We start from the raw sequence: 46169 nt of genomic DNA on the forward strand, positions 1-46169 counted from the left end.
GTGTGCCGGACATGATGAAGGAATTCAAAATAATCTGCTTTTCGGTGCAGGTCGGCTGTAACTGGGCTTCCTTTTCCTTTATAGTCTTGTAAAATTGTATTTTGGGGTTATTGATATTCTTTTCCAGCATCATTATGCCCTTGGGATCAATAAAGGTTATATACTGCTTGTCATCTTCGGCAATCCACATAATAAAGTCCGGGTAAAAATTACCTGCTTCAAAAAAGCCAATACCAACTTTGCTCTTATTGCGGAGCAAATACAACCTCTTTTCTATAAAAGCAGATGGATTATCATCGCAATATTTCTTCAGCCTGTCAATAAACAGCTTTTCGTCGCTGTTTAGGCTTACAGGCGAAACCTCAATACGGATTCCTTTATCTATAGAGATAAGGGGAGTGTAAAGGTGGTTGTAAAAGTCAAAGTAGCGGAAATTCAAATGCTTATCCTCGTACTTGCCCAAACGCCTGTTTTTTTCCAAAGCCTCTCTGATTCCCTCAATCAGCTCTGCAAATTCTTCGAATTTCTCTTTGTTAAAAAGAGTAATATTATACGCATCGATAAAATTCTTATCACTGGATTTTAAGTCCCCGTAAACCAGGTGCGGCGCTTCCCATTGGGCCTTATGATATTTAAAAAATCTGTCCAGATAGTTTTTTAGAAGCATAACACATATATCATTGATTCTGCCGATTTTATCAAAACTGTCGATTTCCATCAGCGCCCTGGGGACAAACAAAGTGTACCAGCCCTTCAGCTTAAGTATTTCCGGCAATAATGACTTTTCGATGCTGATATTGTAATAAACCTTTTGGTTTTTGTATTGCAGCAGTTCGGCATAAAGCTTATCCATATCTAAGAACGCGATATGATGTGGCTCCAATACAGCCTCGTCCTTTTGATATTTTACATCTTCACTCCTGGTAGAAGTAAGACTTTGGATGGCAGCATTATAATCAACCTTGACTTTATTTTTGACCAGGTTGTCCATAAAGCCGTCTGAAGGAGTGGTAAGGATCAGCCGTTTCGACTGCTTTTTGAAATTGATGCCGTCCTTGACCTTAATCACCTTCAGTTTATCCTTCGCATCATGAAAACGGCTTACTACAGGGAGCTTGAATTCTCTGATGGAGTCATTCAGATCCATATCTTCCTTTTCAAGATATTCTTTGAATTGTGCCATATAATCGGCTTTTACCCCAAATATAGTTAAGGTTTCTATTTTGTTAATATACCTCGGCACTTCAACAGGGTAGTCCAGTTTGGAACTGCGCTTGAGACAGTTTCCGTAACCTTTAAGTCTTACCCCCCTGCCAAAAAGCTGGATGGCCTGAGAGCCTTCGCCCTTGGCAAAGTTAATCAGCCCCATGGTGGAAACCCGCCAGCTGTTCCACCCTTCTGTAAACTTTTTAGAGCCTATAAGTATATTAATCCTGGAATTTTTATCATTTATTCTTTTAAACAGGGATTCGTTCTCAAACTGGTTTTCATCGGTAACAATCCCGGTCTTCCCTTTTTCAATATTCTTAATCAGCTCGCTGTCGCCGCCGGCGCCAACATTGATAACCCCGAAAAATTCATTGTCACTGCCAATCCGTAAACCAATTTCTCCGCCCAGCTGTTTTAAATTTACCAAGTGCAACCTGCCTGTGGAAGTTGTCTCAAAAACGATTTTTAACACATCGTCATAAACAGAGCCGGCATCTCGCTGAAACAGATTTTGCAGATAGGAAAAATCGCCATAAAACAGCTCCTGTCCTCTTTCATCAAGGAGCCCGGTATTGTCATCCAGCAGCATTTTGATCCGGCTTACGGCCTTTTCTTTGTTTGCCGTAAAGCCGTTAATAAAGGCCAGAACTTCCTGCACGTCGGTTAATTCGTCCTTGCTGACGGTTTTATTCACGCTGTTGCCCACAAATACTAAGAGCGGCTTTTCAATATTGAAGGGGACAAAGGCCCCTCTCTCGCTCTGGTAAATTTTCATCTGCTGATAGAAACTGAGTAAACAACCCGTTAAATACAGCTCCTGCTGTTCTCTGGAAAGACTCTCTTTCAGGTTGTAAATTCGGTATTCCTTGCCATAGCCGTCATTATAGAAGTACTTATAAGAATAGTCAAATATAATGGCCTTGCCGTACTGATGAGCAAGAGCCTCAGCTTCCGATTTTGTTTTTTCCTCCTTGATAGCCTGCTTAAAAGTCGCCGAATACTCAAAGGAAAACCCGTACTCCGACAACCGGCTCCGAAAATCGTACCACACATTTCCGGAGAGTCCTTTGTGCCCTTCATCAACCAGGACAAGGTTGTTCTGCTCAAAACTGTCCACAGAAACAGTCTTCACCTTCCCCTGCTCTTCCAGCTTGTTAATGTCGATAACCAGCACCTCGTCTTTTTCCTGCAGGGTATCCTTTTCAAAGAGGCGGCAGCGGATGCCGGAAAGCTTCATTTCCTCAATGTGCTGGTGCGATAAACCTTCATTGGGCGTAAGAAGAATGATTTTATTAAGGGTCAAACTTTTGTTATATTCCTGCGCCCTCTTAAAGTAATGTTGGAATTGCAGGATATTAGCATGCATAATTAACGTCTTGCCGCTACCTGTAGCGCACATAAAGGCCAGCTTGTTCAAGCTGTCCGGTGTATAATCCGAAATTGTTTCACCATCGCTTTCAGCATTGAATTCATGCAGGAAATTATTTAAGTCGGCAACAAAGTTCTCCCTGTCCAGGAAGTACCTGTCAAGATACATCTCGGTAAAAAGGAGAGCAAGATACTGGAAATATTTTAGGGTAAGCCCGCCCCGACCCTCGCCGATATGCTGGACATAACGGAAGATGTTTTCATCATACTCCTTCAGCTTGTCCTTATTTAAAAAGCCCAGCTTAACATACTTGCGTACTATAAATTCATGGAAATAGGAGGTGTTCTCTTCGTTATACCCTTCCAAATCGGCAGACCGCATATCTTCCGCCAGTTCCCTGAAATCTCTTTTGCCAAAGAGGGAAAGGAAGTACTTATTGAGCACCAGGCAATCATTGAGATTGATGGCTTTATTTGCTTTCTTGGTCTTTTTAGCCCCCATACATCACACCCCCTCAAACATCCTCTTTTTAAATTCAAGCTCGATTAAATGAACCTTCCACTGCTCTTTGTCGCCCTTGAGGTTTTCCAGATTGTTATCTCCATTAACATAGATAATGTCGAACTCGCTGTTTTTTGTTTCTGCGCGGTATTTCACAAAGAAAGCATCCAAAGCAGCGTTATCGGCTGCCAGATCTTCGGTAAGATTGCGCCAGATAACAAGAGCTTTATCCCCATTGGGCATAATACCTTCCACTGTTTTAAAGGCATATTGCCCTTCCTTGTCTTCTGTAAGCATTACTGCGTTTTCATATTCACCCTCAGGATCAGGGACGGCATTAAAGCGAGCAGCAGCTTTTTGTCTCGTAACAGCAAGGCCAAGGAGGTAATTAAAGGTTTCCACCAGGTCTATGGTTGTTTCTTTTGTCTCGTTGTTCTCGGCAATTTTCATTTTATAGGCAAAAGGCTCCTTAAAGCGGTCAAGGTTTAAGAGGCTGCCCCTGCTTTCAATGTCCAGCATATATGATACAAGGTACTCGTTAAAGAAGTTTGCGTCCATCCTTAGCTGCTTCTCCTGCTCAGTCGTGCGGCTAAGCTCGATATTATTCAATGTATCCTCGTAGCTTTCCAGACGGATGTATTTAAAAATCTGTGAAACACCGGTATTTCTGTTCTGTGGCTTGCCGTCCTTCCAATCTTTAGCGTAGACAACCTTTTTAATCCTCGGCTTGGTAATTGTGTTGAAATAGTTGCCCATTTCCACAAGGATATACTTACGGTTGCCTCCGTCTTCGCGGTTGAGGTTTATTACTGCATGACCAGTTGTGCCGGAGCCGGCGAAGTAATCGAGGATTATTGATGTTTTCTCTGTTGCAGCACCAACCAAAACTTCATAAAGTGAAACAGGATGACAATAAGGAAATACAATACCCAATTTGTCTGTATCAGCTTTACCTTTCATTCCATTTTGAATAACTGATGTCATTTGGCGTTTTGTATCAGCTGTTAAAAACATCTTTTGTCGTGGCTGTGTTGTTTCATCTTTTCCAAATAAAATTTCTCCTCTTTTCATCATATCTTGAAGCGTTTCGGGTGTCCTTGAAAAGCCATTAGGAGGTATCGCACAAGGCTTTTTAGTTATAGGGTGAATAAGTGGCTGAAAAAACTTAGGGTCCGTTCTTGGTTCTGGAGCACGTAAGCTTACACTTTGATATATTTTACCATCATCATCAATATACCTATATGCTTTTTCTCCGCCGCTTAAATTGGTATTTTGATTAATCCATTTTGTATATTCTCGGCGAACATCTTCGTTTACGCCGCCATATTCAGAAATAAGCCCTTGCACATATTCAATCATACTTTTGACATTATCACTATTAAGGTTTAGTGTGATTAAATTTTTAGATCGCCAAATTACATATTCATGTTGTGTAGCCAATCCAGCTCCACCAGTCATTGGATTGCGCTTATCCCATATAACAGTACCAACATTAAGTAAACTTGATTGTTCAAAAACATTCCAAAGTCGCTCATACTCATTTTCATCAATATGACAAGCAAAAGAAGAATCGTCAGACATAAGAGGCACTGAAATAATTAGTCTATCATACATCATGGACATCCAACTTGAATGTTTATAATTGTTTTTATATAAAAACCCACTTGTTTCCGTATTATATGGAGGATCTATGTGAACACAATCAATCTTTTCTCTATACTTCTCCTGCAGCAAATTCAATGCCTGAAAATTCTCACTGTGTATTAAAAGGCCGTTTGTCTCCTCATCTAAATTGTCAATGCTTGCAATCAGCCTCTCCTTGAATTCCGTCGTAAAATGCTTTGTATCCAGCACAAGGTTTTTATTCTGTTTTAAAAAATCTACGGTCAGCGGATTGGAATAAGCCTCTGTCATCAAGTCCCCGGCAATCTCATCGATGGCATACATTTCCACCCATTCCTGCCGTTGTGCATCATTTGCAGATATTTCAGGATAGAAACTCTCGTCAATTTTATCAAGGGTGATACACCAGTTTGTCTCAACCACAAACTTTTTCTTGAGCCACAGCTTTTTCTGAAAGTCCTCTATTTGCGCCAAAAAGTCAATAATGGTGCGGCCTACCTTTTTAATGGCCTTCACCTTGGCCAGGTAGGCATTTACTTTCACTTCATTGTCGGTATCCAGGTCGTCCAGATGCATTATCTCGGCTTTTATGTAAAAATCCAGTTCCCTGTTCAAGAAACCGCGCAAATCTTTGTGAATAAAATAATCGAAGGTGTTCTTGGCAACATAGGTTTCCAGGTGCTTTTCCAGAATTGTGCGGGTCTTATTTTTATCTGTTGGGGCAGGCATGTTTATGGCCCAGACAAAGCGCTTTAAGTCGGCATTTTCTGAAACGGCGCCTTTAATTTTATCAACGGCGGATTTATTTAATTTAGTATTATCTTTCAACTTGTTTACACTATCCTGCTCACTTGCAGGAACACGATATTCAAATTTTATTGTAAGCTCATTACCCTCCGCTTCCAGGAAGTTTTCATCCAGCAGAATAAATTCGCGCTTTTTGTCATCACTTTCTTTGTTGTTATTTTGCTCGGTATTGGCGTCAACCAGCTTAAAATGAATCGTATACTTTTCTCCCTGTACATCTACCTTAAAGGAATAATCCCTGAAGTTTTCGCTGGTTTTGATATAGTATTGGTCATGGTTGGCCCAGTAAAGTTTGACTTCTTCCCCCTCATAGGGAATAGCATAAACACCTTCTTTGTAGCGGCGTTTGCTGATGAAATCTCCCTCATCATAGTAACGGCTGAAAAAGTTATATAAAGCTGAATAAACATCACTTTCCAGCTCGGCAACTCCCGTACCGGAGGCAAGCAACGCCTTATATTCGGCATATTCTTCCCTTAGCTTGCTGTCCTCTACCTTAACCCCTACGCTTTCACACTGCTTCTCAATTTCTTCAATACGCTTTCTTACCTGACTGTTATCAGTAGCATATTTCGATAGTATGGCATTAACTTCACTGACAAGAGTAGTTTCAATGAAGTTATTGATCTCGTTTTTCCGGATATTCATGATGCGGTATATGCCAAAGTCAAGATCTGATTTCTCCAACTCAAACATGTCCTTTAAAAGTTTGGTAAAGCGTTGTAGTTTTTCGCTCATTGCCTAACCCCTCCTGTTCTAGTATCAATCTTCTTTTGCATTAATCCTGGTTTCTTCTCTATCTTCTCTTTTAAACCTTGCATCTGCTGGTTTTGGGGCATCTTTAGGAATTGCCCAGACCCAGCCAAGGCGCTTGGCTCCATCAACTCTGCCCTGTTCACACAGAACCTGTACCCGCCGTTGGGATATGCCCCATTTTTCAGCAGCTTCTTTCGCAGTAATATATTCCATTTCTCATCCCTCATCGAAATGTAGTTTTCTAGGCTCCAGCAATTTCTTAATCCTCAATCCCATAAAATAATGGTTTATCTTTAATCAGCTCTTCCATCCTTTTAACCACACTGTCTATTTCGGCACTTTCTTTAAAATTATTTGATTTCAATGCTTCTATATAAGATTCCAATATTTCAGCAGGTTCTATTAAACTTATATTTTCCGGCTTATTGCTGAGCATGACTTGTGCGTCTATAAATGCACCCATACTATTGATCACAATATTAAGTAATTTTCCCGCACGCTCACAGTTTCCTTGTCTCATCTCATTCCTTGCCTTCAAGATTAAACTGCGGATATCTTCTCCCCATATGGCATAACGTGAATGAGTAGCTTTAGCCTCTTTATCACAATCATTAAAGATGGCCCGCTCCAACCTGTCCATTACCCATTCCTCGCTATTGCCCTCTTTCATACGTTCAAGAACTGCTGGATTTTCCATTCTTTGGAGATTATAAAAATCCAGTATGCATCTTATTAAAGAATTCATTTGCTTCAAATAAACACCCCTTCTTTCTTGCCATCCAAAACTTTTCTACTTATTCCAAACCATCATCTTCAGCAGCGCTGGTAGACTTCGTTTCAATGGTTTTCACTGTTGTCCGTTTAGCAATATATCCCCTGTAAACAGTTTTTTTATCTTCATCCTCGTCTTTTACAGTCACATATTCGACCTGGTACCAGTACCGTTCTTCACTAATAATCGTGACGATTTCATTTTTTGTAACGGTATATACAATTGGAGCTGCTTTAGAAGGTTCTTTTCTTATTGCTGCTTTATCTGAAACGACGGTAGCCTGATGCACAAAACCGGCAATCGTCGCTATTGCACTTATTATGGTAATTAACGTAACAATTGCTTTTAAAACCCGCATGACTATAGGATTTTTTTCCTGCCATTTTATTATTGCTATATTTAGTTGTTGCTGCCAGTTTGGAGAAGAATAAATCTCTATTATGTCGTTCACAAGCTCTTCCTCTTCGATAGAGGTTAAAGATACCTCGTCAATTTCACTATCAAAATTGTTAAATATCTGAGAATATTCGTCTTTAGGGAATAAGTTCCCTAACAAATTGTTATAAGCAGTGGTATTTATTATGTTTTGAAAAAGGTTTTGATAAGTACTTAATGAGTCTGTAATGGACGACAGCCTGCTGTTATTAAAATTAATCCTCTCAAGGATTGCTATAGAATTCTCAAACATACTGCCTAAACGCTTAGGCATAATGCTTTCAATCCTATTTGCATAAGAAATTGCCGCTCTAATTGCAGGCGTATTGACAATATCTAAAGCTCTTTGTGTTTCAGAAAAAACCGCAGCATTAGGCAATACAAGCTTTTCAATACGCGGAAAGAGTTTGTCCATTTTCTCTGCATATGAAAATGCAGAAGCAAATTCTGTGCTTTTAAAAAGATTGGCAATATAGTCTTGCTGTTGAAGCCACCGACTAATAGGCGTCTCAAACATTGTTGCTATATTAAGCCTTGATGCTATTCCTGTCAACCTACTGATTCTATCCATTTGTTCCATATATCTATTCATAGTCCTGAATGGCTTCTCTAACTTATCCTTTGACATTTCTACCGAAAGCCCCCCACCTAATCGCAAACCGTTCTGATTCAACTTACAGCTAGGCATTTGCATTCTGTTTTAACCGATATATCCCATTGACATATCTCTTAAAAGTTATAATCATACAAAATATATTATATTCGAAACTACGAATAATGGCAAGTATTCCCTTCATAATTGAAGAAAATTTTCAATTGGTTTCTTTCCATCAATGGAAATATATCTAACTATAACTATGCCCGTAAGCTCATAAAGCCTTGCATAGCAAGACTTTATGAGCTCAAAATAGATATACTGAACTAGCTGCAATCGTTTTTCCCCTTCTCTTCGGCCTAAAATGAATGAGTATACTGACAACTATCCTGGTTTTCTTCCACCGCCGATTCACTTAATGCAATCACTTCATAATTTGCTTTACTTACACACTGATGAGGAATTTCTCCTTGTTCCGCCATGGAAGAATAGCGTGTTCCGCCTACAACAATATGGTCTAAAACTTTGATTTCAAGAGGATGAAAAATATCAACAAATCTCTGTGTCAATGCCCTATCTTCCGGAGAAAAATTTGTGGAGCCGCCGGGATGATTATGGGCCAAGATTATCGCCCTGCAATCACAGGCAATAGCATATTTCAATACCTCTCTGGGATAAACAACTGCTTGTCCAACACTCCCTTCAGACATGGTTTTTGTTTCAATCACGTTATTGCCATTATCCAGAAAAGCAACCATGAACCTTTCTTTATCCTTCATTCCACCCAAAAGAGCCAAAAAATACTGTCCCGATACGGTTGATGAATTAAGCATAATCTTCTTCTCACTTTCGTAGATTTTCAGGAGGTTATAAGAAGCTATGAATTCATTGAGCAGCCCTATCTTTTCAAGCTGTTTTTCATTTGGTTCCATGATATGAGGGTGTTCCAAGATATTAAAAGGGTTGTTTTCTTTTGCATACTGCCGAACCTTTTTGTAGGGCAGTCCTGTTAAAGTCGTCAGCCCTTTTAAAAAGCTTTCGGTATGCTGCATATTTTTCTTCATGTTATGCCTGCCCCCTTTCCTCACCAAATACCTCAATAATAATTCTTAAGCTTTTCAGCTTCTCATAAGTCTCCTGGGATAAGCCAAGTTCAAGTGATTCGAGATGAAGAAAAAAGTTATTTATTCCCATGTTTTGAAAACATCCACAAACCCTTTCTTCTGTATCAGCATCCAATCCAACCAGCAGAGACAATAAAGCTGCACACTTCTTGTACTCCGCTTTTCTTGATTTTTCTAAATTCATCCCATCTTCCACCTTTCATGCTATTTATCCACTAATCTATTTTGTTTCTTTGTCTGATGTTGAATATTTCTTAGAGTGGGGAGTTCACTGCATAGCTCACAGTGAACCGTACCACAGTTCACCAAATAAACAGACTGCCCCCTTGGTGTAAAGAAGGTTTTTCAGAGTTACCCCATCCCTGATTTTAAAAAATACATATTGCTGCTCTTGCCCCCGTTCTCACGCCATCGCTGCTCCTTGCAAAGATAACCGCTCTTTTCAAGGTCTGCGATGGCTCTTTTTACGGTACTCCGCGACAGCTTCAGCTCCTCGGCAATGGTACCGATCGCCGGATAGCATTTGCCGTCCCTGTCCGCCCTGTCACGAAGGTACATGTAGACGGCTACAGCCCTATGGGGAAGCTCCGATGCATAAAGTGATTTAAAATAACCCATTGAGTACCTCCTAATCTGTGCGCAGCGGCGTCTCCATTTGCCGCTGTGTTTTTGTCTTTGTCTGCAGCCTGGACTTCAATGCTTTCCCCTGAATCTCTTCAGCAGGTGCAAGGGATATGCCGCCTTGAGCTGATGTGGAGTATGGTCCCTGTTCTTCTATATCTTCATATGATATATGCCTTTTGACGATTTCCCCTTCCAGCTCTTTTTTGTCAGCATAGGCAACCTTGCGGGCGAATTTTTCCTGCAGTTCATACACCTTTTCAAACCGGATACCCCATTCAATGAACAGCTTTAAACTGGTTTTCATAGGGCAGGCGCCGGTCTTTGCGACAATGAAGCTGCCTTTGGGCAGGGTCTTCAACTCATCGGGAGTCATCAGGGGACGCTGGATCATTTGCAGGGATTGGGATGGATCATGCTTCCCCCGGGTGACCGAACCTGATAAAACCGTCTTATTGCCAAGGCTTCTGGAAAGTATCTCCGCTGATTCCGAGTTTGGGGCAAAGCCTCCAAAAATGGTGTCCTGGCAGTTGTCGATGATGATAGCGGCTCCTTCCTTGCCGTAGTTCTTTTCAAGCTGCGCAAAGCTCTGTATGATGGCCACGATGGAAACACGGCGGGAACGGGAAGCGGAAAACATCATCTCTGCACATTCAATTTTTGGTATAGTGCCGATCTCATCGAGGTACATCATGACACGGTTTTGAAGCCTGCCGCCCTGCTCATCGGCCACCGACAGTATCTCCCGGTAGAGCTGCTGGACAATGAGGGAGATTAGAAAATATTTTGTATTGTCTTCTTCCGGCATGACAAGGAAGATGGCAGACTTTCTTTTGCAAAAACGCTCCGCATCGATGGCAGTGTCAAAGCACAGTATCTGCTCCAGTTCTGAGTCCAGGAATGCATTCAACCGGGAAAGGGCTGTCGACAGGACGCTTTGCATGGCCTGCTCCGCAGTGTTTAATGCCGCTCCCGCAAACCATCTTGCCTTATGCTCTGACGGGAGCTTTTCAATAAGCAGCTGGAACTGGTTTTTGCCTTTTACGCCGGAGGGAGCCAGCAAGTCCTGTATGAGCTTAAAGACCGATATGATATGGCGTTTCTCGTTTGGACAGTATTCCGCCACCAATAAAATGACGGCAGTCAGCAAGCCCTCGGCTGCATCGTAGAAAAATGCATTCTGGCCGTAGGAGCCTGCATCCAGTCCTCCGGAGTTGACAATGGTTTTTGCAATGATCTTTGCATATTTCTCCGCCCTGGCTTTTGCTGGGAGATTATCAGGATTGGCAAGGTATTCATCCATATATTTGTTTACAAGGTGCAGCATATTGTTGCCGTCGCTGCGGGTGGGGTTTCTCAGGTCAATGACGGACACATCGTAGCCATAGTAGTCCTTGGCGATGCATCCGTAATTCCTGTAAAGGTCGCCCTTGGTGTCGGTGGTAATAAAGCTCATCCCGGATGCGCAGGCATATTCCAGATTGGGATAAAGGAAATTGGCGGTCTTGCCGACACCCGCCGCACCGATCATCAATGCATGCACATCTCCCTGGTCTACAAGAGCGGTGACCAACCCTGAAGCCGTTTTGCATCCCACAACCAGACCCTGCACCTTGGGCAGGTTGATGCCCTTGCGCCACTGCTCCGGCTCATAGGGTACATGAGCATAGGTCTTCTTGATTTCATTCTTCGTTGCAAACCTTGCCGTGCCATGCTGACCATCACCTACAGTCTTGGCCTTGATGCCATTCAAGGTATAGTAATGAGCCAAAAGGATGATAAAACCGATGACTCCAAACATAGTTGCAGCAGCTATGATTAAAGTAACCACCTGTGATGCTTGCATTGGTTTCCTCCTTCTTTCCAAATTAAGAAAGCCATGCACCAATGGTTTTTCATTCGCACATGGCTTTTTTCAAATATGCAGTTATAATATTGCTAAATACCAGGCTGCAAAAATTCTTCGCAAACAGCCTGCATATAATCGACTCTCTCTTCATTCTGCTTTTGCAGGGTTTCAATTTTTTGCTCCTGGCTTTCGAGGCATATAAAAATTTGAGCCTTGACACAGTTTAGTGCAAGACTCATATATGATGCGATTAATTTTTGCTTATCCTCAAGGGTACGGATTCCAGATGTGTTGAGCTGAGCAATAATGGCATTGACATCCCGCTGGATATCCTCTGCTTTGGTTTTCAGCTTTCCCCGGTCCTGGTGCGGGTGATAGCTGCGACAGAGTTCATCGGTCAGTTGCTTAAAATTCACCGGTTTTTCAAGCTGCCGGTATTGCACCATCACTGCAAATAGCGCATATACCGTCATGCTTAGCAGCTGTTCCATCAGGACAGCTTTTTGTCTATCGGTTGACCTTGATGACTGCATGAGGGGCACTGCTTTTTCATAGTGCTCCATCAGCATTTCATGGGGATTTTTCACGGATTTGATAATGCTGCACAAGTAATGAATCTTTCCGCACAGCTCTTTGCAGGCTTCAAGCTTCGGATGCGGTTTTGCCGGAATTGGTGTTATGCCATGCTGCGCTTTCAAGTCCTCATTCCAATCCTTGCATGCGGGCTGTAAATATGAAATGCAGGCGTATCCTTTTTCATGCAATATGTCTGTAAGTCGCCCGGAAGCTTCTATACCGGCAGGATCATGGTCGAGGCACAATACCACATTTTTAAGGTGAATATTTTTTGACAGCACATGCAGCATGGCATGTTCAGCCACACCGTCCAGCGCTACATAACTGTGCTGCTGCCAGCCGTTCTTATGCAAGGTGATAAATGACAGCATGTCGATGGGAGCTTCAAATACATAAAGGGTATCACTTGTACCGATGTAATTGAAGCTGTATTTTGGATCGGAGCCTTCCACATTGCCACGGTAACCAGCAGCGTTGGAATAGGTTCCCCTTTTATGCGCATGCCGGGCAGTTCCGCTTTCATCATAGCCTACAAAAACAACATTGTGATATTCCTTATCCTCATATATTTTTTTCTCTTTCACAAAGTGGGTGAGGACATCCCGGTCAATATACCGCTGCTTCAAGAGGTAGGCATATACCTGGCGCATATTATCTGCAGCCTCCGGCAGAAGAAACTCCTTTCGCTTTGGTGGGGAGTCATTTTTATTGATCTGCTTAAATTCCACACCCTGTTCGCCGCCTAGCAGCAGTGTCACTGCATCAGGGAATGAGAGGCCATAAAATTCCTGCACAAAATCAATGGCCAGACCACCTTGCCCGGCGCTGTGGCGGAACCACCGGTTGCCCCGGATTGTCACACTATCATGACGCTTCCACCGCCACTCCCTGCCGGAGCGTATGAGCTGCTCTCCCTGCCGTCTGAGAAAGTCCACAAGGTCAACGGAGTTTGCACGCTGTTTCTGCTCATCGGTAAAATGTACGTACTCTGCCATAGCGATCCTCCTTTGTCAGCGTTTCCGCTTGCCCGACCTGCGAAAATAAGCCACCCTTTTCACAGGTGGCTTCAGTCTTGAGAATATATAAGAGACGGGGAGCTTTTCTTTTTTCTGTAGGTAGTTCTTCTTCATGCGAATTCCTCCTAATAGCTTTGATGTGGCGCATGGTCGTTATATGCGTGACCTTGCGCCAGTTTTTTCTCCATGAGTTTTTTGCGGAGCTTTCGGTCAATCTGGATGAGAGGATTGCCAAAAGCTTTCTGATACTCCTCTCTAAAGATGTTGCCCAAGTGATGCATCAATCGTGTTGCTGCAAGGAGTATGGATGGGTCTTTGAAGGAATCCATGCGTTCCAGCAAATACTCTGCATAGATATTTCCCTGTGCTGCAGCTGCCGACAGCCAATGCAACGCTGTTTCCTTATCCTGCCTGACATCATGCCCCAAAAGATACAGTTTGCCGAGGGCATATTGCGCATACTGGTTTCCCTGTTCTGCAGATTTGGTGAACAGCTCCACAGCCTTTACGGCATCTTTCTCTAGATGGTTTCCTGTAAGGTACAGCTTCCCCATTGCATACTGTGCGAGAGCATTCCCGTTGTCCGCAGCTTTCCCCAGCCACTGCAATGCCTTTTCTACATTTTCATGCTCGCTGTCCGATTCAAGATAAATCCTGCCGAGCATATACTGTGCGTTGACATTTCCGAGCTTTGCAGATTTCTCAAAATATGTGGTGGCAGCAGTAATATCACCATCATCTTCTATTGATATATCCTGCTCCTCGTCCGGCTCAAAAGTGAAATGGTGACTGCCGATATTTAACGCTTCGGCAATCACCATGTTTTTAATGCTCTTGAATTCTTTCTGCTGTGAAAGCGGAAGAGGCGGCGGCAGCTTGTCAACATAGGTGCTTAAAACTTCATTACGCATTTCGTACCAGCTGCTGTAAAGCTCTGTTACTCTTTCATCCTTTGCAAGCTCATCGACAATCTGATTAACGACTTCCTTGAGGGGAGCCTTCAGATAACCGTATTGCTTCTTGCCGGAAGTATGCTTGAGCTTTTCAGCAAGGCGGGCAATCAATTCTTCTATATTTTTATTTTCACATATCCCTGAACGAATTTGAGCGATGATGTCCTGCATGGCCTCACGACTCTGCCTATTCAGGGCATTGCGTCGTTCCGTCTGCTTTTCATAAATCTGCATCAGGTCCTGGCGGAAGATTTCCCGTGCGAGACTTCCCCGCATGTTTTCTATCCCTTGCTTTGTGACATAAGCTTCTTTGGGATTGATGGAGTAAGCAATCAGGTGAATGTGCGGGTGATGGCTTTCATTGTGAAAAGCAGCATACCATCGCAAATTTTCCGGAGCAATCTTCATGTTTTCCGCAATGACATTCCGCTGTGCCCGGAGCAAATCCTGCCATGACTTTGCATTGTCATATCCCAGCCTTGATGCATCTTCGCGCCGGAGGGATACAATATTTGTCCACACATTTCCGGAATGGTTTGATACTTCATCAGCAACTTTTGAAAGTACAACAGGTACACCTTCATCTGTAAAGAGTCCGTGGCTGCCGATCTTTTCAACTCTCGGACGATTAGCGATGTAGTCTACAAAATTTTTCTTTTTACCAATCAGATCGAGATTGTTTTCAAGAGCAATAGAAATAAACTCCGATGCATTTTCGCTTGTCGGATTTTTCAGATAGTCCTCGTACTCGAATAGGTCAGCAGTATCCGGCAGCATTTTCAGAATTTCAGAAATTAACATCTGCTGGTTTTTTGTTGCAGGAAGGAGGCGTGAGCTGTCGGAGACTTTTTCGACTCCCTCACGGGTGGCCACATATTCTACCAGATTGGCCAGATGCGCTTTGGGTGCATTTTTCAAGTACCGGCATTTGAATATGATCCTGGGCATAGCATATCACCTTACTTACCCTTTTGATATTTCACTGTTTCCTCAAAGGTAACAGAGCCGATGGTCTTTTTCACATCGTTGATGCACTTCCCCCGGAGCTTTTGCAGCAGCGTTTCATCGATCTCAACAGTAGACGCCAGGACATTCATCATCATGGACATCTCCACCGCCAGCTTGAAAAGCAGCCGTGCAATACGGTTCTCAGAGCTTTCAACAATACCTGAAAGGGTGGAGGTAATTGCACTGGGAAGATATTTGTTGTTTTCACCGGATGTGATATATCCGCTGTAAAAGTGAATGGCCTTTTCTATAAACTCGCTCCGGCTTTTGCAGTTGTTCTTCGGGAAAAGCTCATCTGTCTTTTTTATGGTTTCGGGATACAGCCAAATGGGAATTCTCTTTTTATTCTCCTCTGCCACTCTCAATCCACCTCCGTTCCTTATCTGGATTCCATTCACATATTCGGCAACCACCTGTGAGGTGTACCTGTAAAAGCCTTTGCATGCGGGAAAAACCCGGATTTCCGACCACCCGCGGGGTAACTGCAGCCCTATTCAGGTGCACCTGATTCAAAGCCTTTCAGCCCGCATTGCGGGCTGATGTGATTCGAGGGGAGGTCGCCTGCGACCACCCCTCTTTAACCTGCACCGTTTTCGACCCCATGGTTCACCCCTGCAAGGATAAGCCATGCCTGCTGCCGTCTTCTTTATGCTCTCAACAAGCCCCAAAAAGGGGCGGAAAACTGCCCAAAGGTATATAGATGCCATCCTCCCCCTGAAAAGGCCGCACAAGGGCACACAGCCGCCAAATATTTGGCTTTTTGTATGCTATTTACACGGTGGTGCTGGCATTATTGGCAGCAGCCGTAGAGGAAGGCCGGGACGGTCTTTTCGGCTTTTCCTGCACCCTGGAATCCCGGCTTTCAATGTACTCACGAACTGGGGCGGGGACGTGCTTTTCGTAGAGCTTTTGCATCACATCGTCCAGCTCCGTCTGAAGGTCGGCATCCTTTTTACCCATGTACTGCTTGATAGCGTTCAGCTTTTCTTCATCAAATTTGATTTGCAGGGTTGCTTGTTTCATTGTGAATCTCTCCTTTTGAATTTACATACTCATGCTCATGCCCTGGGATTCTTCCGGTTCTTCCGGCAGCTCCGGCTGCCTGGCCTGCGAAGATAATGATGCTGATTCAGCCACCGCCTGCTCACGCTGGCGGCGGGTTTGTCTTGACTGGCGTTCCCTTTGTGGCTCCGCCTGCTGCTCCTGAGCTCTCTGTTCAGACGTTTCCTCTTGCAGCGATGCTTGGTCAAGCTTGCTTTCCACATATTCTCGGACGTGTGCCGGAACAACTTTTTCATAGGTTTTATCAAGGTAATCCTTTAGCTCCTGCTCAACAGCCAGCTCCTTTTTGCCCATAAAAAAACGGAGTGCATCCAGCTTCTCCGTGGGGAACATTATTTTCAGTTCGGTTTCTCTCATGGCTCTTTTCCTCCTACAAATTCATTTTCATACCGGTAGATTCCGGCTCCGGCTTTGCATCATGAAGCCCTTGAGTTTGCTCCTGATGCGCAGCAAGAAAATCACAGGCGTTGGGCAGGAAAGCAGCGTAGCGGGCGTAACTGCTTCCCTCGCTTTCTACAAGTATACCGTCCGGCCTGCCCTCACCAACTACCATCAAGCAGTGATATGTCCCCTCTTGGTCCACATACATGAGGTCGATGTTGTCCTTGATAAAGTCGTAATCCGCCAGCATATTCTTGGAAAATGTATCGTACTCCCGAGGATTAAGCTCAATAATTTTTTCAATAACGCAGTCCCTGGGCTGAAAGTCAGCGGTTTTTCTTTCAAAAATAGCTTTGGTCTTTAACATTTTTTCCCTCCTTGGCAAGCAAAAAAGCCATCCCTTTTCGAGATGACTTTCGCTTCTTAATTATTCTGTTGTTTACATACTCTGGGTAAAATCCGACAAGCCTTTGCGTTCCGACTTCATACCTTCGGCAAGAGCCAGTGCCTTTTCCCATGTCTTTTCCGTTTCATATTTGAGAAACTCATAAAGGGGATTTAAATCCTCGGCTTCATCATACTTTTGCAGGCACTCGTAATACATCCGCTTATCCTCGTTATAGACGATAAGGGGCGGGTGGTTATGGGTCATAAGATAGTAATTCATAAGCGTCCTGCCGACACGCCCGTTGCCGTCTGCGAAGGGATGGATATACTCAAACCTTGCATGAAAATAGGCGGCGGCTTTTAAGACATCTTTTCCCTCATAGGCGTTGACTTCGGCAATCAGCTCTTTCAGATCCTTTTCCACATCTTTCGTAGCGGAGCCCACCTCATGGACGCCAGTTACATAATCGTGCTTTTTAAATTCGCCTGGTCGTTCCTCATTTTCAATATACCTGCGCTTATCATAAGTTCCGCTGGTGAGAACCATGTGTATTTCCTTAACCAACTCTATGCTGAGAGGCTCCTTTTTCACGATTTTTTCTTTCAAAAACTCATAGCACAGCTTTTGATTTTGCTGCTCAAACAGGGCACGGGGACTTCCGGTATAGTCTACAACCCTGCCGTTTTCAAAGATTTCCCTTGTATCGTGATAGGTGATTTCCTCATTTTCTATCTTCCCGGAATGAAACGCAAACAGGATGCGGAAACTGTCAAGATATTTATCTAAATCAGCAGCGGACGCAATTTTGTATGACTGCCACAGTTCAACAACCCGGTTATATTGATCCAAGCGCATTCCTCCTTTTTTACATTATTTGTTTCATTATACCACACTTTTAATGAGCTTAGACAGAATTGCGAAGGCTGTAAGTTTATTCTAACAGGAAGAATCGCCATCGGAGTAACTCATTTTTCTAATCTGCAGCATCGTTTTTCACCCTGCTTACGGCAGATAGTTTCTTGGGTTTTGCTTTTCACCATTCACTCGTATCTCAAAGTGCAAGTGTTCTCCGGTACTCCGGCCAGTGGAACCGACCTGTGCGATGATGTCGCCCGCCTTCACGGTCTGCCCCTCAGTGACAAGGATTTTGGAGCAATGGGCATATAAGGTAACGAAACCGCCGCCGTGGTCAATGGCCAGATGATAGCCGTAGCCTGTGTTCTTATAGCGCACAAACAGCACAGTACCATCAAGGGCTGCACGGATCGGTGTGCCTTTGGGCGCGCCCATGTCCAATCCGGAGTGTCCCTTGCGTTGGCCGGTGAAGGGATCGGTTCTGTAACCAAATTCCGAGGTGACCATGCTGCGCCAGTTTTCACCGAGAGGAGAACAGAAACCGTCCACGCCGGTAAAGGGTGCATCGGACAGCGGCAGTCCGTTTACCCAAGCATCAAATTCTTCTCCATGTGTGGGAACACTGCCCCCGTACAATATATGGTGGTAAATCTCCGAGGCGTTGGCCTGTTCCTCATAGGTGATTGTCCTGCCCAGGGCGGTTTCGAGGTTGGCGTAGATCTCCGGCAGGGGTTTGATCGGCACGGCCACGGTGTATTCTTCCTCCGAGGTTGTGCCATCGCCATTGTCCACGGTTCGGGTGCGGGTTTCATAACGGACAAAGCAGTCAGCAAAGGCACGGTAGTCCGAGCTATCCATCTGCAGATTTTCAGCGCCGAAGAACAGAGAATAAAAAATCGCCTTAACCCTTGTACTGTCGATGCTACCGCCCTCCACCAGTAATGATATACCGGAGATGACGGTGTCAAGCATGGCGAAGCTGTCCTGCATATCCCGGATGTAGGCGGCGTAATCCTCTGGCATTTGCGAGGAGATCGCACCACCGTTAAAGCACAGGTCTATGGCTGCATTGTTATGATCTGCTGCGGCGGAGAGCAGGCTCACGATCATCACGATGGCCAGAATCAACGGTGTAAGAATGGCAGCGATAAGGACGCCGAGGACTTCCCATGTCCGTCTGTCTGTTGCCGCTGCAACCGCCGCTTTAACAGCGAGGGTAATGGTAGCCGGATCAGCCATAACTATCACCACCATTTCAAGTCAAACAGATTTTCCTGTTCCGGCCGTTGTTCCTTAGCAAGCCGGATAGATTTTTCCACCGCCTGCTCCAGGTACTCGGTATCAAAGCCTGCGCTTTTGTAGCCCTCCATGATGGCATTGAGATAGTAATCGGACGGAGATCCGAGGGGATGCCCGTCATTCATGATATAAACCATCGCAGAAATGGTCTTGCCGTTAAGCTCGACATCAAGGATTTCCTTGCGGTAAAAATGGGGATACCCCTCATAACGGTCAAGGGCCTGCAGGTCTTTTTCTTTCAGTTCCCATAAAAGAACAGGAACATGGCTTCCCTTGAGCGGTTCTACCGTTGCTACCGAACCTCTGCGACCGCCGCGGAACAGCAGCTCATAATCCTTAATTTTACTTGCCCCGATTACCTTGGCAGTGGGGCATCTAAATGCCATCTGCTGCAGGTTGAGATTGCTGCCGTAAGCAATGTACAAGGTTTTGCTTTTCATGTTTGATCAGTCCTCCTACATGGACATAGAAAGACCGGGGCATTCTTCGGCCTCGGTCTGTTCGATGTCCTCTTGATTTTGTTCTGCTGAAGCTTCTGTAATCGCTTGCGCTCGTTCTTTTTCTTTCTTCTGCCTTAATCGTTCCTTTTGCCGCTCGGCCTGCTGGGGGTCTTTCCAGGCGATGCAGCCGTCCAGATGCTCCAGCAAATGCAACCGGGCGGTCTTGAATTCGTCGCCGATAAGGCCCAGCCGCAGAAGCCAGGTGCGGAAGGTATATTTTTCATTGGTACTTTGGGTTTTTGCCCTGCTGGCGCAGCGCTGGGTGAGCGCCTGGTGACTGATGGCGAGGCAGAGCTGGATGTATGCCTTGATTTTTCCGGCATGGGTGGTGCCGTTAAACAGCCTGAACTCGATCGTGCCTTTTTGAAACACACTGTGGAGATTGAGACAGTGGTACCGGCTGTTGTGGTAATGCTCATGCCTGCCGTCATTACCGTTGTACCAGATCCTGCTGACATCCTCCAAAGTTTTCGGTTTTTTACGGTTGAGTTCCTCTAAAAAACTCTGCTCCACCTTTTTGCAGTAGCTCCGCTCTCTTGCCACATTAACCTGCAGCGCCTTATAGATCAAGTCCTCCTTGCTGGCCATGATGTTGGTGATATTTCGCAGGGTGTTAGCATTGTGATGTGACGCATCCACATGGACATGGATGCCGCAGCTTGCATTGGCGATGGCTCCTGCAGCCCGGAGTTTCCTCACAATCTCCTGTATGGCTTCAATATCCTCATACCTGCAGATGGGGCTGACCAGCTCCACGCTGTAGGTGCTGTCGGCCGGAATAATCCGCCGCCCTTCTTTTTTCTCTGTAGTGATGCTGCCGTCGCTCATGACCTTCCACCGGCGGCTTTGGCCGTCCAGGACAGAATAGATGCCGTAATAGCCCCCGTCATGGGAAACCGGCGTGCCGAAGTATTCCGCCATGACCTGGGCAGCGCGCAGACGGGACAGTCCCGTCAATTCGATTTCGATGCCGAAGCGCTGGTCCTTCATCTCCAAAAACCTTCACCCCCTTGCCGCAGCACAGGCGTTTCGCCCATACTGGATTTCTCCGATTTTTGATCATCTGCCGCCCGCCTTTCCAAAGAGCCTTGCCTTGTGTTCCGGCGCGGTCACCATGAGGTTATACCGCTCATTGCCGCATTTGTAGAGACACACACCGCGCTGCGGGTAGCGGATCAGGTTATATTCGCTCTGCTCCAGCTGCAGGGTATCGATGTAGAATTTGGCATCAATGTTTCCTGCATTAAAGAGGAAGGCATGAGTCGGTATGGAAAACAAAGGCTTGGTATACTCCCGGATGCCGTCAATATTGAAATCCTCCAGGTTCTGGCTGGCAAGGATCACGGCGCTGTCCTTCTTGCGGACACGCTTCATAAAGTTGCGGATATACTCAACCGCTGTGAGGTTGGTAAGAAACAGATAAAACTCATCGATGCTTGCTACCGTATTGCCCTTGGTTAAAAGCTCGTTGGACATGAAGGACAGCACGTTAAACAGCAGGGCGTTGCGGATATTTTTGCTTGCCTGCAGCAGTCCTTTCACACCGAAGGTGATGAAATGGCTGCTGGTGATGTTGGTATGCCCGTTAAAAAATTTAGACTCCGCACCCTTGCATAGGGAATGGAGTCCAAGGCAGATCTGCTGCAGGATTTCTGCGGTATAAAGCTGGCGTTTGCTTTCATCAAAGGTTTTGTATTCGTTTTCAATCAGCTCATATAGGTTGGACAGGATGGGATAATCGGTGGATTTAAGCCGGTCAAAGTTGCTGTGGTCCGTGATGCCCCATTGCTCATACAGCTTCCCCAGCATGATTTCAATGGTGTCGATCTGCCGGTCGTCAAAATCCTTGTATGTTCTGAAAAAGTCCTTGAGAAAGCTGATGTGCTGGCTGAGTTTGGAGGTCTGCCGGAACGCCTGGGGAGCTTCAGCATCCCTGGGATCGCCGTTTTCATCCCATGTTTTCGGTTCCAGCACATTGATGATATATTCGCCGGACATTAAGTCAATAAAGCAGCCGCCAAGGTTGTTGGTTAGTTCCTCGTACTCCATCTCCGGATCAAGCGCCAGTACATGCATGCCGGACTGCCGCATGTTGCATAGGATGAGCTTCAGGAGGTAGGACTTTCCTTGTCCTGAGTTGCCAAGAATGAGAATGTTTGCATTGGTCTTGTCATCGGCACGTTTATTAAAATCCACAAGAATGTTGCTGCCGAACTTGTCCCTGCCCAGGTAGAAGCCGTTGGCATCGGTTTTGCCGGAGTAGTTAAAAGGATAAAGGTTGGCAACGGAGGATGCCGGCAGTACCCGCTCAAACTGATCTCCGAACACATTCCAACCCGAAGGCATCACGCATATAAAGCCCTGCTGCTGGCGGAGCATGAGGCGGTCAACGTTGAGCTTAGAGCGAATCAGTTCGGTCAGCACCTCGGTCTGCAGCAGCTTTAACTGCTCAAGGTCGTATGCTAAAAGCTCAATGTAGACGGCGGCATGGAGCAGTGGTTCTTTGTTCCGGTGCATGCTGGCTACGATGGAGGCTACATCCTGCAGATTGCTCTCAGCGGTGACGGTCTGCTGGAGGTCATTGGTGTTGCTCCGCTTCATGCGGTTCTTGTTGGCGGCATTGCTAATGATCTTCTTTTCCTCAACAGGGGTGACGTGACGGGCATAAATCTTTAAAGTGACACCGTCCTTTTCCCCAAGGTGGCGCAGGATTGCCTGTTCCTCCGTGGCTGTGGGGTACTCGCGAAGCGCCCACACACAGCGGTAGGTATTGCCGCAGATGAAGTGGTCGGTGTTGAATTTGATGACCGACGGTGCGATCATATCAAGAAATTCCTGTATGCGGACGTCCTCCTGCGCCACGGCAGTATTCATTCGATTTGCTTTTGGCATTGCATCATCTCCTCTCCTCGAAAAACAAATAAAAAAGACCTGCCTGAATTTTTATGGCAAGCCTCCCACAAGTATCCTGTACAACTGCCATCCTAATCACCTCAGCACACACAATAAACGAAGAAGCAGCGGAAGTCCATAGGAGAAAATAGATAAAGAGCAGCCTCACCCTTCATTAATAAAGATAGAGAACATGGCTGCAGCCTTAAAAAAGGCAAAAATAAAACACCAAACGATTTTCGCTTGGCATTTATAATGAATATATTACGTTAGTTGCTGCCCTGCTGTTTTTTCTTGCTGGTCTTTTTGCCTATCGTCATCCGGTGAAATTTCCTCGGCAAGCTGAAGCCTTTGAAGTACAAATTCCATTACATGATCAGCATCAGCAATGGCTGTTCTCATATCGTTGTGTGAAATTTGCATCTCTAAAGGATATATCTGCTCGCCATATCTAGCAAGTCTTCCACAATGCTCAATCAACTTATCAAAAGTATTGTCAATATCCATGCACATACGGCATAACATTTCTAAGTCGTAAGTACGGGGCGGTTCGACATTATAGTATATAAGAAAACCTTTTACCGCTTCTTCGGCTGCCTGTTCGCTGTGATAGCAGATGATTTCCAATGGAACCGGACGCATACCCAGGAGATGCTTTGCGCAGCTGATATCTTTATTTGCAAAATCAAGCCATCCTTTGACTATATTGACTTTGTCCATATAACATCACCACATCTCTGGCAATCGTGCTTTTAATAGTAAAGCAATAAGGTTCCGCTATCATAATTTGATATATCTATGCTATAGCTGCATACCCATGCCGCTGTCCAGCTTTGGAATTGGTATGTGCAAAAGCCGCATGATTTCCTTTTGGGATTCAATAACCCGCTCTGCAATAAACTGTACAAAGGGTTTGTCATCTCTATGGGCTTTTTCAAGAAGTTCAATGTATTCATGTCTAAGCACCGGAGGAATTACAGCCAAAAGATATCCATCCTGTATCAGTGCGGTGTTCATAATGAGCCTGGCAATTCTGCCATTTCCGTCTTTAAACGGATGAATGAAGACAAATCTTTTATGGAGCTGTGCTGCAAACACTACCGGATGAAACTTCTCTCTTTCGGTTGCAATCCACTGAAAAAGTCCATCCATTTCTTCCTGTATGCGTTTTGTTTCTGCCACAGGATATCTGGAGCCGCTGATGAAAACATCCATGTCACGGTATCTTCCGGCATATTCTTTCTCTATATTCTCATAAAACATTTGATGCATTGTCAGAACATCTCTTTCCGTGATGGTTCTATTTTTAAGCAGTGTGAACATGAAATCATAGGCTTTAGCGTGACCGATTGCCTCAAAGGTATAGCGCAAGGGTTTACCGCCAACAGTCAATCCATCCTCAAGCAACACTTTGGTTTCACTTTCCGTAAGGGTATTTCCCTCAAGAGCATTGGATGACCAAGTAAGGCCGATACGATAGTATTCTTTAAGTTGTGTCAGCACCTCACCCTCGAAGGGTCTGCGCTCATCTATAGCAGCCTTATATAAGTCAAGTAATCTGTATATATCCATCTTTATTCACCTATTTTCATTGTATTTATCATTTAATTATACCACAAAAACTTCCATTTAGTCACCAAAAATCACCCATCTCTCACCATCGAAGTCCTCAAATTTTTCGGTAGTCACATTCTGCTCAAAGTACACGGCAAGGATTCTTTTGATGTCCTCTTTTTCGGCCCTTTTAACGGAAAAGCCCTGCTCTCGCAGGGTTTTTTCAATACGGTTTAAATACGGGAACACTTCGTTCGGTTTTTCATCCTGCAACCGGATAACAATGAGGAATTCACGGGCGGTCGCCATCTGCACCTGTATGCGGTCAAGAAAGGTCAAGTCTGCCTCCAAAAGTTTTCGGACAGTAGGGTTATCCTCCTGTTCAATGCGGTTTCGCAAAAAACGCTTGTTGTCCTCAAAGTTTTCACGGCTGTTAAGACACAGCATTTCAATCTCAGCCATGCCTTTCAGAACAGTCATAAGAGCATAGATTCGGGCGGCGATACTGGCTTCCGACAGAACCGAGATGTTGGTCGGCTTGATGATAAAATATACCAGTTCGCCATGGCCGTAAGTCAAAAGGCTGTAGTCAGTGATGGCCTTTGTGTTTATGAGCTGCCGTGTGGAGAGCTTTTGTTTGGCTGTCTTTTTTTCTTTTCTGCTCATTTGTCCACCTGCTTTCTATCCGGTTCTGAATGGACAGCGGGTTGAAGTTTCCATTCATATAACTGCTGTTTGGTTATAAAAAAGGCACAGGCATACTTGATAAAATCGAGGATAGAAGTGTCCTCAAAACGGATGGTTAAAAAGGCATAGAGGGCAGTTGCCACTATCGGAAGAAGGATGCCGAGCTGTACGAGCGCAAACACAGAAACAAGACATCCGATGCCGATGATGCCGATATCCCGAAGCTGCCACAGCCAGAGTACCGCCTTGGATTTTAAATTATCCGGGTAAATATACATACTCTGCCCCTCCTTATAGCTTCATGTTTATGCCAGAGGATTGATCTTCATTTAGTTCAATTTCTATTTCCTTGGGATAGTAGGAGACATTTGCCGTGCCAATGTTTTTCATAAGTGTGCTTGCTTTCTCGGCAGCTTCCTCATAAGTATTAAAGATTTGCACCTTTCCTTCCGATTTCAGCCAAGCCTCAGCAGCTCCGCAGATAGAGGCAGCACTGCGCTTTGCCCAAATTCCCCATCGCTTCATGTTCATCACTCCCTGAATTTTATTTGAATCTTGATAAATAATTTTAATCCCGAGCCTTTCGGCTTCCTGAATTTCACGCCGCATACCATCAGATATCCTATCGCCGAACACCCACAGCTCGGAGCATAAGGCAAGAAGCTTAAGCCCCATTTTGATTCCCAGCTCTCGTTCTGCCGGATTTGATTCACAGAGAAATCTCGGCAGCAGCAAATGTGGAGCCAGGGGAATTACGCCACAGTCTACGGCATAGCGGCAGTATGCTATTGCCATTTTGGTGTTATATTCAATATCTCCGGCATAGGGAGAACAAATATAGACCAGCTTCATATCCGTCATTTTGCCACCGCCCTTACCACTGTGCGCGTTATGTTCATCGCAGTCTGCGCCGCATACATGGTGCTCATGAGGTTGCCCCTGGTGCTGGTGTCAAGTCCGAATTGCCCGGCGATCCGTGGTATCTCCGAAGCTGCAAGCATAAGTCCAAGGCCTAGAAGCATGTTGCTGTTAAACACCATAAGCCCTGCAATGAGGATGGTCGCTTGCAAAAATGCGGTCAGGCATAAACCCACCACCTGCTTGCACCATGATACGAATCCGTCGATATATCCTCTGGGGACACTGAACATATACAGGCTGCCTACGGCAATCTGGATGAGCAGAATTCCCCCTCTCTTGAGGTTGGCGAAAAACACTTTGATTACCGCATAGCCCATGAGGATTAAACAGAATATCCCCATGATGGGACTGACTAAGACATCGCCTATGCTGGCAAGGGCAGCGGCAGCCATGGTGCTGATGCTGCTGTCTGCCGCCGCAAGTCCTGTGATGCCGGATGTGAAGGCGCCCTGCAGGGTAATCGCCAGCTTGTACAGTTCCACCGGCACAATGGTAAACAGGCTGACAGCCATAAAGCCCTTGATGGCATTTAAAGCTGTGTCCTTGATGCTGCCCCTGCCGCTTTGGTATTCAATGCCGCATTCAAAGGCGGAAACCACAAGCCCTGTCCCATAAAGCGCCCATGCAAGATAGGAGAAGAACAGCACAATAGCCTGCACCCAGCTCATCTCAAACAGCTCGGCTCCCATGTTGCCCATCATAGCGAAGAATTCACCAAGAAAGCCGATTATCTGAGCATAGATCCAGTCCATAATCTGTCCGAGGACAGTGTCAGCAGCAAAATCCCATATGAACATTTATAAGTTCACTCCTTTCGGAAAAGATTGAGAGCCTGCTCTTACACAGACTCCCTGGCACAATTTTGCTGCTGTTACATGCCAAGAATCTGCCAAATATAGAGCGGCGCTGTGAGGGTAAATATCAAGCAGGCGAAGAGAATAGCAGGAGCCGTCCACTCAAACATTCCGTGTTTTCTATAGTCGAAGTACGCCATCCCCAGTTTGGCGAAGAAAAACACAGCAAGAATCAGGTCGATTGCAGGGAAAACGACCTTGTTGACCACGGTTTTAATCTGCGCGGATGCGTCCTTCCATGTGCTTTCTATGGCTCCCGCAACATCGCCGGTAGGAGCGGCATAGGCGGTCATGCAGAAAACGCTGATAAGGACAAGGGTAACGCAAAAAAGGTACAAGAGCTTTTTCTTTTTTTTCATCAATTTTTCCACCTTTCATCCTTTATTGCTGAAAAAGAAAAGCCCACAGGGCTTTTCACGCCTTGCGATTTTTTTCTGATGATATTTTTAAGGTTTTACAGGCGCGATGTGCCAGTCATCCCATAAGCTTCCGCTTATGTTCACTGAGTCTGTTAGGTTCATAGAAAGCATCCCCTGCGGTGTCCAGCAGTCAATTAGGTACGTATACGGGGTGTAGCTTCCATCCGGCATCCAGATTGGGATGAAATGGGTGCGCCGGTTATAGGTCGAGTACTTGTTTTTAGCAAACTCGAATTTGGCACTGTAGCCGCTGTTGGTTCTATCCAGCAACCGCCAGTAGTTTTGGTACTGGAATTCTGGGAAATAGGTCACAGCAGTCTGTGCGCCGGTCACTGCCCAGGACTGATTGGTGCTGACATTGGCTGTCACGGTTTGGTTGATGCCATATCCGCTTTTCATGGTTTTCCCCGATGCGGTTGGTGCTTTAGCATCGGGAATGATGCTCATGGAAGCTGAGAGATCTGCCCTGTAGGAGTCATAATCAAACTCCCACCAGCCGTGATCGCACCAATAGCCTGAATCTTCGCCGGTAGAGTGCCACACCCAATACTCCTGCCACCAAGGACGCCACACGCCCCATGAGGCGGAGGTTACCTGTGGGTTACTCGGGACGCTTGGTTTATAGAAGGAATCATTGCGATCATCTGCAACGGGGTTTGGCGGATCATTGCCCGACAGATCCACAATATTTGCGGTGATGGTTCCTTGGCTTGCTCTGCCTCTGCCGGTTACAGACACAGTTATTGTCATGGTCTGCGGTGTGGAAGGTGTCGTCCAGCGCACCCACACAAGCTGGCTGTCACCTTCGGGATAATATATGTGGTTTACCGTGTAGGTTTTGCCTCCGATGGTAAAGCGTACCGATACAGGATTGTCGGGATCAGCCTGGCCTCCGCTGACCATGACCGAAGTGATGACCTCGGTATTGACACGGTAAGTGTAATCGTAGTTGCTCACTTGGGGAGGCTCTGCTTCGCTGAACCGTACAATGCCAAGGCCAAGGGACGAGATGATGTCCGTGTTGGAGGCAGCAGTTGTCGTAGAACCAGCCCATGCGGGATAGCCAAGATCGGGCGTTTCCAGAAACATGGCTAACGGCAAGTTCTTATGACTTAGGGAGACCATCTTGCTACGCAAACCACCGCCCAATTGCTGATCGTACAAGGCCGCCTCGGTGGCGGTCATGGCCATCTTCATGCCGTTAAAGGTCATGTAGGCTATGGGTTCCAGCAGGATTTTGTAATCCCCATTGATGAGGGTTTTGTAGTTAAAGCCAGTAAGCTCAGCAATACGCATCAGTGTATATTCTGAACAAAAATATTTCTTTATGGCTTCAATGCTTGCTTGGCCACTACCAGAGCTTATAATTCTCGGGATAGTTTGCGCTGGATTAACATAAGCGTATTTATTTGTGTTTGGCGTTAAACTGTAGCCACTGTTGTATGATATTTTACTGACCTTTCCAAAATTCACAGCTATGTTGTCAGGGTGGTTATTTGTAAAGTCTATAGGAGTGGTTACTACTGTACGATCGCTTGCTCTTACAACCGTTACACGAACTCCCTCATCGCCAGGATTCCAATAGTTTTCGCTGGTACCGGTGCCCATCCCGCCGCCTCCATGGTCAATGTTTCCTTCACCCTCAGCATAGGCAGCGAGAGGAGACAGGAAGGTCAGCAGCAAAGCCAGCATAAGAAAAATACTAAGGTTTCGTTTCATAAAGACCTCCTTAAACAGCAAAAAGCACAACATTTCTGCTGCGCTTCTTGGAGTACTTTATTCTAATTTGATGGGCTAATCCATTGTTCCAACCTGTTTGTTGATATCACCGTCCCCATCGACTACCTTACCTTCGCCGCCTCCACCATGATCCTCAATCCATCCGAAGCCGGGAAGATAAACCTTGCCGTCTTTTTTCTCGCCGCCCTGCGGCTCACCGGACTGCGTGGTATTTGGTTTTTTTACACTGTCATGGTCTACCGCTTTCACATTGTCAACCTTTTCTCCGTTGGGCTTTTGGGTTTTGTCGGTCTTTTGGCTTTCTGTCGGCGCTGCCGGTTTGGTCACTTCCGGCTGAAGATTCTGTACCGGCTGATCGGTCTTAGCCGCTGTGTCATCGGTCGGCGATGCAACCGATTCGTTGGCCTGGATGACCACTTCTTTTTCTTCTGCCTTATCACCGGTATTGATGCCTGGATTGTTCTCATTATCTGTAACTGCAGTCGGCGAAGCTATCACATCATCCACCGGCGTTTGCGTCTTAAATTGAGAGGATATTGCAATAACCAGCGCCGCGCACACAATGCCAAGTCCGGCGATGGTCAGCCATTTCTTTGTCTTGTCAGTTATATTCTTCATAAGAGATTACCTCCTTGTCTATTTTTTACAGTTCCTTACAAGCCACCCTACCACAAGAGTTTTAAAAAGTCTATTACAACTCTGAAACAGTTAAAATAAAGGCATATATTTCGCTTTCACCTTAAGGTTCATCCGCATCGGCGGCAGGGATTTGCCGCCAAAGGACATCGGAACCTCCAGCCGGATCACCGCATCGGCGAGAAGGCCCTGCGCACTGTCGGAGTCGGAGGGTGCAAAGGGCACATTAGTAATATCGACGGATAAACCGGAGAGCTTAAATTCCACCCCTTCGCCTGCGTATTTTACATGATAGCCGCCGTTTTTTTGCAAGCCAAGGGTATTGTCAAGATACTCATAAATATCGCCGTAGTCAATGCTGCCCTCCCATGAGGAACCGCTTGGCTTATACCCTCCTGCATAGCCCTCCCGAACGCCGTGGTAAACATCATCATAGTTGTCGTTAACTGTCGAAATGATGGCAGACTGCACCGCATCCCGAACACCGGAGGCGATGATCATGAGCCTCATGTATTCGGATATTCCGCACAGGATGATGACAAGCGCGAGGGTGATGGCAACAACCAATGGGAATGACGATCCTTTTTTTTCCTTTAGTATACCATATAATTTTGTCATTTTTTCCAATACACCTCGCTTTTGCCTGTCGCCTGTGCGGTCAGAGTAATGGGAAAGGAGCCGAAACCGCCAAAGAGTCCGATGTCGGTCTGCATGGAAACAGTCACCGTGAACTCTTCATTGAGCTGGATTTTGCCGGTCTTTGACCAGGAAATGGCGGGATCAAGTCCTGTTTTTTTCCGCAACACCTGCGCCCTTTGGTTCGTTTCGCTGCCGACTCTGCCTGCAATCTCCGCTTCTCTGCAAAGTTCTGAGGCAAAGGTGTCAAGTTGACTCTTGGCGATGTAGACCGGAAATACCTTGACGGCAAGAGCAATGACAAGCATGGCGCAAAGTACCAGTACCGCTACATCGATGTAGCCTTCTCCGCGTTTATTCCCCAGCTTTTCTAACACATCCGCACCCCCTCGTCCTGTCCGGGTTCCCGGAAGGCTTCGCCCAGCTCGTAATCTTGTTCGGCATCCCTTGTGTCGGCAAGTGTACAGAGAACATGCCCCCTTTCCTCGTCCAAAGCAGTGCCCTGCTCGTTCAGCCACTGGTCCCTCACCACCTCCGGCGGGTTTTGAAAGCGCAGCAGCTTTTGTTTCAATCCTGTTCGTTCATCAGAAGACCTCCTTTCAGCGCAAAAAAAAGAACGGAGGTTATCCGCTCTTTTTCGCCATGCCCATTCTTTAATTATGCCGTAGAATCCATTCCAAGAGTTGCTTATCATCCATCTCGCCGGCGGCAAGCTTTAAGCCGGTTTCGATAATATCCTGATCCGAACATGTTAGCTCGATGCCATTGATTTCCAGAAAAACCAGCATGGCAAGCATTCCGATTCTCTTGTTGCCATCAACAAAGGGATGATTTTTTACTAAAGAATACCCCAAACGCGCCGCCTTCGCCTCCAGTGTTTTATATACATATTCACCGCCAAAGGTCTGAAATGGAGCGTTGACCGCCGAGTCCAGCAGGTTCTCGTCACGAATCCCGTCCAATCCTCCGGTTTCCTTGATCAACGCACTGTGCATCATCACGATTTGCGGGATGCTTAATCTTTTCATTTAGCCAGTTCCTCAAACGCCGCCCGGTGTTTTGTGATCAGGCGGCGGGCTATACTTTTCACATCCTCGTCAACCGCCATTTCCTCAGCCTGAAATTCACTGAACTCTGTGATAATATAACGCGGCACATTGTTTTTCAAAATGACCGCAACACCATTCTCATCAACCAAGCGCGCCACCTTGGAAAAATTCTGATTGGCCTCGGTAATGGATACAAGGCTGTTTGTGTTGATATTCATTCATAACACCTCCTACTTCTATTATACACAGAAATAGGATAAATTCAACCTATTTCATTTCAAAACATCCCGCCGAGGGACTTGATGATCTCATAGCCGATGATGGCGAGATAGGTAAACAGGAAGCATATCAGCATAATGAAGGAGAAAATCCGGATTTTGGGCGGTATCTTCTGCGCCTCACCCTTGAGTCTTTGCAGCTCCAGCACCTTAAAATCGTGAGCGAGCATCTGAAAATAGATTGCGCCGTCATCGCCGCGCAATACACCAATGAGTCCGCGCACTACATCAGAGAGTTGTGGTGAATTGAGCCTTGCCTCGAATCGGGTGAGCGCCGCCTCGTAGCTGGATGATCGCATGTCCGCAGTTACGATGTCCAGTTCACTTGCAAAAGCAGCGCCTGCATTTTTCTTAAAATTCTCCAGAATGGACAGCACATCGCGGCTGCTTTTCAGCGACTGTTCGATGGTCGCCACGAACCTTGGCAACTCGCTTTCGATCTGCTCCCGTTTGACCTTCAGCTGCTCATCCGCTTTTCTGGTTTCCTTGAAATAGACCAGCACGGCGAGCAGCACCATCACCGGGGAAAGCAGCGGGAACAAGAACAGGCAGGGTATCACGCCAAGGAGGATCGCTCCTGCTTTGACGAAGGCATACGCAAGGTAAACCTCCGGTGTCATACTGATGCCCGCCGCTTTGAGGACGTTGGACATGCGGCTTTTGCGGTACTCATCCAGGCGAATAAATCTTGACAGCCTGACAGCGCCGGACATGAAATACGCATCCACGGTTTTGGCAGCCTTTTTGTCCTGCTTACCGGCGCTGAGCATGGCCTTGGCTGCTCCCATGGTCGGCAGCTTGAGCACATCCGCGAGAATAAAAAACAGCCCTACCGCAAGCAGGACTACAAATAAAAATAACAGGAATATCAAATGGTTTCACCTCCGTAAAATGCAGAAAAGCCGCCACATTTCTGTGACGGCATATGATCTTACGCTAATTTCCGATATAGTTTTTAATATGCTTCTTACAACAGCCAGCCGTAATCCTGCCTGCAGTCCACCACATAATCCACATAAACGGTATCGCCCTTTATCTGGTAAATGAGCAGATACCGTTTGCCCATAAGGAGTTTTCTGTACTTACCGGCAGGAATGTAAGGATCGGAGAGCCAAGGGTTTCGCTCCGGAAATTCCTCCAGAGATTTTGCTTTCGCGCTGAACTCAGCTACGAGATCTAGTACGGCTTTTTCACTAACCTGGGCCAGAAAGCGGGAGTGAGATACCAGCATCTGCGCCGCCTCATCGGAGATAATCACTTTGTATATTTTACCCTCGCTGTCCATCCAGTACCTCCTTGATGGCTGCTTTCATCATGGAAGATACCTCGTCAATGGAATAACCGCTTTTGCCGCTTAACCGGCTTTCCTCGGCTGCGACCAGATTTTCTCTGAGGCGCAGCATGCTTTCGCGTCTGGCAAAGGCTTCAATATCCATCACCACCAAATCACCCTCACCGTTTTTGGTCAGGTACACAGGCTGTCCGGACTTCTTGCACAGCTCGGAAATCTCGTTGTAGTTTTTTCGAATTGCAGCTGATGGCTTTATATTAATCATCTTGACCACTCCTTTTTGCGTAGCATTATTTTATCCTTATTGTATTCTTATTATACTACATCAAAGTGGCCTTGTAAATTAATGATGCCTTGCTGATAGTGTCAATACACTGTTGGAAAAAAGAAGATAACCGTTCTCTACCATAGAACAAATAACTATTCCCTACAGATTTCTAATTTTAACCTAAAGATAACCCTCTCAAGGCTTCCCAAAGATAATTTTTGGGTCCATGCAATATTGGGATATTATCAAGTACCTCACGAGTATCTTTTAGTTTCATACGTTCCCTTTCTAATTTTTCTTGTTGAATAGAAATAATAGGTAAAGGTTGGGATTGTTGTTGCCGCCTGTATTCCTCGGTAATAGACTGCCCGTTAGCCCGTGCAACTCGCACATAAGACATGTGCCTGGCTCCATTTTTGCTCCAACCCATAGGCCGGCTGCTTAATCGTGCTGAAAGAATATGACTTATGTGCCCTTCTCCACTGCAGCTTATTGTTTTTTCTTCACGGTACAAAGCCATTATTGCTGCCCAGTTGTTCTTAATATATCTCCAGGCATCTAAAATTCTTTGTTTATGACCGGGAGTAACTGCCGCCTTTATTAATTCCCTGATTACTTCTTGGGCTTTTTCAAAATTTCCAAAGCGTATGGCATTTTTTAGTATTTGCCCTCGCTTATGGTCTCTCCCAACAACCATATGAACATATTTCATGTAATGGAAACGGTCTAAAATAAATTCTGCCTGAGGAAATACTTCTTTTCCTCTTTGAATCCAGGCTGCACCATCTCCTATTAGGTATATTTTTTCTACCCCTTCCAAGTCATAGAGTTTATCTGCTTCTTCCCAGACTCTTTCCCAAAAGATATGTATATCTTCGTCTACACTGCTTTGGTATATGGGTTGTTCAAGTTTGCGGCTCTTTTTACTCGAATCCCACCCTTCATGAATATATACCAGGCGAACCTCGAAGCTCCGCCCGTGCTGACATGCCACATGATCTTCGTCAGCCTCTATGTATAGATACTTGACTTGTTTTTTGGCTCTATGAGCTAATGAAGCACGTTCAAAAGTGTCTACTGCTTTTTTTACTGTTTGCCCACTGATTGAAATGTTTCCACAACGCTCTCCTATTACTTGCCCACTCTTACGATAGGAAAGATCGGCTGCACAGGCTACTAACTCTGCTTTTACGTTCTGATCTATCCGCAGGTGGGGAGTATAGCCCGCCTGCTCATCCGCAAGATACGCATATTGCTTGGTCTCTCTATGCCTATAGTAAGTTCTCTTATAGGTAACTAACCCAAAACGGGTCACTATTTCTTTAGAATCACCATTACGCCAAACTTGCCATTTCTGCCGCCTTGTTTTGTCTTCTCTGATTTGCCGGTCCATCTCTTCCAAGACTATTCGAGTAATTTCTCGCCCTACATCATTTAGTTTAGAGGCTAATTCATCTTGAAATTTGGCAAAATCCATTTCTCCATCTAAATTATTTATTACCATTTCCATTATTGAAAGGAGTTTGGGAGTTAATGAGCGAATTATTTCCATGAAGACATCACCTCTTCAAGTAATCTTTTGTAGGTTACTTGTCCTTTGGGTAGGACGGTGATGTCTTCTCTTTTTATCTCCAAAACTCCTACAATAACTTTACACTAACTGCCTTGCTACCTCCTGTACTCAATGGGCTTGGTGAGCTTAATAACAAAGGCGGTGGAAATAAAAATTGCCGTCGCACAGATGGCAAGGATAAGCTGCCCAACAAAAGTGTGCATTAACGTGTTATACCAAGACTTATTGAGGAAATACATCAGGGGAATGTTGCCCATGACAAGGAGCGCCATGATGATGAATTCCTTGCGAGGCTCGAACACGAGATATTCCAACTCCGCGTTGACGATCCGCATATCGGAGAGCTTGCTGACAATGGGGGTCAGCGTTGTCTTGAGGCTCCGGTCATACTGGCATGCGGTAATGGCATCACACCACTCGCGGAACACTTCGTTGTCAATCTTGGTCTTCATAGTTTTCAGTGCCGCATCCACATCGGGGTTGATGAGCCTCACCTGTGTCAGAAACCCGGCAAATACATTGCGCACCGGCGGGTTTAAGTATTGCATATTTTCCTCCACGGCGGTCACAATGTCCTCGTTTCGCAGGTAAGCCGTGGTGATGATGGACAGCGCCGTTTCCAACTCTGCAGCAATATTCTTCTTGTAGTGGGTGACAGTCAGCTTGATATACCAAAACGGCAGGAACATCAGGCCCAGCGCAAGGACAGGGACGAGGAACACATTCTGCAGCAGAATGGCAATACTAACGCCTATAGCGAACAACAAGAGCGAACAAGCACAGATCAGGGAGAAGCGGCTGCTTCGTCCGGTCAGCGCGAGAATTTCCTGCGCTTCTATAATCTCCCTGCGGAGGAAGGAAGGGCGCTTGCGCTTGATGGCCTCGTTGATTTCATCCTTGATGCTTTTGGGTCTTTTAATCAAAAAGCCAAACAGGCCGTCCGTGAACGCTATGGGCGAGATTCCAAGCAAGATAAAAGCACCGGCAATCATGCCGATACAGGCGATGAGCTGAATAAAAGTCATTTTTCAATCACTTCCTCTTTTTTCTCATTTAATTCGCTGGAGGATGAGCTGCAGTTTTGCAATATCTCTGTGTACGAAGCAGGTGCAACAGAAAGATTCTGTGCCAGATCATCCTGCCCTTTCGTAATTTTCTTCAGTGTCTCCTGCGGCATGCCGTTTTCCAGGAAGCGCTTTTGCAGGCTCTTGGAGATGGTATTCTCCATCCGATGGCTGCCGCTTATGATGAAACGGTCGCCTTCCATGCGGCTCTCCGTGATGTGGAACCGGTATAAGGTGCGGAAGTTGCGTGTGCCGTCAGGCAGGATTTCACACTCCATGATTTCCATGATCTTGCGCTGCTTATTCTCCAGCTGCTTGGTGAACACAACAATCGGAAACGCTTCGGTCACAAGGGACATGAGGGTATCGTCCGCAATATCGTATTTCCGTTTGCACAGCGTGGCCATCCTGCGCCATGTGGCTTCACAGGAATTGGAGTGGATGGTGGTCAGCACCGTGTGGCCGGTACGGGCGGATTCCTGGGCAGTGTATGCTTCTGCCGAGCGCATCTCGCCCACGCAGATGACCTCCGGATTGAAGCGCAGCGCCATATCCAGGAGCATATCCTGATCAATGTTCTGCTTCTCGTTATCACTGGAGCGTGTCAAGGTATGGATAACGCTGTTGACCACCTTGCCGTCCTTTTTTCGCACCAGTGCCAGCTCACGGGAGCCGTTTTCAATCGTAAAGATACGCTTGTTGTCCGGAATGGTGGTCAGCAGCCAGCCAGCCACCGTAGTCTTGCCGGAGCTGGTCGCGCCAGCCACACACACCGAAATGCCATACCGAAGGCATTCCGCCAGGAAGTCCAACATCTCATCGGTTGCTGTGCCGCCCTTTACAAAGTCAGCTTTCTCCATGTTTTGCGGATTCACAATACGGATGGAGGCCGCCACACCTACATCCTCGTCCACGAGGGGTGTTTTCAGCACGGCGATGCGGATATTTTTGCTCAAATGTCCCAAAATAGCGGGACTGGCATTGTCCAGCACCATGCCTGACACATGGAGCATACGGCGGATTACGTTGATGGCGTGTTCGGGAGAGTCAAAGTGTTCGTCAAGCTTGACTGTAGTGCCATTGCTGTACTGGACCTCAATGTCATTCCAGGCATTGATGTCAATTTCCTCAATCCCTGCGCCGAAGATGTATTTAGTGAGAAATGAGAACTCGGCCATTTCGGTATAGAGGGCATCAACGAGCTGCTGGTCGGTCATCCCCTTTACGGCGATGCGGCAATCCATCAGATATTTGCTGATATACCGCTTGACCTGTGTTTTAACCTCATCTTTTCCCCCATCGAGAATGAGGGTGGAATACTTGCTGGAGATATACTCCTGCACTTCGCGCAAAACAGTGCCAAAATCCTTGGAGTTGTTATTTGGCGCAAAAAACAGGCTGTGGTTATGGGCTGCATTCATAGGCCGGATAGTTTGCGGTGATTCTACCGCAAGCACTTCTGCATTTCTTACCTCAAACTTTTCAAGGGTTCTTTGCTTACGTTTTTTGCTTTTCATATGCCAAAGACCTCCTTTGAAATTTTTTCAATCTCCTTGCGGAAGCCCCGGCTGTCCTTGAACACCAGGTCCCGGAACAAATCCCCGGCAAGAGCTTGGTTCTCCAGCTCATCGGAATGAGGTATCTTGAACGCCACATTGCCCAGCACCTGTTCAATATGTTCGCTGGCTTGATTGGTCTTTATATTGCTTGCAACCTTGTACTGCTTATCCGCATCCCATTTGTTGTCTTTTAAGAGCGGGAGCTGGGATGAAAGGTAGCTGATTGATTTGAGATCGCAATTGACCAGACGCAGTACCGAGTCCGCTTCCATGAGGGCAACAGCGGAGAGGATGTCGTTTGCGATATAGCTGCTGCAGTCGATGATAACGTATGGCGCAATATCCCGCAGATGATCGAGCAATTCTGTGGCAAGCTCCGCGTTATAGGGCGGGTAGGTGAACACATTCTCTCCCTTGAGCATGCCGATTAGGGTTAAATAGCTGATTTTCTTATGGGTGATGCAGTTCTGTTTGATCAAGGTATCCGTCACATGGGTTGCAGCCAGAATACTGCCCAGCGACCGTTCCCATTCAAGGTCAGAGGGCGGACAGATGCAGGGCAGCATGGGCGCGGTCATGTCACATAAAAGCAGCACTACATTGCGCTTTTTGTCTGCCAGATGCTTGGCCAGCTTGACACTGACGGTGGTCTTGCCAGAGGAGGGGCTGCCCCATACGGCCAGCACCTGAACATCCTTTTCCGCTTCCGCAGCCTGCGCCTTAACACCGGTGTTTCGGGAGAAAATGCTGCCTTTGATAAAATTAAGCATTTATTCTCCCTCCTTTGGCGTGTCGAGTTTTATATTTCCGGTATTCTCTGCCCCGATTGACTCTGTTTTTTCTTCTCCTGTTTGCACCTTGGCGGAGGGATACAATTCTTCGATTACCTTGTCCTGTGCCTCAATAAACTTGGCGGCATTCTCCTTGCTGCCCCGGTACACGAGGGACAGGTGCAGCTTGCCGTCCGCCTCCAGCTCGGCAAGGATTTTCGATTGCTCCGGCGATGCCAGAAGGGTGACGGTGCTTGGGAGCTGCTTTTCATCCTCATTCCCCCGCTGTCCGCCGGTGTCAGTATCATAGCCGGTGTTGGCGGTGACGGCAATGACCTCCACATACTTAAGCTCCGCAGGAATGACGGTCGTGCCTCGCTTTTTGTAGTCGGGAGCTATGACTGATACGATGTCGCCAGTGATCAGCTTGCCGGACAGACCGGTGGCGAAACTTTTGAGCGTCACGGAGATGGCCTGCTTTTCACCATCGAGGTGGTAAAGATAGGCATTTTCTGCCGCAGGCACATCGGTGAGCTTGGAGCTTAAGATGTAGTCGCCTGCAGCCATATCAGCCGCAGCGTATTTTCCGATAGCCGTATCCACATCTTTGACTACGTTTTTAGGAAGGTTGTAGCTGCCGACCTCCACAGTCTTCAGCATCTCCCTGGTGATCTGATCTCCGGCTTTGATATCCTTGATGACACGGACAATGTCGGTTTTTTGGGAGATGCTGGAGTTAAAAAGCGGCGCTACCACAAAGCTAATCAAAAGAGACAACACAATGCAGATGACCCCGAGTACGGTTCTGTTTTTAAGAAAGCTCATAGGGTGATTCCTCCTGTATTCATGAAATATATGGCGATACAGCCGATGGATAAAAAAGGGGCAAGAGGGTATGCTTTGGGGCATTCCCTCCCGCGCAGTCTTTGGACTATGGCATGGAAAACATAAAAAAGAAGCATGGCAGTAAGTCCAATGAGCATTGCCGCAATGCTTCCTGTGAAACCGAGGACAATACCCGATGCCGCCATCAGCTTGATGTCCCCGCCCCCCAGGCCGCCCCAAACAAGCGCGGCAAGCAGGAGCGGCATGGCTGCCAGTACGCCCAACAGCTTCACCGGCTCGAAGCAGATCAGTCCGGTGAAAGCAATAAACAGGCAGATAGTGTCGGGGATAATCCTCTTTTTGATATCGATGACAGATGCCGCCAAAAGCAGGGCAATAAAAATGCCACCCTGCATAAAGAGCGGCAGATTAGCCTGCATAATTGAACATCTCCTGGATGCGCTCCTTTAAGGTCGGCAATACCGTTTCGCCAAACAGAGCATAGAGTCCGGCCAGTACGAGTCCGCCGATGACCACAGCCATTAAAATTTTGATTGCCGTATCCACAAAATTTTCACCGCACTGTGATCTCAGGATAGCCTTTGCCATCAGTGTCTTTCCGGTAATCTTATTCATTATTCTGGTCGCAAATTTTCTCATCATGTTTTAACCTCCATAAATTTAATTTTTCATTGATTTCCTGCTTTTTTAGTGATTGCAGGGCTTTTCAATCGTGTTAATTTGTGCAGTGTTGACTTTCTACACAAAATTTGGCTTACATACCACCCATCTGCATGCTGGAGGTCTGCTCTGGCAACTCAGAAGAGGGATTGTCCTGGGTAAGTGCCTGGTTCCGGTTCATATCCAGCGCCTGTGCAGCAGTGTTTTCCTTGACTACTTCAATTGCCATGTTTTCATCTCCAATCTCTGCAACTTTTGCTTTTTTACTATTAAGGGTTTTTTGATTATCCGGTTGGTCAATGCGCCTTTTCCGCTGCTGCTTATAGGTAAAAGCTGGCTCAATTCCTTCGAGATCCTTGCGCCTTTTTACCTTATACCTTTCAGTGTCCTGTTTGTACAGGTAGTACCATTCTTCATCAAAGCTGTATACCCCCACCATGCCTGTAGCATTTCCATCCCTGTAGATTAGTTGATACTTAAAAAGAGGATTGGGATCGCAGACAACCCTAATCAGGTCAAGCTCTAATTCTTCCGTAACTACCACCTCCGGCACAGGAAATAAAAAAACACCGGCGGTTTATTCCGGTGTTTGGATACTCCCTATGAAATTTTATTTGGTTTTGTATTCTTCTGTTTCATCTACATGAAGAATTCCCTTAACTGCAGACTCAACAATACCCGAAGTTACAAGGGACACAGGCGTATCCCCTTTAAATAAAAACCCATCACATATCGAATAGTTTTCCGGCAGCCCTGTATTGGCCTGAGATTTTATGATTTTTTCTATGTCCAAAAAAACCACCTCTTGATATTAATTTGGCGACAAAAAACAGCCTCTTGGCTGCAAGTGGTGCTATAGGCTCATGTCTTGTGTACTTGACTGTTTCAGTGCCGGTGCTTGAAAATCAATCTCCTTGAAGCCAAAGCGATCTACATAGTAAAAGGTGCTGCCGCTGTCGTCATAAAGCTCAATAATGTCCGACATGGACAGGGAGTGTCCTTGGTAATCGGGCGGGTGGTTTAAGTTGAATTTTTCATAGATGGCATCAAGATCGTTGGTTTCCAGCTGTCCGTCATACACTACGCGGTAGTTTTCCGGACTTGGTTCGCCAAACCTCTCCAGCAGCTCATCATAGCCGATGAATTTCATCATGACATCCACTTCCGGCTTGAGCTGGTGGATGCGGCAGGCTTTCAGAACCGGCGCGTTGCCGTCCATGTCAGGCTTGCTGTTTGCCAGCCGGTCGTACACGCCGTCTGTCCATTGCACGGTAAGCCCTTTCTTCACTGTAAGATAATTCTTTAATTCCTCACAATGAAATATGGGATCGACCACCGCCTTGCTGCCATCCACATACCCTGCGGTATTGCCGTAAAAGAGGATACGGTCTTTTTTGATGCTGATGCCGTTCACTCAGATCCCTCCTTTGATTTGCATACCATTCAGGCTATTCGAAGTAGTACTTGACCGAATAGGTGATATTTGACTTGTTGTACATGCAGTTGTGGTTGGTGTAATAGTAAAATTCCAATTTGCTGTAGATGCCAGGAGCCAGAGTTCTGCTGAAGGTGATGCCGTTGGTTGTGGTCTGATAATCCAGCTGATCCCACACGCCAGTCAGTACGTTATATCCCCGCACCCGGCCATAGTCGCTTCCGCTGTGGCCGCTGACTGGAGGAACCGTGAAGGTGTACTCAGTGATGGTTGCTCCTTCAATGCCATTTTCCAGAATAACGGATTCGGGACCAGTCAGGGTCATACCGCCGCCACTGGTGGAATCGGCCACGAAGAATACGATGGCCGTCCAGGGGGATTCTGCCCCGGCGGCGTCCACCGCTTTCACACGGACAGTATTTTTGCCTAACGGGTAGACTTGTGTTTCGGCATTTCTGCCCTCCCATATATAGGTGATGGCATCTCCGTCCGGATCGGTGGAGGATGCGGTGATTTTAACGGGCGTATTGGGCGGAACACTGTTGCCGTTTGGCGTTCTGGTGATAATCGGGGTACTTGGCGCTGAATTGGCAACGGTAAAGTTGATATCCGTCCAATCGGAATACACACCGTAAGCATCCTTTGCTCTGACCTTTACGGTGTGGGAGCCGGCAGCATAGTAGCCGTCCGCGCTGTGACCGCTGTATTCATAGGTCACCGCATCTCCATCGGGATCGCTGGCGGAAACTGTAAAGTTCACAAGGAATTTATGATCCTTAACGGTCCTTGTCACCGTTGCACTGGCAGTCGGCGCATTGGGTGCGGCATTGGTGACTGCTATGCTCTCAGAATGGGTGAACACCCTGCCTGCATCATCGGTGACGCTGGAAGTCAAGGTATAGGTTCCTGTAGTATTTATGACAATGCTACCGCCACTGTTTGTGATGCTCCCTGTAAAGCTTGCGGCATTGCCATCCTTGGAAAGCGACCATACAATACTCTTGCCCTCCAAGCCAGAGACATTTCGCATGGACACCTGAAAGGCCGTACCTGCATGAACGGATGATGGGAGCGTAAAGGAACACTGTGCTATTGGCTTTACGGCAACTGTATCAGACGTAAAAGTAAAGCTGCGGTTGTTCTTATCCGTTGCGGCCGCAATAATCTTTACGGCAATGGTCTTGTCCGTACTGATGCTTATCTCGCCGCCGCTGTTTGACAATGTGCCGCTGGCATAATCGGTATAGGGCACGGCAGCGCCGCCGTTTACCGAAATGCTCCAAGTGATATTAAGACCATCAAGATCTCTTCCGCTGACTGCGACAGGAATGGCTTCCCCACCGTAAGAAAGTGACGGCAGGGTAATCAGCATTTCCGGTATTGGGTATATGGTAATGGCGCTGCTGTCAGAAAAAGTTCTGCCAAGAGCGTCTGTCATGGTAACAGTCAGCGTATAGCTCCCTTTTTCCACAAAGGTGATGGTACCGCCCTCATCGGAAAGACTGCCGCTGGCATAGTCGGTATAGGGTGCGGCATCACCGCCATTTGCTGAAATACTCCAAGCGGTATTAAGGTTGTCAAGATGGTTTCCGCTGATAGCGACGGAGACAGGTTCACCCGCATAGGAAACCTGCGGCAGCGTAAGCTGTATTTCCGGAATCGGGTGCACGCTGACGGCGCTGCTGTATGAAAAAGTTCTGCCGAGGGCATCGGTCATCGAGGCAGTCAGCACATATTCGCCTTCCTCAGTAAAACGGATTTTTCCTCCCTGGGCGTTGAGCTCACCTTCCACATATTCCGCCAGCTTTACCGCTTTGCCGTCTTTGGTGACGACCCATTCAATGGGCAGAACGCCGATGTTTCCTGTTGTTCTAAGGTCGATGGTTCTGTCCGTGTAGGTTGCCTCCGGCAGCTCGAACCGGATGTCCAGCACAGGATGCACCTCAGTCTTATTCCCATACTCAAAGAGAAAGACCCGGCCTGTGGCATCGGTCACCCTCGCCACCAGCTCGTAAACTCCGGCGTGTTTAAAGCGAATGGTGCCGCCGTTGTTATTCAGCTTGCCATCTACATAAGTCGACCAATCCTGAAAACCATAGGTATTGTCTACCATCCACTCAACGGTTAAACCATCCATTTCCTCTGCGGTTGTTGTGACAGGGATGGCGGTATCGGTATGCGCCGTGGCAGGCAGGCTGAATGTAAAACTTGGGACGGGATAGACCGTCACCGCCGAGGTGTAGCTGTAGGTTCTGCCTGCTCCATCCGTAAAGGATGCTTTCAGTACATATTCACCTTTGGCAATAAAGCGGATGGAACCGCCATCATTGGTCAGCTCGCCTTGGATCGCATCACTGAGTGCAACCGGCTTTCCGTCCTTGGTCAGGGTCCACACTGCCGTAGCCGTGTCAATATTTTGAAAGGTGGCTTCAACGGCAACAAAGGTATCCGTATGGGTGATTTCCGGCAGATAGAAACCAGCTGATCCAACAGGGTAAACCGTGGTTGTTGCCGTGGTTTCAAAGACTCTGCCTGTTATGTCGGTAACCCTGGCGGTCAAGGCGTACACACCTTTTTCCTTGAAACGGATTGTGCCGCCACTGTTTGACAGTTCACCCTCCACATATTCACGGATGGAAACTGCTTCGCCATTGCGGGTCAGGCTCCAATCGGCAGTCAGCCCGTCCATTTCCGTCAGGGTAGTGACAAGATCGATGGTCGTGTCGGTGTGCGCTGTTTCGGGAAGCTCAAACGCCACGCCCGCCACTGGATAAACGGCGACAACCTCGCTGTGGGTGAATCTCCTGCCTGTGGCATCGGTGATAGTGGCGGCGATGTCATAGCTGCCCTTTTCCTTGAAGGCAATCGTACCACCATCATTGGAGAGCCTGCCGTCAATGACGGTATCCCAGGCAACAGCCTCGCCGTCTTTAACTACCGACCATACAATGTCAAGGCTTCCCAGCCCGGAAGCGGTTGCTTTAATGGTGACTGTCCTGTCCGTATGGGTGTACTCCGGCAGCTCAAAGCCTGCGTTTATCACCGGATAGACCGTGATGCTTTTTGAACAGGAGGTTTCTCTGCCGCCGTAGTTTACAGCGGTGGCGGTCAAGGTGTAGCTGCCGCTTTCTTTAAATAAAATTGTGCCGCCCTCTTTGCCCAGGGAGCCGTCTACCGCTTTTCCAAGGTCAATGGGTTGCAGCTCACCAATTGCGGTTTCTTTGGCAAGCGACCATATAAGTGTCTTGGCGTATTTCAAGTCAGGCGTTATGGTGATACTCGTATCGGTATGCGCCGCAGCGGGAAGCTCAAAAGCCACCTGTGCCTTTGGGTGGCTGGCAGAGCCGCCGCCTGAACTGCCGCTTGAATTCCCGCCCGTGTTGTTACCCGTACTGTCGGTAATGTCAGCGGGTGGTTTCTCCTGATCCGGTTTGTCCTTTGCTTCGTTCAGATTATCAATCAGTTCAAAGGCTTCGCCTCTGGTGGTTTCACCGCCCGGACGAATGTTTCCGTCAGGATAGCCGCTGATTAAATCGTCCTCCTTGGCAATACTGACATATCCCTTGTCGGAGTTGTTGATTGCCTCATCGTCGTTAAAACCGGTATTTCCACTGAACTGCTTTGCAGCCTCGCCTTTGCCGATGGCACGCACCAACATCCTGATGATTTCAATGCGGGTAATCGGTTCATCTGGCTTCAGGCTGCCGTCATAATCTGCCGGATCAAGGAGACATATGTCTACGAGGGCCTCGATGTTTTTCTCCGACCAGTGACCGTCAATATCGTCAAAGGTGGGCGGCTCTTTCTCTGCCTCTGTTGTATCAAGCTCCAGATTCCTGACCAGCAGGGCGGCGAACTCGCCTCTTGTAATGGTGTCATCCGGCCTGATGGTTCCGTCAGGGTAGCCCTTAATCACACCCTTTTCCACGAGTCTGATGATGGTCTGTTCCGCCCAATGCCCTGCGATGTCGGGAAAAAGCAGCGTTCCAGCATAGACGCTGCCGCAAAGCAGGAAGGACAGAACAAGGACCATGAGCCAAATTTTTTTGCTTTTCTGTTTCAAAGGTTCTCAATCCTTTCTGTTTATTTTTTTATGGATATTCAAAGAGCCAGGGTCATCGCTTTAGACCTTGGCTCCGTTCCATACTTGAATAATCTTTACTCCCTGGTAATTTCTTCGATGAGGGCAATGAGCTGCGCCGCAAGGGAGAGGAGGGTTTGCTTTTCCATCGTCTTTACGGCAGAGAACACATAAGCCTCCACCGCTTGCGGGGACTGATCCCCCACTTCAATGATGTCAACCTTTTTGGCAGCAACAATACCCTTTTGCACGGTAAGCTTTATAATGTCGCCGTGATTCATCCCGGTGGCGGCGCGAAGCTGCTTGGGAATCAGAATGCGGCCTTTTTCGTCCATTACCTTGTAGACAGGCTTGCTGTTACTCATCATAAACACCTCCGTTTCTTATGACTGCCCGAACGGTTTCGGGATTGATGCCCAGGTCATCAAACAGCTGGCGCAGTTCATCGGGAAGGCTGTCCAGCAGATCTGCCTCCATGATGACAACAGCACCCTTTGCACAGACTATTTCCAGATCGCTGTCCACAGGAATCCCAGCCGCCTCCAGCAGGTCATGGGGCAGGGTGAGTTCGCTTTCCTCATCTTCTGCGAGGGCGGTAATGCCATCAGGGGTGATGACAAATTCCTTGAAGGTATTGCGGATAGAATCGGGGGCGTTGCTAATGTAGGCAAGCTTCACCGTGTCTCCGGCCGCAAGCCCCATGTCGCGCAGGAGAGATGCGGGAATGGTAAGCTGCCCGTGTCTATCCACGGCACTTTGGATTTCAATCATTTTCATATTCGGGTTCCTCCTTATTGCCCATAATTGGAGCATTTAAATTTCGCATTGTCTTTTTAAGTTGCTGTTCCGCGTTGTAAAAGTCGTCTGCCATATCAAACAGCCCTATTTGCATGGGGACATCCCGCAGCCGCTCCGCGGTGTCGTAGTTGGAAATGAGCACCTCCGGGTATTCGCAGCCTCCCTCATATCTCTGTGCGAGGTTATTAATGCGGGTGACGGCTTCGATGTAGTAGCCCTTATATAGCTCTCGGATATATTCGCAGTCGTTATATGACACCAGCCATTTGCCCTTACAGTGTTTCAGCGTATCCCGCAGTCGCACATGATCCTCCTTTTTAAATTCCACCTCGTAATGCCCCTCGGTCTGGTAGTACGGCGGGTCGCAATAAAAAAAGGCGTTGTCCCTGTCGTATTGAAGGATCAACGCCTCAAAGTCTTTATTCTCGATGACCGTATCCTTAAGCCTGCGGCTTCCCG

The 46169-nt window shown here is 46.8% G+C and carries 52 protein-coding genes; all 52 read right to left on the bottom strand.

Annotation, left to right across the window (positions count from 1 at the left end):
- Positions 1 to 3079 (bottom strand): DEAD/DEAH box helicase family protein (locus HPY74_04315; GenBank protein NSW89903.1); only part of this gene is annotated, 3079 nt, incomplete at its 3' end.
- Positions 3080 to 3082: 3 nt separating this feature from the next.
- Complete coding sequence (locus tag HPY74_04320; protein NSW89904.1) at positions 3083 to 6247, bottom strand: site-specific DNA-methyltransferase; 3165 nt, start codon at positions 6245 to 6247, stop codon at positions 3083 to 3085.
- Positions 6248 to 6271: 24 nt separating this feature from the next.
- Positions 6272 to 6478, bottom strand: a complete 207-nt coding sequence (locus tag HPY74_04325) for a DNA-binding protein (protein NSW89905.1) — start codon at positions 6476 to 6478, stop codon at positions 6272 to 6274.
- A gap of 46 nt (positions 6479 to 6524) precedes the next feature.
- A complete protein-coding gene (locus tag HPY74_04330) occupies positions 6525 to 7019 on the bottom strand; it encodes a hypothetical protein (GenBank protein ID NSW89906.1) in 495 nt (164 codons plus the stop codon).
- 40 nt (positions 7020 to 7059) lie between these two features.
- The gene (locus tag HPY74_04335; GenBank protein NSW89907.1) at positions 7060 to 8100 is read right to left on the bottom strand and encodes an SH3 domain-containing protein; all 1041 of its coding nucleotides are present in this window, start codon (positions 8098 to 8100) and stop codon (positions 7060 to 7062) included.
- A gap of 326 nt (positions 8101 to 8426) precedes the next feature.
- Positions 8427 to 9131: a DNA repair protein gene (locus HPY74_04340; GenBank protein ID NSW89908.1), complete on the bottom strand. Its 705-nt coding sequence runs from the start codon at positions 9129 to 9131 to the stop codon at positions 8427 to 8429.
- Position 9132: 1 nt separating this feature from the next.
- Positions 9133 to 9375: a hypothetical protein gene (locus HPY74_04345; GenBank protein NSW89909.1), complete on the bottom strand. Its 243-nt coding sequence runs from the start codon at positions 9373 to 9375 to the stop codon at positions 9133 to 9135.
- 167 nt (positions 9376 to 9542) lie between these two features.
- Complete coding sequence (locus HPY74_04350; GenBank protein NSW89910.1) at positions 9543 to 9809, bottom strand: helix-turn-helix domain-containing protein; 267 nt, start codon at positions 9807 to 9809, stop codon at positions 9543 to 9545.
- Positions 9810 to 9819: 10 nt separating this feature from the next.
- Complete coding sequence (locus HPY74_04355; GenBank protein NSW89911.1) at positions 9820 to 11658, bottom strand: type IV secretory system conjugative DNA transfer family protein; 1839 nt, start codon at positions 11656 to 11658, stop codon at positions 9820 to 9822.
- 92 nt (positions 11659 to 11750) lie between these two features.
- Positions 11751 to 13232, bottom strand: a complete 1482-nt coding sequence (locus tag HPY74_04360) for a toprim domain-containing protein (protein ID NSW89912.1) — start codon at positions 13230 to 13232, stop codon at positions 11751 to 11753.
- 146 nt (positions 13233 to 13378) lie between these two features.
- Positions 13379 to 15154, bottom strand: a complete 1776-nt coding sequence (locus tag HPY74_04365) for an SEL1-like repeat protein (protein NSW89913.1) — start codon at positions 15152 to 15154, stop codon at positions 13379 to 13381.
- Between the two features lie 11 nt (positions 15155 to 15165).
- Entirely contained in the window at positions 15166 to 15573 is a 408-nt protein-coding gene (locus HPY74_04370) for a hypothetical protein (GenBank protein ID NSW89914.1), read from the bottom strand.
- A 150-nt stretch (positions 15574 to 15723) separates the two neighbouring features.
- A complete protein-coding gene (locus HPY74_04375) occupies positions 15724 to 15921 on the bottom strand; it encodes a hypothetical protein (GenBank protein ID NSW89915.1) in 198 nt (65 codons plus the stop codon).
- Between the two features lie 64 nt (positions 15922 to 15985).
- Positions 15986 to 16237, bottom strand: a complete 252-nt coding sequence (locus HPY74_04380) for a hypothetical protein (protein ID NSW89916.1) — start codon at positions 16235 to 16237, stop codon at positions 15986 to 15988.
- Positions 16238 to 16258: 21 nt separating this feature from the next.
- Entirely contained in the window at positions 16259 to 16633 is a 375-nt protein-coding gene (locus tag HPY74_04385; protein NSW89917.1) for a hypothetical protein, read from the bottom strand.
- Positions 16634 to 16646: 13 nt separating this feature from the next.
- The gene (locus HPY74_04390; GenBank protein NSW89918.1) at positions 16647 to 17024 is read right to left on the bottom strand and encodes a hypothetical protein; all 378 of its coding nucleotides are present in this window, start codon (positions 17022 to 17024) and stop codon (positions 16647 to 16649) included.
- 72 nt (positions 17025 to 17096) lie between these two features.
- On the bottom strand, positions 17097 to 17894 hold the full coding sequence (locus HPY74_04395; GenBank protein NSW89919.1) for a Fic family protein: 798 nt from the start codon (positions 17892 to 17894) through the stop codon (positions 17097 to 17099).
- Positions 17895 to 18047: 153 nt separating this feature from the next.
- Complete coding sequence (locus tag HPY74_04400) at positions 18048 to 19139, bottom strand: M23 family metallopeptidase (GenBank protein ID NSW89920.1); 1092 nt, start codon at positions 19137 to 19139, stop codon at positions 18048 to 18050.
- Positions 19140 to 19144: 5 nt separating this feature from the next.
- The gene (locus HPY74_04405) at positions 19145 to 19639 is read right to left on the bottom strand and encodes a gamma-glutamylcyclotransferase (protein ID NSW89921.1); all 495 of its coding nucleotides are present in this window, start codon (positions 19637 to 19639) and stop codon (positions 19145 to 19147) included.
- A gap of 15 nt (positions 19640 to 19654) precedes the next feature.
- Positions 19655 to 20695, bottom strand: coding sequence for an amidoligase family protein (locus HPY74_04410; protein NSW89922.1), 1041 nt, complete (start codon positions 20693 to 20695; stop codon positions 19655 to 19657).
- A gap of 63 nt (positions 20696 to 20758) precedes the next feature.
- Entirely contained in the window at positions 20759 to 22573 is a 1815-nt protein-coding gene (locus HPY74_04415; GenBank protein NSW89923.1) for an ATP-binding protein, read from the bottom strand.
- 282 nt (positions 22574 to 22855) lie between these two features.
- Positions 22856 to 23311: a HEPN domain-containing protein gene (locus tag HPY74_04420; GenBank protein NSW89924.1), complete on the bottom strand. Its 456-nt coding sequence runs from the start codon at positions 23309 to 23311 to the stop codon at positions 22856 to 22858.
- 81 nt (positions 23312 to 23392) lie between these two features.
- A complete protein-coding gene (locus HPY74_04425) occupies positions 23393 to 24163 on the bottom strand; it encodes a Fic family protein (GenBank protein NSW89925.1) in 771 nt (256 codons plus the stop codon).
- A 57-nt stretch (positions 24164 to 24220) separates the two neighbouring features.
- Positions 24221 to 24811, bottom strand: a complete 591-nt coding sequence (locus HPY74_04430; protein NSW89926.1) for a hypothetical protein — start codon at positions 24809 to 24811, stop codon at positions 24221 to 24223.
- A complete protein-coding gene (locus HPY74_04435) occupies positions 24808 to 25110 on the bottom strand; it encodes a hypothetical protein (GenBank protein ID NSW89927.1) in 303 nt (100 codons plus the stop codon). The genes HPY74_04430 and HPY74_04435 overlap by 4 nt, the downstream gene beginning before the upstream one ends.
- A gap of 13 nt (positions 25111 to 25123) precedes the next feature.
- Positions 25124 to 25693 (bottom strand): DUF4406 domain-containing protein, encoded by a 570-nt coding sequence (locus HPY74_04440; GenBank protein ID NSW89928.1) that lies wholly within the window; start codon positions 25691 to 25693, stop codon positions 25124 to 25126.
- Positions 25690 to 26550, bottom strand: coding sequence for a hypothetical protein (locus HPY74_04445; GenBank protein NSW89929.1), 861 nt, complete (start codon positions 26548 to 26550; stop codon positions 25690 to 25692). The genes HPY74_04440 and HPY74_04445 overlap by 4 nt, the downstream gene beginning before the upstream one ends.
- Positions 26551 to 26624: 74 nt before the next feature.
- A complete protein-coding gene (locus tag HPY74_04450) occupies positions 26625 to 26966 on the bottom strand; it encodes a DUF3852 domain-containing protein (GenBank protein NSW89930.1) in 342 nt (113 codons plus the stop codon).
- Between the two features lie 87 nt (positions 26967 to 27053).
- On the bottom strand, positions 27054 to 28745 hold the full coding sequence (locus tag HPY74_04455; protein NSW89931.1) for a hypothetical protein: 1692 nt from the start codon (positions 28743 to 28745) through the stop codon (positions 27054 to 27056).
- 75 nt (positions 28746 to 28820) lie between these two features.
- Positions 28821 to 29384: a hypothetical protein gene (locus tag HPY74_04460; protein ID NSW89932.1), complete on the bottom strand. Its 564-nt coding sequence runs from the start codon at positions 29382 to 29384 to the stop codon at positions 28821 to 28823.
- A gap of 90 nt (positions 29385 to 29474) precedes the next feature.
- A complete protein-coding gene (locus HPY74_04465; GenBank protein ID NSW89933.1) occupies positions 29475 to 30020 on the bottom strand; it encodes a hypothetical protein in 546 nt (181 codons plus the stop codon).
- Positions 30017 to 30415: a DUF4320 family protein gene (locus tag HPY74_04470; GenBank protein ID NSW89934.1), complete on the bottom strand. Its 399-nt coding sequence runs from the start codon at positions 30413 to 30415 to the stop codon at positions 30017 to 30019. The genes HPY74_04465 and HPY74_04470 overlap by 4 nt, the downstream gene beginning before the upstream one ends.
- Positions 30409 to 30732, bottom strand: coding sequence for a hypothetical protein (locus HPY74_04475; protein ID NSW89935.1), 324 nt, complete (start codon positions 30730 to 30732; stop codon positions 30409 to 30411). The genes HPY74_04470 and HPY74_04475 overlap by 7 nt, the downstream gene beginning before the upstream one ends.
- Positions 30692 to 31066, bottom strand: a complete 375-nt coding sequence (locus tag HPY74_04480; protein NSW89936.1) for a type II toxin-antitoxin system death-on-curing family toxin — start codon at positions 31064 to 31066, stop codon at positions 30692 to 30694. Before HPY74_04480 ends, HPY74_04475 begins: the two co-directional genes overlap by 41 nt.
- The gene (locus HPY74_04485; protein NSW89937.1) at positions 31063 to 31305 is read right to left on the bottom strand and encodes a type II toxin-antitoxin system Phd/YefM family antitoxin; all 243 of its coding nucleotides are present in this window, start codon (positions 31303 to 31305) and stop codon (positions 31063 to 31065) included. Before HPY74_04485 ends, HPY74_04480 begins: the two co-directional genes overlap by 4 nt.
- 59 nt (positions 31306 to 31364) lie before the next feature.
- The gene (locus HPY74_04490; protein NSW89938.1) at positions 31365 to 32237 is read right to left on the bottom strand and encodes a secretion protein F; all 873 of its coding nucleotides are present in this window, start codon (positions 32235 to 32237) and stop codon (positions 31365 to 31367) included.
- A 95-nt stretch (positions 32238 to 32332) separates the two neighbouring features.
- The gene (locus HPY74_04495; protein ID NSW89939.1) at positions 32333 to 32650 is read right to left on the bottom strand and encodes a type II toxin-antitoxin system RelE/ParE family toxin; all 318 of its coding nucleotides are present in this window, start codon (positions 32648 to 32650) and stop codon (positions 32333 to 32335) included.
- Positions 32634 to 32921 carry a type II toxin-antitoxin system Phd/YefM family antitoxin gene (locus HPY74_04500; protein NSW89940.1) on the bottom strand — a complete coding sequence of 96 codons (288 nt, stop codon included), beginning with the start codon at positions 32919 to 32921 and terminating at the stop codon, positions 32634 to 32636. The genes HPY74_04495 and HPY74_04500 overlap by 17 nt, the downstream gene beginning before the upstream one ends.
- A 178-nt stretch (positions 32922 to 33099) precedes the next feature.
- A complete protein-coding gene (locus HPY74_04505; protein ID NSW89941.1) occupies positions 33100 to 34476 on the bottom strand; it encodes an ISLre2 family transposase in 1377 nt (458 codons plus the stop codon).
- Positions 34477 to 34592: 116 nt separating this feature from the next.
- Positions 34593 to 35522 carry a hypothetical protein gene (locus HPY74_04510; GenBank protein NSW89942.1) on the bottom strand — a complete coding sequence of 310 codons (930 nt, stop codon included), beginning with the start codon at positions 35520 to 35522 and terminating at the stop codon, positions 34593 to 34595.
- Positions 35519 to 37078, bottom strand: coding sequence for a CpaF family protein (locus tag HPY74_04515; GenBank protein NSW89943.1), 1560 nt, complete (start codon positions 37076 to 37078; stop codon positions 35519 to 35521). The genes HPY74_04510 and HPY74_04515 overlap by 4 nt, the downstream gene beginning before the upstream one ends.
- A complete protein-coding gene (locus HPY74_04520; protein NSW89944.1) occupies positions 37075 to 37890 on the bottom strand; it encodes an AAA family ATPase in 816 nt (271 codons plus the stop codon). The genes HPY74_04515 and HPY74_04520 overlap by 4 nt, the downstream gene beginning before the upstream one ends.
- Positions 37891 to 38715, bottom strand: coding sequence for a Flp pilus assembly protein CpaB (cpaB, locus tag HPY74_04525; GenBank protein ID NSW89945.1), 825 nt, complete (start codon positions 38713 to 38715; stop codon positions 37891 to 37893). It lies immediately after the preceding gene.
- A complete protein-coding gene (locus HPY74_04530; protein NSW89946.1) occupies positions 38712 to 39155 on the bottom strand; it encodes a prepilin peptidase in 444 nt (147 codons plus the stop codon). Before HPY74_04530 ends, cpaB begins: the two co-directional genes overlap by 4 nt.
- Entirely contained in the window at positions 39145 to 39375 is a 231-nt protein-coding gene (locus tag HPY74_04535) for a hypothetical protein (GenBank protein ID NSW89947.1), read from the bottom strand. The genes HPY74_04530 and HPY74_04535 overlap by 11 nt, the downstream gene beginning before the upstream one ends.
- A 115-nt stretch (positions 39376 to 39490) precedes the next feature.
- On the bottom strand, positions 39491 to 39940 hold the full coding sequence (locus HPY74_04540; GenBank protein NSW89948.1) for a hypothetical protein: 450 nt from the start codon (positions 39938 to 39940) through the stop codon (positions 39491 to 39493).
- Between the two features lie 66 nt (positions 39941 to 40006).
- A complete protein-coding gene (locus HPY74_04545; protein NSW89949.1) occupies positions 40007 to 40189 on the bottom strand; it encodes a hypothetical protein in 183 nt (60 codons plus the stop codon).
- A gap of 60 nt (positions 40190 to 40249) precedes the next feature.
- The gene (locus HPY74_04550) at positions 40250 to 40810 is read right to left on the bottom strand and encodes a hypothetical protein (GenBank protein ID NSW89950.1); all 561 of its coding nucleotides are present in this window, start codon (positions 40808 to 40810) and stop codon (positions 40250 to 40252) included.
- A gap of 34 nt (positions 40811 to 40844) precedes the next feature.
- Positions 40845 to 44894: an S-layer homology domain-containing protein gene (locus HPY74_04555; protein NSW89951.1), complete on the bottom strand. Its 4050-nt coding sequence runs from the start codon at positions 44892 to 44894 to the stop codon at positions 40845 to 40847.
- Positions 44895 to 44989: 95 nt separating this feature from the next.
- Positions 44990 to 45277 carry an AbrB family transcriptional regulator gene (locus HPY74_04560; protein ID NSW89952.1) on the bottom strand — a complete coding sequence of 96 codons (288 nt, stop codon included), beginning with the start codon at positions 45275 to 45277 and terminating at the stop codon, positions 44990 to 44992.
- Positions 45270 to 45689, bottom strand: coding sequence for an AbrB/MazE/SpoVT family DNA-binding domain-containing protein (locus HPY74_04565; GenBank protein ID NSW89953.1), 420 nt, complete (start codon positions 45687 to 45689; stop codon positions 45270 to 45272). Before HPY74_04565 ends, HPY74_04560 begins: the two co-directional genes overlap by 8 nt.
- On the bottom strand, positions 45676 to 46169 hold a 494-nt coding region (locus HPY74_04570; protein NSW89954.1), incomplete at its 5' end, for a DNA adenine methylase. The genes HPY74_04570 and HPY74_04565, both read right to left, overlap by 14 nt.

The sequence above is a fragment of the Bacillota bacterium genome (genome assembly GCA_013314855.1).
Taxonomy (GTDB): Bacteria; Bacillota; Clostridia; order Acetivibrionales; family DUMC01; genus Ch48.

What these genes read in the sequence shown, in the direction of transcription:
- HPY74_04320 (NSW89904.1), bottom strand. Translation starts at nt 6,247, where the DNA reads ATGAGCGAAAAACTACAACGCTTTACCAAACTTTTAAAGGACATGTTT.
- HPY74_04325 (NSW89905.1), bottom strand. Translation starts at nt 6,478, where the DNA reads ATGGAATATATTACTGCGAAAGAAGCTGCTGAAAAATGGGGCATATCC.
- HPY74_04335 (NSW89907.1), bottom strand. Translation starts at nt 8,100, where the DNA reads ATGTCAAAGGATAAGTTAGAGAAGCCATTCAGGACTATGAATAGATAT.
- HPY74_04340 (NSW89908.1), bottom strand. Translation starts at nt 9,131, where the DNA reads ATGAAGAAAAATATGCAGCATACCGAAAGCTTTTTAAAAGGGCTGACG.
- HPY74_04345 (NSW89909.1), bottom strand. Translation starts at nt 9,375, where the DNA reads ATGAATTTAGAAAAATCAAGAAAAGCGGAGTACAAGAAGTGTGCAGCT.
- HPY74_04350 (NSW89910.1), bottom strand. Translation starts at nt 9,809, where the DNA reads ATGGGTTATTTTAAATCACTTTATGCATCGGAGCTTCCCCATAGGGCT.
- HPY74_04355 (NSW89911.1), bottom strand. Translation starts at nt 11,658, where the DNA reads ATGCAAGCATCACAGGTGGTTACTTTAATCATAGCTGCTGCAACTATG.
- HPY74_04360 (NSW89912.1), bottom strand. Translation starts at nt 13,232, where the DNA reads ATGGCAGAGTACGTACATTTTACCGATGAGCAGAAACAGCGTGCAAAC.
- HPY74_04365 (NSW89913.1), bottom strand. Translation starts at nt 15,154, where the DNA reads ATGCCCAGGATCATATTCAAATGCCGGTACTTGAAAAATGCACCCAAA.
- HPY74_04375 (NSW89915.1), bottom strand. Translation starts at nt 15,921, where the DNA reads ATGGCATCTATATACCTTTGGGCAGTTTTCCGCCCCTTTTTGGGGCTT.
- HPY74_04380 (NSW89916.1), bottom strand. Translation starts at nt 16,237, where the DNA reads ATGAAACAAGCAACCCTGCAAATCAAATTTGATGAAGAAAAGCTGAAC.
- HPY74_04385 (NSW89917.1), bottom strand. Translation starts at nt 16,633, where the DNA reads ATGAGAGAAACCGAACTGAAAATAATGTTCCCCACGGAGAAGCTGGAT.
- HPY74_04390 (NSW89918.1), bottom strand. Translation starts at nt 17,024, where the DNA reads ATGTTAAAGACCAAAGCTATTTTTGAAAGAAAAACCGCTGACTTTCAG.
- HPY74_04400 (NSW89920.1), bottom strand. Translation starts at nt 19,139, where the DNA reads ATGGCTGATCCGGCTACCATTACCCTCGCTGTTAAAGCGGCGGTTGCA.
- HPY74_04405 (NSW89921.1), bottom strand. Translation starts at nt 19,639, where the DNA reads ATGAAAAGCAAAACCTTGTACATTGCTTACGGCAGCAATCTCAACCTG.
- HPY74_04415 (NSW89923.1), bottom strand. Translation starts at nt 22,573, where the DNA reads ATGAATACTGCCGTGGCGCAGGAGGACGTCCGCATACAGGAATTTCTT.
- HPY74_04420 (NSW89924.1), bottom strand. Translation starts at nt 23,311, where the DNA reads ATGGACAAAGTCAATATAGTCAAAGGATGGCTTGATTTTGCAAATAAA.
- HPY74_04425 (NSW89925.1), bottom strand. Translation starts at nt 24,163, where the DNA reads ATGGATATATACAGATTACTTGACTTATATAAGGCTGCTATAGATGAG.
- HPY74_04430 (NSW89926.1), bottom strand. Translation starts at nt 24,811, where the DNA reads ATGAGCAGAAAAGAAAAAAAGACAGCCAAACAAAAGCTCTCCACACGG.
- HPY74_04435 (NSW89927.1), bottom strand. Translation starts at nt 25,110, where the DNA reads ATGTATATTTACCCGGATAATTTAAAATCCAAGGCGGTACTCTGGCTG.
- HPY74_04440 (NSW89928.1), bottom strand. Translation starts at nt 25,693, where the DNA reads ATGACGGATATGAAGCTGGTCTATATTTGTTCTCCCTATGCCGGAGAT.
- HPY74_04445 (NSW89929.1), bottom strand. Translation starts at nt 26,550, where the DNA reads ATGTTCATATGGGATTTTGCTGCTGACACTGTCCTCGGACAGATTATG.
- HPY74_04450 (NSW89930.1), bottom strand. Translation starts at nt 26,966, where the DNA reads ATGAAAAAAAAGAAAAAGCTCTTGTACCTTTTTTGCGTTACCCTTGTC.
- HPY74_04455 (NSW89931.1), bottom strand. Translation starts at nt 28,745, where the DNA reads ATGAAACGAAACCTTAGTATTTTTCTTATGCTGGCTTTGCTGCTGACC.
- HPY74_04460 (NSW89932.1), bottom strand. Translation starts at nt 29,384, where the DNA reads ATGAAGAATATAACTGACAAGACAAAGAAATGGCTGACCATCGCCGGA.
- HPY74_04465 (NSW89933.1), bottom strand. Translation starts at nt 30,020, where the DNA reads ATGACAAAATTATATGGTATACTAAAGGAAAAAAAAGGATCGTCATTC.
- HPY74_04475 (NSW89935.1), bottom strand. Translation starts at nt 30,732, where the DNA reads ATGATAAGCAACTCTTGGAATGGATTCTACGGCATAATTAAAGAATGG.
- HPY74_04480 (NSW89936.1), bottom strand. Translation starts at nt 31,066, where the DNA reads ATGAAAAGATTAAGCATCCCGCAAATCGTGATGATGCACAGTGCGTTG.
- HPY74_04485 (NSW89937.1), bottom strand. Translation starts at nt 31,305, where the DNA reads ATGAATATCAACACAAACAGCCTTGTATCCATTACCGAGGCCAATCAG.
- HPY74_04495 (NSW89939.1), bottom strand. Translation starts at nt 32,650, where the DNA reads ATGGACAGCGAGGGTAAAATATACAAAGTGATTATCTCCGATGAGGCG.
- HPY74_04500 (NSW89940.1), bottom strand. Translation starts at nt 32,921, where the DNA reads ATGATTAATATAAAGCCATCAGCTGCAATTCGAAAAAACTACAACGAG.
- HPY74_04505 (NSW89941.1), bottom strand. Translation starts at nt 34,476, where the DNA reads ATGGAAATAATTCGCTCATTAACTCCCAAACTCCTTTCAATAATGGAA.
- HPY74_04510 (NSW89942.1), bottom strand. Translation starts at nt 35,522, where the DNA reads ATGACTTTTATTCAGCTCATCGCCTGTATCGGCATGATTGCCGGTGCT.
- HPY74_04515 (NSW89943.1), bottom strand. Translation starts at nt 37,078, where the DNA reads ATGAAAAGCAAAAAACGTAAGCAAAGAACCCTTGAAAAGTTTGAGGTA.
- HPY74_04520 (NSW89944.1), bottom strand. Translation starts at nt 37,890, where the DNA reads ATGCTTAATTTTATCAAAGGCAGCATTTTCTCCCGAAACACCGGTGTT.
- cpaB (NSW89945.1), bottom strand. Translation starts at nt 38,715, where the DNA reads ATGAGCTTTCTTAAAAACAGAACCGTACTCGGGGTCATCTGCATTGTG.
- HPY74_04530 (NSW89946.1), bottom strand. Translation starts at nt 39,155, where the DNA reads ATGCAGGCTAATCTGCCGCTCTTTATGCAGGGTGGCATTTTTATTGCC.
- HPY74_04535 (NSW89947.1), bottom strand. Translation starts at nt 39,375, where the DNA reads ATGAGAAAATTTGCGACCAGAATAATGAATAAGATTACCGGAAAGACA.
- HPY74_04560 (NSW89952.1), bottom strand. Translation starts at nt 45,277, where the DNA reads ATGAGTAACAGCAAGCCTGTCTACAAGGTAATGGACGAAAAAGGCCGC.
- HPY74_04565 (NSW89953.1), bottom strand. Translation starts at nt 45,689, where the DNA reads ATGAAAATGATTGAAATCCAAAGTGCCGTGGATAGACACGGGCAGCTT.